This is a genomic window from Leifsonia sp. EB41, assembly GCF_041262565.1.
Classification (GTDB): Bacteria; Actinomycetota; Actinomycetes; order Actinomycetales; family Microbacteriaceae; genus Leifsonia.
In genome coordinates, this window is the sequence record NZ_JBGCCJ010000001.1 from 3,026,544 (window position 1) to 3,081,803 (window position 55,260).

At 72.5% G+C, this 55,260-nt stretch carries 54 protein-coding genes and 1 pseudogene (2 of these 55 running past the window's edge); 35 read left to right on the forward strand and 20 right to left on the reverse strand.

The features are described 5' to 3' along the window. Positions 1–781, forward strand: the 3' portion of a protein-coding gene (locus ABH923_RS15030) for a mannitol dehydrogenase family protein (RefSeq protein WP_370056196.1). It extends 638 nt beyond the left edge of the window; only the last 781 of its 1,419 coding nucleotides appear in the window; its start codon lies beyond the left edge, outside the window; the stop codon is at positions 779–781. Continuing rightward, on the forward strand, positions 778–2,025 hold the full coding sequence (manD, locus tag ABH923_RS15035) for a D-mannonate dehydratase ManD (RefSeq protein ID WP_370056197.1): 1,248 nt from the start codon (positions 778–780) through the stop codon (positions 2,023–2,025). Before ABH923_RS15030 ends, manD begins: the two co-directional genes overlap by 4 nt. Before the next feature lie 71 nt (positions 2,026–2,096). On the opposite strand, the gene ABH923_RS15040 is transcribed toward manD, so the two are convergent. Continuing rightward, the gene (locus ABH923_RS15040) at positions 2,097–2,753 is read right to left on the reverse strand and encodes a TetR/AcrR family transcriptional regulator (protein WP_370056198.1); all 657 of its coding nucleotides are present in this window, start codon (positions 2,751–2,753) and stop codon (positions 2,097–2,099) included. A gap of 83 nt (positions 2,754–2,836) precedes the next feature. Here ABH923_RS15040 and ABH923_RS15045 point away from each other — a divergent pair, with 83 nt between their 5' ends. The 4 genes from ABH923_RS15045 to ABH923_RS15060 all read left to right on the forward strand — a co-directional run bounded on the left by ABH923_RS15045 (position 2,837) and on the right by ABH923_RS15060 (position 6,991). After that, positions 2,837–4,267: a cytosine permease gene (locus ABH923_RS15045; RefSeq protein ID WP_370056199.1), complete on the forward strand. Its 1,431-nt coding sequence runs from the start codon at positions 2,837–2,839 to the stop codon at positions 4,265–4,267. Continuing rightward, positions 4,264–5,889, forward strand: coding sequence for an amidohydrolase (locus ABH923_RS15050; RefSeq protein ID WP_370056200.1), 1,626 nt, complete (start codon positions 4,264–4,266; stop codon positions 5,887–5,889). Before ABH923_RS15045 ends, ABH923_RS15050 begins: the two co-directional genes overlap by 4 nt. 61 nt (positions 5,890–5,950) lie before the next feature. Next, positions 5,951–6,193 carry a three-helix bundle dimerization domain-containing protein gene (locus tag ABH923_RS15055; RefSeq protein ID WP_370056201.1) on the forward strand — a complete coding sequence of 81 codons (243 nt, stop codon included), beginning with the start codon at positions 5,951–5,953 and terminating at the stop codon, positions 6,191–6,193. 87 nt (positions 6,194–6,280) lie between these two features. Then, positions 6,281–6,991, forward strand: a complete 711-nt coding sequence (locus ABH923_RS15060; RefSeq protein ID WP_370056202.1) for an alpha/beta fold hydrolase — start codon at positions 6,281–6,283, stop codon at positions 6,989–6,991. Positions 6,992–7,001: 10 nt separating this feature from the next. Here ABH923_RS15060 and ABH923_RS15065 read toward each other — a convergent pair whose 3' ends face one another. After that, entirely contained in the window at positions 7,002–9,101 is a 2,100-nt protein-coding gene (locus ABH923_RS15065) for a potassium transporter Kup (RefSeq protein ID WP_370056203.1), read from the reverse strand. Positions 9,102–9,301: 200 nt separating this feature from the next. Here ABH923_RS15065 and ABH923_RS15070 point away from each other — a divergent pair, with 200 nt between their 5' ends. After that, a complete protein-coding gene (locus ABH923_RS15070; protein ID WP_370056204.1) occupies positions 9,302–10,489 on the forward strand; it encodes a metallophosphoesterase in 1,188 nt (395 codons plus the stop codon). A 262-nt stretch (positions 10,490–10,751) separates the two neighbouring features. Further along, positions 10,752–12,053, forward strand: a complete 1,302-nt coding sequence (locus tag ABH923_RS15075; RefSeq protein WP_370056205.1) for a hypothetical protein — start codon at positions 10,752–10,754, stop codon at positions 12,051–12,053. Positions 12,054–12,108: 55 nt separating this feature from the next. Here the strand turns inward: ABH923_RS15075 and ABH923_RS15080 are convergent, their stop codons facing one another. Both ABH923_RS15080 and ABH923_RS15085 read right to left on the reverse strand, forming a co-directional pair. Continuing rightward, entirely contained in the window at positions 12,109–12,792 is a 684-nt protein-coding gene (locus ABH923_RS15080; RefSeq protein ID WP_370056206.1) for a FadR/GntR family transcriptional regulator, read from the reverse strand. After that, positions 12,789–13,520 (reverse strand): SDR family oxidoreductase, encoded by a 732-nt coding sequence (locus ABH923_RS15085; RefSeq protein WP_370056207.1) that lies wholly within the window; start codon positions 13,518–13,520, stop codon positions 12,789–12,791. The genes ABH923_RS15080 and ABH923_RS15085 overlap by 4 nt, the downstream gene beginning before the upstream one ends. A 40-nt stretch (positions 13,521–13,560) precedes the next feature. Here ABH923_RS15085 and ABH923_RS15090 point away from each other — a divergent pair, with 40 nt between their 5' ends. Continuing rightward, positions 13,561–14,343, forward strand: coding sequence for an SDR family NAD(P)-dependent oxidoreductase (locus ABH923_RS15090; RefSeq protein ID WP_370056208.1), 783 nt, complete (start codon positions 13,561–13,563; stop codon positions 14,341–14,343). Next, on the forward strand, positions 14,340–15,224 hold the full coding sequence (locus ABH923_RS15095; protein ID WP_370056209.1) for an SMP-30/gluconolactonase/LRE family protein: 885 nt from the start codon (positions 14,340–14,342) through the stop codon (positions 15,222–15,224). Before ABH923_RS15090 ends, ABH923_RS15095 begins: the two co-directional genes overlap by 4 nt. Here ABH923_RS15095 and ABH923_RS15100 read toward each other — a convergent pair. Next, complete coding sequence (locus ABH923_RS15100; protein ID WP_370056210.1) at positions 15,187–15,969, reverse strand: ABC transporter permease; 783 nt, start codon at positions 15,967–15,969, stop codon at positions 15,187–15,189. The genes ABH923_RS15095 and ABH923_RS15100 overlap by 38 nt on opposite strands. Continuing rightward, a complete protein-coding gene (locus ABH923_RS15105) occupies positions 15,962–16,750 on the reverse strand; it encodes an ABC transporter ATP-binding protein (protein WP_370056211.1) in 789 nt (262 codons plus the stop codon). The genes ABH923_RS15100 and ABH923_RS15105 overlap by 8 nt, the downstream gene beginning before the upstream one ends. A 119-nt stretch (positions 16,751–16,869) precedes the next feature. Between ABH923_RS15105 and ABH923_RS15110 the strand changes: the two genes are divergently transcribed. The 3 genes from ABH923_RS15110 to ABH923_RS15120 are packed head-to-tail and all read left to right on the forward strand — an operon-like array spanning position 16,870 to position 19,284. Beyond that, a complete protein-coding gene (locus ABH923_RS15110) occupies positions 16,870–17,418 on the forward strand; it encodes a VanZ family protein (protein ID WP_370056212.1) in 549 nt (182 codons plus the stop codon). A gap of 58 nt (positions 17,419–17,476) precedes the next feature. Further along, positions 17,477–18,397: an NAD-dependent epimerase/dehydratase family protein gene (locus ABH923_RS15115; RefSeq protein WP_370056213.1), complete on the forward strand. Its 921-nt coding sequence runs from the start codon at positions 17,477–17,479 to the stop codon at positions 18,395–18,397. A 56-nt stretch (positions 18,398–18,453) separates the two neighbouring features. Then, on the forward strand, positions 18,454–19,284 hold the full coding sequence (locus ABH923_RS15120) for an isocitrate lyase/phosphoenolpyruvate mutase family protein (RefSeq protein WP_370056214.1): 831 nt from the start codon (positions 18,454–18,456) through the stop codon (positions 19,282–19,284). Here the strand turns inward: ABH923_RS15120 and ABH923_RS15125 are convergent. The 5 genes from ABH923_RS15125 to ABH923_RS15145 all read right to left on the reverse strand — a co-directional run bounded on the left by ABH923_RS15125 (position 19,236) and on the right by ABH923_RS15145 (position 23,136). Beyond that, positions 19,236–19,949: a hemerythrin domain-containing protein gene (locus ABH923_RS15125; protein ID WP_370056215.1), complete on the reverse strand. Its 714-nt coding sequence runs from the start codon at positions 19,947–19,949 to the stop codon at positions 19,236–19,238. The genes ABH923_RS15120 and ABH923_RS15125 overlap by 49 nt on opposite strands. A 44-nt stretch (positions 19,950–19,993) precedes the next feature. After that, the gene (locus ABH923_RS15130) at positions 19,994–20,545 is read right to left on the reverse strand and encodes a dihydrofolate reductase family protein (protein ID WP_370056216.1); all 552 of its coding nucleotides are present in this window, start codon (positions 20,543–20,545) and stop codon (positions 19,994–19,996) included. 64 nt (positions 20,546–20,609) lie between these two features. Next, positions 20,610–21,545 carry an RNA polymerase subunit sigma-70 gene (locus ABH923_RS15135; RefSeq protein ID WP_370056217.1) on the reverse strand — a complete coding sequence of 312 codons (936 nt, stop codon included), beginning with the start codon at positions 21,543–21,545 and terminating at the stop codon, positions 20,610–20,612. A 56-nt stretch (positions 21,546–21,601) separates the two neighbouring features. Then, positions 21,602–22,684, reverse strand: coding sequence for a PrsW family glutamic-type intramembrane protease (locus ABH923_RS15140; RefSeq protein ID WP_370056218.1), 1,083 nt, complete (start codon positions 22,682–22,684; stop codon positions 21,602–21,604). Between the two features lie 17 nt (positions 22,685–22,701). Further along, entirely contained in the window at positions 22,702–23,136 is a 435-nt protein-coding gene (locus ABH923_RS15145) for an SRPBCC family protein (protein WP_370056219.1), read from the reverse strand. 150 nt (positions 23,137–23,286) lie between these two features. Between ABH923_RS15145 and ABH923_RS15150 the strand changes: the two genes are divergently transcribed. The 4 genes from ABH923_RS15150 (at position 23,287) to ABH923_RS15165 (ending at position 27,437) form a co-directional block, all read left to right on the forward strand. Further along, entirely contained in the window at positions 23,287–23,553 is a 267-nt protein-coding gene (locus ABH923_RS15150) for a hypothetical protein (RefSeq protein ID WP_370056220.1), read from the forward strand. Positions 23,554–23,691: 138 nt separating this feature from the next. Next, a complete protein-coding gene (locus ABH923_RS15155; protein WP_370056221.1) occupies positions 23,692–24,246 on the forward strand; it encodes an RNA polymerase sigma factor in 555 nt (184 codons plus the stop codon). Continuing rightward, the gene (locus ABH923_RS15160; protein ID WP_370056222.1) at positions 24,243–25,070 is read left to right on the forward strand and encodes a hypothetical protein; all 828 of its coding nucleotides are present in this window, start codon (positions 24,243–24,245) and stop codon (positions 25,068–25,070) included. The genes ABH923_RS15155 and ABH923_RS15160 overlap by 4 nt, the downstream gene beginning before the upstream one ends. Positions 25,071–25,133: 63 nt before the next feature. Further along, positions 25,134–27,437: an FUSC family protein gene (locus tag ABH923_RS15165; protein ID WP_370056223.1), complete on the forward strand. Its 2,304-nt coding sequence runs from the start codon at positions 25,134–25,136 to the stop codon at positions 27,435–27,437. On the opposite strand, the gene ABH923_RS15170 is transcribed toward ABH923_RS15165, so the two are convergent. From ABH923_RS15170 to ABH923_RS15180, 3 genes are read right to left on the reverse strand one after another with little or no spacing between them, the layout of a single operon-like run. Beyond that, positions 27,423–27,887 carry a hypothetical protein gene (locus tag ABH923_RS15170; protein WP_370056224.1) on the reverse strand — a complete coding sequence of 155 codons (465 nt, stop codon included), beginning with the start codon at positions 27,885–27,887 and terminating at the stop codon, positions 27,423–27,425. The two genes, ABH923_RS15165 and ABH923_RS15170, sit on opposite strands and share 15 nt — an antisense overlap. A 38-nt stretch (positions 27,888–27,925) precedes the next feature. After that, positions 27,926–28,618, reverse strand: a complete 693-nt coding sequence (locus ABH923_RS15175; RefSeq protein ID WP_370056225.1) for an ABC transporter ATP-binding protein — start codon at positions 28,616–28,618, stop codon at positions 27,926–27,928. Continuing rightward, positions 28,615–29,700 (reverse strand): ABC transporter permease, encoded by a 1,086-nt coding sequence (locus tag ABH923_RS15180; protein ID WP_370056226.1) that lies wholly within the window; start codon positions 29,698–29,700, stop codon positions 28,615–28,617. The genes ABH923_RS15175 and ABH923_RS15180 overlap by 4 nt, the downstream gene beginning before the upstream one ends. 152 nt (positions 29,701–29,852) lie before the next feature. Between ABH923_RS15180 and ABH923_RS15185 the strand changes: the two genes are divergently transcribed. The 5 genes from ABH923_RS15185 to ABH923_RS15205 all read left to right on the forward strand — a co-directional run bounded on the left by ABH923_RS15185 (position 29,853) and on the right by ABH923_RS15205 (position 35,461). Continuing rightward, positions 29,853–31,043, forward strand: coding sequence for a sensor histidine kinase (locus ABH923_RS15185; RefSeq protein WP_370056227.1), 1,191 nt, complete (start codon positions 29,853–29,855; stop codon positions 31,041–31,043). Beyond that, positions 31,040–31,660, forward strand: a complete 621-nt coding sequence (locus tag ABH923_RS15190; protein ID WP_370056228.1) for a response regulator — start codon at positions 31,040–31,042, stop codon at positions 31,658–31,660. The genes ABH923_RS15185 and ABH923_RS15190 overlap by 4 nt, the downstream gene beginning before the upstream one ends. An 89-nt stretch (positions 31,661–31,749) precedes the next feature. Then, the gene (locus ABH923_RS15195; protein ID WP_370056229.1) at positions 31,750–32,868 is read left to right on the forward strand and encodes a hypothetical protein; all 1,119 of its coding nucleotides are present in this window, start codon (positions 31,750–31,752) and stop codon (positions 32,866–32,868) included. An 84-nt stretch (positions 32,869–32,952) separates the two neighbouring features. After that, the gene (locus ABH923_RS15200) at positions 32,953–34,320 is read left to right on the forward strand and encodes a flavin monoamine oxidase family protein (RefSeq protein WP_370056230.1); all 1,368 of its coding nucleotides are present in this window, start codon (positions 32,953–32,955) and stop codon (positions 34,318–34,320) included. Positions 34,321–34,807: 487 nt separating this feature from the next. Then, positions 34,808–35,461: a hypothetical protein gene (locus ABH923_RS15205; RefSeq protein ID WP_370056231.1), complete on the forward strand. Its 654-nt coding sequence runs from the start codon at positions 34,808–34,810 to the stop codon at positions 35,459–35,461. A 7-nt stretch (positions 35,462–35,468) separates the two neighbouring features. Here ABH923_RS15205 and ABH923_RS15210 read toward each other — a convergent pair whose 3' ends face one another. After that, on the reverse strand, positions 35,469–36,383 hold the full coding sequence (locus ABH923_RS15210; protein WP_370056232.1) for an aldose 1-epimerase family protein: 915 nt from the start codon (positions 36,381–36,383) through the stop codon (positions 35,469–35,471). Positions 36,384–36,488: 105 nt separating this feature from the next. Here ABH923_RS15210 and ABH923_RS15215 point away from each other — a divergent pair, with 105 nt between their 5' ends. The 5 genes from ABH923_RS15215 (at position 36,489) to ABH923_RS15235 (ending at position 41,441) form a co-directional block, all read left to right on the forward strand. Then, complete coding sequence (locus tag ABH923_RS15215; protein ID WP_370056233.1) at positions 36,489–38,126, forward strand: circularly permuted type 2 ATP-grasp protein; 1,638 nt, start codon at positions 36,489–36,491, stop codon at positions 38,124–38,126. Continuing rightward, the gene (locus ABH923_RS15220; protein WP_370056234.1) at positions 38,126–39,052 is read left to right on the forward strand and encodes an alpha-E domain-containing protein; all 927 of its coding nucleotides are present in this window, start codon (positions 38,126–38,128) and stop codon (positions 39,050–39,052) included. Before ABH923_RS15215 ends, ABH923_RS15220 begins: the two co-directional genes overlap by 1 nt. Further along, positions 39,049–39,891: a transglutaminase N-terminal domain-containing protein gene (locus tag ABH923_RS15225; protein ID WP_370056235.1), complete on the forward strand. Its 843-nt coding sequence runs from the start codon at positions 39,049–39,051 to the stop codon at positions 39,889–39,891. The genes ABH923_RS15220 and ABH923_RS15225 overlap by 4 nt, the downstream gene beginning before the upstream one ends. 107 nt (positions 39,892–39,998) lie before the next feature. Next, positions 39,999–40,991 carry a D-alanine--D-alanine ligase gene (locus ABH923_RS15230; RefSeq protein ID WP_370056236.1) on the forward strand — a complete coding sequence of 331 codons (993 nt, stop codon included), beginning with the start codon at positions 39,999–40,001 and terminating at the stop codon, positions 40,989–40,991. Between the two features lie 147 nt (positions 40,992–41,138). Beyond that, positions 41,139–41,441, forward strand: a complete 303-nt coding sequence (locus ABH923_RS15235; protein ID WP_370056237.1) for a hypothetical protein — start codon at positions 41,139–41,141, stop codon at positions 41,439–41,441. Positions 41,442–41,449: 8 nt separating this feature from the next. Here the strand turns inward: ABH923_RS15235 and ABH923_RS15240 are convergent, their stop codons facing one another. After that, positions 41,450–42,901 (reverse strand): PucR family transcriptional regulator, encoded by a 1,452-nt coding sequence (locus tag ABH923_RS15240; protein ID WP_370056238.1) that lies wholly within the window; start codon positions 42,899–42,901, stop codon positions 41,450–41,452. Between the two features lie 93 nt (positions 42,902–42,994). Between ABH923_RS15240 and gabT the strand changes: the two genes are divergently transcribed. The 5 genes and pseudogenes from gabT (at position 42,995) to ABH923_RS15265 (ending at position 48,325) form a co-directional block, all read left to right on the forward strand. Continuing rightward, complete coding sequence (gene gabT, locus ABH923_RS15245) at positions 42,995–44,356, forward strand: 4-aminobutyrate--2-oxoglutarate transaminase (protein ID WP_370056239.1); 1,362 nt, start codon at positions 42,995–42,997, stop codon at positions 44,354–44,356. Further along, positions 44,353–45,840, forward strand: a complete 1,488-nt coding sequence (locus ABH923_RS15250) for an NAD-dependent succinate-semialdehyde dehydrogenase (RefSeq protein ID WP_370056240.1) — start codon at positions 44,353–44,355, stop codon at positions 45,838–45,840. The genes gabT and ABH923_RS15250 overlap by 4 nt, the downstream gene beginning before the upstream one ends. A 92-nt stretch (positions 45,841–45,932) precedes the next feature. Then, entirely contained in the window at positions 45,933–46,790 is an 858-nt protein-coding gene (locus tag ABH923_RS15255; protein ID WP_370056241.1) for a universal stress protein, read from the forward strand. Positions 46,791–46,897: 107 nt separating this feature from the next. Continuing rightward, complete coding sequence (locus tag ABH923_RS15260) at positions 46,898–47,806, forward strand: ZIP family metal transporter (RefSeq protein ID WP_370056242.1); 909 nt, start codon at positions 46,898–46,900, stop codon at positions 47,804–47,806. 56 nt (positions 47,807–47,862) lie between these two features. After that, positions 47,863–48,325, forward strand: a pseudogene (locus ABH923_RS15265) (phage tail protein). Between the two features lie 12 nt (positions 48,326–48,337). Here the strand turns inward: ABH923_RS15265 and ABH923_RS15270 are convergent. Then, on the reverse strand, positions 48,338–48,571 hold the full coding sequence (locus ABH923_RS15270) for a three-helix bundle dimerization domain-containing protein (protein ID WP_370056243.1): 234 nt from the start codon (positions 48,569–48,571) through the stop codon (positions 48,338–48,340). A gap of 35 nt (positions 48,572–48,606) precedes the next feature. Between ABH923_RS15270 and ABH923_RS15275 the strand changes: the two genes are divergently transcribed. Continuing rightward, positions 48,607–49,302 carry a PhzF family phenazine biosynthesis protein gene (locus tag ABH923_RS15275; RefSeq protein WP_370056244.1) on the forward strand — a complete coding sequence of 232 codons (696 nt, stop codon included), beginning with the start codon at positions 48,607–48,609 and terminating at the stop codon, positions 49,300–49,302. After that, complete coding sequence (locus ABH923_RS15280) at positions 49,299–50,183, forward strand: virginiamycin B lyase (protein ID WP_370056245.1); 885 nt, start codon at positions 49,299–49,301, stop codon at positions 50,181–50,183. The genes ABH923_RS15275 and ABH923_RS15280 overlap by 4 nt, the downstream gene beginning before the upstream one ends. A gap of 261 nt (positions 50,184–50,444) precedes the next feature. On the opposite strand, the gene ABH923_RS15285 is transcribed toward ABH923_RS15280, so the two are convergent. After that, positions 50,445–51,938 carry a catalase gene (locus ABH923_RS15285; RefSeq protein ID WP_370056246.1) on the reverse strand — a complete coding sequence of 498 codons (1,494 nt, stop codon included), beginning with the start codon at positions 51,936–51,938 and terminating at the stop codon, positions 50,445–50,447. Between the two features lie 13 nt (positions 51,939–51,951). Then, positions 51,952–52,398, reverse strand: a complete 447-nt coding sequence (locus ABH923_RS15290; protein ID WP_370056247.1) for a Fur family transcriptional regulator — start codon at positions 52,396–52,398, stop codon at positions 51,952–51,954. A 114-nt stretch (positions 52,399–52,512) separates the two neighbouring features. On the opposite strand from ABH923_RS15290, the gene ABH923_RS15295 reads away from it, so the two are divergent. After that, positions 52,513–53,574, forward strand: coding sequence for a hypothetical protein (locus ABH923_RS15295; protein WP_370056248.1), 1,062 nt, complete (start codon positions 52,513–52,515; stop codon positions 53,572–53,574). Here the strand turns inward: ABH923_RS15295 and ABH923_RS15300 are convergent. Continuing rightward, on the reverse strand, positions 53,556–55,260 hold the 3' portion of the coding sequence (locus tag ABH923_RS15300) for a cation:proton antiporter (RefSeq protein WP_370056249.1). It continues 23 nt past the right edge of the window; the window shows 1,705 of its 1,728 coding nt (coding positions 24–1,728); its start codon lies beyond the right edge, outside the window — the gene reads right to left on this strand; the stop codon is at positions 53,556–53,558. The two genes, ABH923_RS15295 and ABH923_RS15300, sit on opposite strands and share 19 nt — an antisense overlap.

The window sequence follows — 55,260 nt, forward strand, 5'->3', positions numbered from 1 at the left end:
CGAGACCGCCGACTGGATCGCCGCGTCCGTGTCGTTCGTCTCGACCTCCGTGGACCGGATCACGCCGCGGACCACCGAGGAGGACATCCTCGGCGCGTCCTGGGTCACCGGCTGGGACGACCGCGCGGTCGTCGTCACCGAGCCCTTCGCGGACTGGGTGCTGAGCGGCGACTTCCCGGCCGGACGGCCCGCCTGGGAGGAGGCCGGCGCGACGTTCGTGGACGACATCGAGCCGTTCGAGCAGCGCAAGCTGCGCCTGCTGAACGGCGCGCACAGCCTGCTCGCGTACGCGGGCCTCTCCCGCGGCTACCGCACGGTGGCGCAGGCCGTCGCCGACCCGTCGCTGCGTGCGCGGGTGGAGGCGTACTGGAACGAGTCGGTGCGGCACCTCCCCGCCGAGGGATTGGACCTCCGACGCTACCGTGACGCGTTGATCGAGCGGTTCGCGAACGCCCGCATCGAGCACAACCTCGAGCAGATCGCCGCGGAGGCGGTGGCCAAACTGCGGGTGCGCATCGTGGGCACCCTGCTCGCCGAGCGCGCGGCGGGCCGGGACGGCTCCGGGTGCGTGTACCCGCTCGCCGCCTGGGTGGCGCTCGCCAGGGCCGGTCGCGCGTTGGTCGACGCGGAGTCCGCCGCGATCGCCGAGGCCCGCGCGTCCGTCGACGCGACCGCCCGCCTGCTCGCCCTGATCGACCCGCGCCTGGCGGCCGATCACGACATCGTGGCCGCGGTGGACGCCGTCAGAGCCGCATCATTCCACCGAGGAGCACACCTATGAGAATCACTGCTGCAGACGTCCTGGTCTCCAGCCCGGGCCGCAACTTCGTGACCCTGCGGATCACGACCGAGGACGGTCACACCGGTCTCGGCGACGCGACGCTGAACGGGCGCGAGCTCGCCGTCGCCGCCTATCTGAGCGAGCACGTGGTCCCGCTGCTGATCGGCCGGGACGCACACCGGATCGAGGACACCTGGCAGTACCTCTACAAGGGCGCCTACTGGCGGCGCGGACCCGTGACGATGGCCTCCATCGCCGCGGTTGACACGGCGCTATGGGACATCAAGGCCAAGGTGGCCGGGCTGCCGCTCTACCAGCTCCTGGGCGGCAAGAGCAGGGTGGGGACGCTCTGCTACGGGCACGCGTCCGGCGCCGAGCTGCCGGAGCTGTTCGACTCCATCCGCGCCCACCTGGACCAGGGCTACCGCGCGATCCGCATCCAGACCGGCATCCCCGGGCTGTCCTCGGTCTACGGGGTGGCCTCCTCGGCGAACGCCGGCGCGGGCGCGGGTGGGACGACCTCCCGGTACGACCACGAGCCCGCGCGCCGCAGTGCGGTGCCCGTGGAGGAGCAGTGGGACACCCGCGCCTACCTGCGCCACATCCCGACCGTCTTCGAGGCGGTGCGCAACGAGTTCGGTCCGGAGCTGCCGCTGCTGCACGACGCGCACCACCGGCTCACACCGATCCAGGCGGCCAAGCTGGGGAAGTCGCTGGAGCCGTACGACCTGTTCTGGCTGGAGGACGTGACTCCTGCCGAGAACCAGGCGGTGCTGCGCCGGGTGCGGGAGCACACGACGACGCCGCTGGCGATCGGCGAGGTGTTCAACACCATCCACGACTACCGGGAGCTGTTCGAGGAGCAGCTCATCGACTACGTGCGCTCGCCAGTCACCCACGCCGGCGGCATCACCGGCCTGCGGCGGATCTTCGACTATGCGTCGGTCTACCAGATCAAGTCGGGCGTGCACGGGCCGACGGACGTGTCCCCGGTCGGGCTCGCTGCCGCGGTCCACTTGGGCATCGCGATCCCGAACTTCGGCATCCAGGAGTACATGAAGCACAGCGCCGACACGCACGAGGTCTTCCGCCCGGCCTACACGTTCGAGGACGGCATGCTGATCCCGGGCGAGACCCCCGGCCTCGGCGTCGACTACGACGACGTCGTCGCCGACTCCTTCCCGTACCAGCCCGCGTACCTCCCCGTGAACCGCCTCCTCGACGGCTCCATGCACGACTGGTGACCCCACCAACAATTCCGGAGTTGTGCACGCTGAGGACCGGCGTGTCGCGTGCACAACTCCGGAATCGATGGTCACGGAGTTGCGGCGAGGGTGCCGGGAGGGAGGGCGAGGGTCCACTCGACGACGTCGGCGACGAAGCGCACCTGCGCGGGGTTGCTGAGGTCCCCGGCGCTGTTGACGTAGGAGCCACTCCCGTCGACCGCGATCAGGATGCGGATGCTCGCCCACTCGGGGTCGACGTCGGCGAATACGCTGGCGGCTGCCCCTTCCTGCACGATGGCCCGTAGGCGGGAGCGGTCGAGGGCGTCCTGCTCGCGCAGCGTCTCCTCCAGCGACGGAGTGAAGCGGGAGAGGTGACGCGCGTTCAGCCACAGGCGGGCCAGCGGCCAGGAGGCACCGGAGTCGATGTGCTGCACGAAGTGCGCGAGCCGCTCCAGCGGCGGCCCCTCCGTCGGGAAGAAGCGCTCGCGCTCGATGGTCGCCGCGCGCGCGAAGGCCTCGTCGACGAGGTCCTCGGCCGCGGGGAAGTAGTGGGAGATCAGCCCGGGCCGCACGCCGAGCCGGGCAGCGACGGCGCGGAGGGTGATCCGTTCCAGGCCCTCCTCGATCGCGATCTCGGCCGCTGCGGCGAGGATCTCCTCGCGGCGCTCCTCGGCGGGTTTGCGCGATCGGGGCTGGCTCGTGACCGCCACCTGCTCGGCGTTCTCGGACGTCGCTCTTGACTCCATGCCTCCCATGCTATTGAATGACTGACCAATAGCCAATTGGGCACATGACCAATAGCAATGGAGCTGAGTCAGAGAGGAACGCCATGACCCGAGAACGGATCGGCGCCGACGAATTCGTGGACGTGTCCACCCAACCCGAGACCCGCGGCATCGAGGTCATCGGCGACGCCGAACGCCACGGCCGCGCCCGCGACCTGTTCTTCGTCTGGGCGGCCCCGGGGGTGAGCATCCTCAACTTCACGATCGGCGCGACGCTCATCCTGCTGGGGCTGGAGATCTGGCAGGCCGTCGCGGTGATCCTGGTCGCCGCGCTGCTCTGGGTGTTCCCGGGCATCATCGCGGCCAGCGGCCCGGCCTCCGGCACCTCGGGCTCGGTGGTGACCCGCGCCATGTACGGGATCATCGGCAACAAGCTCTTCGTCGCGTTCGTCGGCTGGTTCATCGGCGCGGTCTTCCTCGCGCTGACCTGGCTGGCGTCCTCCTTCATGGGCGCGGACCTGCTGCGGAGGGTCGGGCTGAGCGACCCGGTCTGGGTGCCGATCGGCGTCACGATCGTGGTCTCCGCGGTGACGATCGCGGTCGCGATCTTCGGGCACGCGCTCATCCTGCGCATCTACCCGGTCATGGCGGTGCTGCTGTTCGTGATCTTCGTGGGCGTCTCGCTGTTCATCCTGCCGACGGTGAACTGGGGCTACACGGCCGCGCACCCGCTGAGCGGGATCGCGCTCTGGTCGGCGATCACGGTCGGGTTCACCATCCTGGCCTCCTCCCCGCTGTCGTTCATCAACAGCCCGGACCTCGCCCGGTACCTGCCGCGCTCGACCAAGCCGTCGCACATCGCCGCGGCGACGGCGCTCGGCGGCGCCCTCCCGTTCGTGGTGTTCACGATCGTGGGAGTCCTGCTGGCGACCGGGCTGAAGTCCGGGGCGTTCTCCGCGGGCATCGACGTCGCGCTGTTCGACCTGCTCCCGGGCTGGATGGGCCCGCTGCTGGTCATCGGCGTCATCGTGAACACGATCGCGCTCAACGCGATGACCGCCTACTCGTCGAGCATGTCGTTGCAGGCGATCGGGTTCAAGCTCAAGCGCATCCCGGCCGCGATCATCGTCGGCGTCGTCGGGACGGCGCTCACCATCTACCTGGTGCTGTCGTCCAGCCTGCTGGAGGCCGCCAACCTGCTGCTGCAGTTCCTGGTCGTGGTCTCCGGCCCCGCCATGGCGATCTTCGTGGTCGACGTGATCCGGCGCCGCAACGTCTACGACGGCCTCGACCTGTTCGACGACCGGCGCGGAGGCCGGTTCTGGTACACGGGCGGCTGGAGCATCCCCGGCATCACGGCACTGGCGATCGGCGGGATCGCGACGGCGTTGTGCCTGTCGACCGACGTGTGGACGGGCGCCCTCTCGGCCGCGATCGGCCACATCGACCTGTCCGTGCCGGTCGGGATGACCGTGAGCGCGCTCCTGTACGCCCTGTTGAGCCGCACCCGGCTCGGAAAGGAGGGCCGGCTGTGACCGACCGCACCCTGACCACCCTCTACCGCAACGGCCGCGTCTTCACCGCGGACGCGGACCCGGAGGCTACCTGGGCGACCGCGTTCGCGGTGACCGGCGAGACGATCGACTGGGTCGGCGCGGACGACGCCGCGCCCGCCGCCGACCGGACCGTCGACCTCCAGGGCCGCCTCGTCCTCCCTGGGATCACCGACGCGCACACGCACCTGCTGATGATGGGCGCCGCGCTCGGCCAGGTGTATGTGACCGACGCGCGCGACCTCGACGGGATCCTCCGGCTGCTGGTGGAGGCGCGCGAGGCCCAGCCCGACGCGACGGTGCTGCGCGGGCGCGGCTGGCTGTTCGACGCCGTGCCCGGCGGGGCGCCGACCGCGGCGATGATCGACGCGGTGATCGCCGACATCCCGGTCTACCTCGACGCCAACGACTACCACTCCTGCTGGGTCAACACCGCAGCGCTGGCCGAGCTCGGCATCACACGCGACACCCCCGACCCGATCGGCGGCGAGATCGTGCGCGACGCGGACGGCGAGCCGACCGGCCTCCTGCTGGAGACCGCGGCGACCCAGTACGCCTGGGCGCAGCGCGACGAGGCCACCACCGACGCCGACCGGGACGAGCACGTCGAGCGCACGATCGACGCGTACCTCGCGACCGGCGTCGCCGGGGTCGTCGACATGGCGTTCGACGAGTTCGGGCTGGCCGCGCTGAAGCGCGCGCAGGAGCGCCGCGGGGGAGAGCTGCCGCTCCGGGTCGCGGCGCACTGGCTCATCACGAACACCGGCGACGACGCGGCGAACCTCGCCCAGGTCGAGCGGGCGGCGAAGCTCGCCGCCGAGCCGGCGACGCCGTGGCTGCGCGTGGTCGGCATCAAGCTCATCCTGGACGGCGTGATCGACGCCTGCACCGCTGCGATGCGGCAGCCGTACGCGGACGGCAGCAACGCCGACCCGATCTGGCCGCTGGAGCGGCTGGCGCCGGTCGTCGCCGCGGCGGATGCGGCCGGCCTCCAGATCGCGCAGCACGCGATCGGCGATTACGCGAGCCAGCTCGCGCTCGACGCGCTGGAGCAGGCCGTCGCCGTCAACGGCGACCGCCCGCGCCGGCACCGCATCGAGCACCTCGAGTACGCGGCGCCGGGGACGGCGGAGCGGATGGCGCGCCTCGGCGTCACCGCGTCGATGCAGCCGGTGCACTCCGATCCGGCGATCTTCGAGAACTGGGCCGAGATGCTGGGCGACGACCGGGTCGACCGGGCCTTCCCGTGGCCGGAGTACGAGGACGCCGGCGCGCTCCTCGCCTTCTCGACCGACTCGCCGACCGCGCCGCACCAGGCGCTCGCGAACCTGTACGTGGCCTCCACCCGGGCGTCCGCGCTCGACCCGACCGTCCCTGCGGTCCACCCGCAGTACGCCCTGCCGCTGGAGCGCGCGGTCGCGCACGCGACCCGGGACGCCGCCGCCTCGGTGGGCGACGGCGACTGGCGCGGGCGGATCGCGCCGGGCTACGCCGCCGACCTCGCGGTGCTCGACGCGGACGTCTTCGCGGAGGGCGCGTCGTCCCTGCTGCGGGCGCGCGTGATCGAGACGATCGTGGCGGGGCGGACGGTGTACGCCGCGTGACGGGTCGCTCTCTCAGCAGACGTTAACTTGCCTTTTGCGTCTCCCGGCGGACAATCGCGGCATGACGAGCGAATACGACAAGCGCACCCAGGGTGCAGGTCTGCAGGACGAGACCGTGGCACTCGAGCGCGCTGCCGAGCGGCTCAGCGACCGCTTCCCCGAGGTGCCGAAGGAGCAGATCGACCAGCTGGTCGAGGAGCACTACGAGCAGTACGAGGACGCGCCCGTGCGCGACTTCGTGCCGGTGCTGGTCGAGCACGAGGTGCGCACCGAGCTGGACGTGGAGACCGGCTCCGCCCCGTAGCGGTCGAGCGGTCGGGTCTTGCCGCGCGCGGTGGGTCGGTTTCAGGATGGCGACGTTCACCTCACCCACTGAAACGAAGGAAGACTCATGGCTGCACAACCCACGATCGTGCTCGTTCACGGTGCTTTCGCCGACGCGTCCGGCTTCGCCGGCCTGATCGGCGACCTGGAGGCATCCGGCTACCCGGTGGTCGCACCGCCGAACCCGCTCAGGAGCCTGCTCACCGACGCGGATTCGGTCGCCCGGGTCGTCGGCGCCATCGACGGACCCGTCGTGCTGGTGGGCCACTCCTACGGCGGCGCCGTGATCACGCAGGCCTCCGCCGGGATGGGCAACGTGAAGGCCCTCGTCTACCTGGCCGCCTTCGGCCTCGATGTCGGCGAGAGCTGCGTGAGCGCGCAGGAGCCGTTCCCGGCCCCGCTGCTGGCGACCGAGAACCAGCCGACCCCGTACGACGCGGTCGGGTCGCCCGGCGGCCCGGAGGTCTACGTGAAGAAGGAGCGCTTCCGCGAGGTCTTCTGCGGCGACTCCTCGGAGGAGGCCGCGGCCGTGATGTACGCCACGCAGCGCCCGCTCGCGGTGGCCTCCCTCACCCAGAACGCGACCGCCGCCGGCTGGAAGGACATCCCGAGCTGGTTCGTGGTGTCGGACCACGACAACGCGATCTCGCCGAAGGCGGAGGAGTTCTACGCCGAGCGCATGAAGGCGACGACCTCGCACGTCGACGGCTCGCACACGGCGTTCATCCCGAGGCACGCGGAGATCGCGGAGGTGATCCGGGCGGCCGCGGAGAGCTGAGCGCCTCCGCTCAGATCTCCACGTCACTCCCCATCGTCACCGTCCGCAGCGCCGGCAGCCCGAACCGGGCTGCCGGGTTCGCGGCGTTGTGGGCGAGCGCGACGAACAGCGACCGGCGCCACGGCACCATGCTGTCCTTCCGGGTGATCCGGATGGCGCCGCGGGAGATGAAGTACGACGCCTGCTTGAAGTTCGCCGAGTCGAGCGGCAGGACGCCCTCCCGGACCGCGGCGCGGAGGGCGCGCGGGATGTCCGGGTCGTCCGAGAAGCCGAAGGTGATGTTGAGGAACTCGATGCCGTCGTCGGCGTAGCCGAGCGGGTCGTACTCGAAGGCCTCAGCCGCCGGCACGTGCGGCACCTGCGCGGTGCTCACCCCCACGATGATCACGTGCTCGTGGAGGACGTGGTTGTGCTTGACGTTGGCCCGCAGCGCCAGCGGGGTGGTGTTCTTGTTCGGGTGCGGGAAGATGGCGATGCCGGGCACCCGCGGCAGCTTCTTCTTGCGGATCTCCTCGATGAACTGCTCCATCGAGCCCTCTTTCTTGAGGCGGTCGGCCTGCACCAGCTGACGTCCGCGGCGCCAGGTCGTCATGACGAGGATGACGACCCCGGCGATCAGCAGCGGCACCCAGCCGCCGTTGATGATCTTGGAGAGGTTGCCCGCCAGGAAGCTGAGCTCGAGGCCGCCGAAGGCGACCGCCGCGAGGACGATCTTCCAGGGCGCCCAGTTCCAGAGCGGCCGCGCGACGAGCAGCAGCAGGACGGTGTCCACGACGAGGGCGCCGGTCACCGAGATGCCGTACGCCGTCGACAGCCGGTCGGACGAGCCGAACGAGAGCATGACCGCCATCACGCCGATGAACAGCAGGAGGTTGACGGCCGGCAGGTAGATCTGCCCGCCCTCGTGCTGGGAGGTCTGCTTGACGGTCAGCGGCGGCAGCAGACCGAGCTGCACCGCCTGGCGGGAGAGCGAGTACGCCCCGGAGATGACCGCCTGGCTCGCGATCACCGTCGCGGCGGTCGCGAGGATCACGACAGGGAGCCGGCCCCACTCCGGGATGAGCAGGAAGAACGGGTTCGCCCGCGCCGCCGGATCGTGGAGCACGAGGGCGGCCTGGCCGAGGTAGTTGAGCACGAGCGCGGGGAACACCAGGAAGAACCAGGCCCGGCTGATCGGCGCCCGGCCGAAGTGGCCCATGTCGGCGTAGAGTGCCTCCGCTCCCGTGATGACCAGGACCACCGCGCCGAGCGCGACGAAGGCGACGAGCGGCTTGCTGATCAGGAAGGCGATGGCGTAGGTCGGGGACAGGCCGAGCAGGACCGCCGGGAACTGGACGACCATCGCGAGCCCGGCGACCCCGATGACGGCGAACCACAGCACCATGACGGGCCCGAACAGCACGCCGACCTTCCCTGTGCCGAACTTCTGCACCACGAACAGGGCGATCAGGATGACCGCGGCGATAGGGATGACCAGGTGCGAGATGGCCGGCACGGTGACGTGCAGGCCCTCGACAGCGGACAGCACGCTGATCGCGGGGGTGATGATCGAGTCCCCGTAGAAGAGGGAGACGCCGACGATGCCGACCACGAGGAGGGTGCCGGCCTTGCCCGCGTTCTTGGCGTACAGGCGCTGGGCGAGCGCGGCCAGCGCCATCACGCCGCCCTCGCCGTCGTTGTCGGCGCGCATCAGGATGCCGATGTACTTGATCGAGACGATGACCGTCACGCTCCAGAAGATGAGCGAGATCACGCCGAAGACGTCGCCCTGGTTCGCGCGCACCGCACCGCCGTCGAGCAGGAAGACGGTCTTCAGGGCGTAGAGCGGGCTCGTCCCGATGTCGCCGAAGACGACCCCGAGCGCCGCCAGCGCCGCCCCGAACAGCAGTCGCTTCCGGCGGTCCGTCCCTTTGGGGGGACGGCTCTGTCCCTTCGGCTGGTCGCTCTGTCCCTTCGGCTGGTCGCTCTGTCCCTTCGGCTGGTCGCTCTGTCCCTTCGGCTGATCGCCCTGTCCCTTCGGCTGATCGCTCTGGCCGTTCGGCTGATCGCTCTGCGGCGAGGGACTCCGCTCGGCCACCTTCTCCGGTGAATGCTGTTGGTTCTGGTGCACGCCGGTCACGCTACGCCACTTGTCGCACGCCGTGAGTCGCCGACTCGCTGGGGGTTCGGGTTGCCGCGAGGCCGAATCCTGTGAGAGTCCGCAGGGAGCGTTCACCCGCCGGTCGGGGACGGTTCACCCGGGCGACGCCCGCTGCTCCGAGGCTCACACCTGTCCGGGGGGGTCGACTCACCAGTCTCAGGAGGATCTCGATGCGTTCCAGAACCCGCAAGCTCTCCATGATCGCCGTCGGCGTCGTCGCCGCGACGCTCCTCACCACGGCCGCGGCCGTCGCCGCGCCCGTGATCGACAACGGCTGGCCCTACGACTCCGCGGTCAAGGCGCAGAACGACAAGACCTTCACGCTCGCCGCCGTCGGCGACATCGCGTGCGAGCCGAACGACAGCGACAACGCCGCCAACCCGGCCGGCCTCAAGTGCGGCAGCCCGAGCCTCGGCGGCTACGACGCCGAGTTCGCGACCGCGAAGCAGGCGGACGCGATGAAGCCGGACGCCGTCGCGCTGCTCGGCGACGAGCAGTACCAGGTGGGCAAGCTCAGCGACTTCGAGGGCTCCTTCGAGCAGGCCTGGGGCGGCCTGAAGTTCCTGGAGAAGCCGGCGCCGGGCAACCACGAGTACTACTCCTACACGAAGAAGGGCGACAATGAGGCCGGCCAGAACGGCAACGGCTACTTCGCCTACTTCAACGGCCACGACCAGACCGGCGCCCCGAACACCTCGGGCCAGGCCGGCGACGATACCAGTGCGAACCAGGGCTGGTATTCGTACAACCTCGGCAACTGGCACATCATCTCGCTGAACGTGGAGTGCAACTCGGCGGCCTTCGGCAACGACTGCTCCACCACGGACAGCGGCCTCCTCGCGCAGGAGACGACCTGGCTGGCGAGCGACCTGAAGAGCAACCAGCAGCAGTGCACGATCGCCTACTGGCACCAGCCGACGTTCAGCGCGACCACGGCCTCCACCGCCACGGTCGGCGCCGGGGATCCGGGCGCGGGCGGCCAGGAGGGCCAGGTTGCGGACGCCTGGTGGAAGCTGCTCTACGCCAACCACGCCACCCTGGTGCTGAACGGCCACGAGCACGCCTACGCGCACCTCAAGCCGATGAACCCCGCCGGCCAGTACGACCCGAAGCGCGGCATCCCCGAGTTCATCATCGGCACCGGAGGCGAGGCGCTCGACACCCTGGCGAAGAACGCGGACGGCAGCTACGCGAACGCGAACGTGCTCACGGGCTTCGACCAGGGCTACGGCACGATGAAGTTCACGCTGAAGCAGCACAGCTACGAGTACTCCTACACGCCGGCCCTCGCGGGCGCCGGCCAGCCCGCGAGCGTGCTGAACTACTCCGACACCGGCTCCGGCACCTGCAACGGCTGATGGTGCTGATTCGTGCCGAATGTCGCCTCTCGCACCCCGGGAGTCGACATTCGGCACGAATGCGCAACGCCGAGATTCGGCGCGAAAGCGGCGTTCGGCGCAGCGTGTGTGCGCATTCGGCGCGAATCGGGGGAGAGCGTTGCGTCTCTGAATGGTTTCTCAGAATGCAATGGTGCACCAATCTCTATACCGGTCCGTCCACCCCGAGTTAGGGTGCATCTCGGGCCGTCGCGCTGGAGCGGCGGCGGGACAAGGGAGCACCATGAAACGTTCTTCGTTCTTCTCCGTCAGCCTCGCCATCGCCGGAGCCGCAGCGCTCGCGGTGGCGGTCACGGCACCGGCGTCCGCGGCCACACCCAGTGCCGCGACTCCCGACACCAGCGGCGTCTACAGCGTCCATCCGATCGTCGAGAAGGCCGGACTCTCCACCAGCGCCGTCACACCGTCGTTCACGCCGGCCCAGTGCCTGGCGCAGACCGCCGGCCGGGTGGCCTGCCAGACCCCGGACAGCATCCGGGCCGCGTACGACATCCCGGCCACCATCAACGGCGTCCCCGCGGGCACCGGGCAGACCGTCGTCATCGTCGACGCGTTCGGCAGCCCGACCGTGCAGTCGGACCTCGCGGCGTTCTCCGGTGCGTTCGGGCTCCCGACGCCGAACCTGACGGTGTACTACCCGGGCGGCAAGCCGACCTGGACGGGCAAGAAGACGCAGACCGGCTGGGCCGAGGAGACCTCGCTCGACGTCCAGTGGGCGCACGCGGTGGCGCCCGGCGCGAACATCGCGCTCGTCGTGGCGGCGAACGACCGCGGGGCGACGATCGACAACGCGATCAAGTACGCGGTGGACAACAAGCTCGGCAACGTGCTCTCGATGAGCTTCGGTGAGGCGGACAACCTGATCAAGTCGCCGAACGCCAACAACGGCCAGACCGCGCAGGGCGTGAAGGCCCTCGCGCAGGGCGCGGCCCAGGGGATGTCGCTCTTCGCGTCCTCGGGCGACAGCGGCTCCGACAACGGCGCCGGCTTCGCGAACTACGCCTTCCCGGCCTCCGACCTCAACGTGACCTCGGTCGGCGGCACGAACCTCTGGGCGGGCAGCGGGCTGAACCAGCCGCGCGAGACGGTCTGGGGCGACTTCGCGAACTGCCCGCTGACCTGCGCCTTCGGCGTGGTCGGCGAGACCGGTGGCGCGCCGAGCCTGTTCACGTCGAAGCAGGGCTCCGACGTCGCCTACAACGCCAGCGTCTACACGGGAGTGCTCACGTACCTCGGGTTCCTGGGCGGCGCGAACAACGGCCTCTACTTCTTCGGAGGCACGTCGGCGGGCTCGCCGCAGTGGGCGGCCCTGACGGCGGACACCATCCAGGCGGTCGGGCACACGGTCGGCAACGTCGGCCAGCAGGCGCAGAGCTGGGCGTCGAAGGGCCTGCTCTACGACGTGACGGTCGGCAGCAACACGACCCCGACGTTCAGCGGAGGCTACTCGGCGACGGCGGGCTGGGACCGCCCGACCGGGTGGGGGACGCCGGACGTGAACGGCATCATCAACGCGCTCAAGTAGCGCGTGACGACGGCCCCGGTGTCCAGTGGATGCCGGGGCCGTCGCATGCGCCGCATCAGTCCCCGCGCACGATGCGCGCCATGACCTCCTCCGCCACCCCGGCCTCTCGGCGCTCGACGGCCGACGCCACCTCCGCGTGCAGCCGCGCATCCGCCGGCGCGTCCCGCCAGCGCACCGACGCGTGCGGCGTCCGCTCGCGCAGCGCCTCCCGCAGCACCGCCTGGAGGCGGACGAACATCCGGTTGCCGCTCGCTGCGATCACCCCGTGGTGGAAGGCCGCATCCGCCTCGAAGAACGCCGCAGCGTCCCGGCGGGCGGCTGCGTCCTCCAGCTCGCGGGCCGCCGCGACCAGCGCCGCCGCCTGCTCCGGACTGCGTCGGGTCGCCGCTGCCCGGGCCGCCGCCGGCTCGACGGCGAGGCGGAGGTCGAGGAGCTCGGCGATCTGCGCGTCGTGGTCCGCCGAGTCGAGGCGCCAGCGCACGACGTCGCCGTCGAGCGCGTCCCAATCCTCGCTCGCGGTGACCGTCAGCCCGACGCGCTGGCGGGCGACGAGGAGGCCGAGGGAGACCAGCACGCGTGTCGCCTCGCGCACGACGCTGCGGGAGGCGCCGGTCTGCTCCATCGCCCACTCGACGTTGACCACGCGTCCGGCCGGGAGGTCGCCCGCGATGATCGACCGGCCGAGCCGGTCGAGGACGCGGCGGTAGGCGCGGCCGCCGTCCACCGGAGCCCCGCTCACGTCTGCGACACCGGCGACACCACCAGCTCGTCGAACCGCACGTGCGCCGGAGCCTCCAGCACGAACCGGATGCTGCGCGCCACGTCCGCCGGCTGCAGCATCAGCGCGCGCGCGTCGTCCGACGGCACCTGCGGGCGGTGGCCGAGGAAGTCGGTGTTCACGTCGCCGGGGCAGAGGTGGCACGACCGGACGCCGGACGCGGCCTCCTGCGCGTTGAGGGTGCGGCTCAGCGCCGACAGCCCGGCCTTGGACGCGCTGTAGGCGACGCCCGCGATCGGGGCGAACGCCCACGCGGAGTACGACGACACGAACACGACCACGCCGCGCGATTCGCGCAGCTGTGGCAGGGCGGCCGTGACCAGATGCGCAGGGCCGGTGAGGTTGACGCGCACGATCTCGTCGAAGGCCGGGAGGTCGTGGTCGGCCCACCGGCGCTGCGGCGCGTTCAGGCCGGCGGCGAGCACGAGCGCGTCGAGGCGGCCCCAGGTGGCGGTGATCCGGTCGAGCGACGTCAGGATCACGTCGTCGGAGGTCGCGTCGCCCGGGACGATCAGCGCCGATCCGCCGGCCTCCCGCACCGCCGACGCGGTCTCCTCCAGGGCCTGCGCCCGACGTCCGGTGAGGGCCACCCGCCAGCCGGCCTGCGCCGCCTCGATCGCCATCGCCCGGCCGATACCGCTGCCCGCGCCGGTGATCCACACCACGCGCCCGTTGAGGGGGTTTCCCATCGCGGACCTCCTTCCACCTCGCTACGATGGCTCCAATAGTATGACTATTGGAGGTCACATGCTCATCGACTTCACCGGGCAGGTCGTCATCGTCAGCGGGGGAGGCCGCGGGATCGGGCGCGGGCTCGTGGAGCGGTTCGCCGCCGAGAACGCGACTGTCGTCGCCGTCGACCTCGCCTTCGACGACGCCGTGACCGAGCTCGTGCGCACGATCAAGTGCGACGTCACGGACGCCGCGTCCGTCCGCGCCGCGATCGACGCCGTGGAGAGCGAGTTCGGCCGCATCGACGTCCTCGTGAACAACGCCGGCGTCAACGTGGAGGGCGAGGTCGAGACCCTGGACCCCGAGCGCTGGCGGGCGTGCTTCGACGTGAACGTGTTCGGGGTGTTCGCGCTGTCGCAGGCCGTGATCCCGGCGATGAAGCGGGCGGGGCGCGGGCGGATCGTCAACGCGGCCTCCTTCGCGGCGGTCATCCCGAGCGTGGGCGCGGCGGCCTACGGCGCGTCCAAAGCCGCGGTCGTGCAGTTCACGCGCGTGCTCGCCTCCGAGCTCGGGCCGTGGAACATCACGGTCAACGCGTACGCGCCCGGGATGATCCCCACCGCCATGAACGGCTTCGCCGACCTCCCGGAGGCCCGCGCGAACCGCCTGCTCGACACCCTGTCCCTGCGCCGCTGGGAGCGTCCGGAGGACGTCGCCGACCTGGTCTGCTTCCTCGCCAGCGACTACGCCGGTTACCTCACGGGCGCGCTCATCGACGTCTCCGGCGGCAAGTTCGCCACCCAGATGCCGAGCCTCGCGCACGAGCGGGCGGCGCTGTGACCGGGCCGGACCTCCTGCGCGCGCGGATCGCGGTGGAGGCCGCGGCCGAGCACGCCGAGGGGCCGCTCTGGGACGACCGCGACGGCACGCTGCTCTGGGTCGACCAGTACCGCGGCGTCATCCGTCGCGCCCGCCCGACGGCGACCGGCGCGCTCGTGGAGGAGCCGCCCTTCGAGCTCGGGATGGCGGTGGGCGCCATCGTCCCCGACCGGGCGGACGAGAGCGGCGGCTGGCTGGTCGCGGTCGGCGCCGGCTTCCACCGGCTGGACCGGGCCGGCATCCTCACCCCGATCGCGGACGTCCTGCCCGACGACGGCGTGCGCCGCCGGATGAACGACGGCAAGCTCGACCCGCTCGGCCGGTTCTGGGCGGGCACGATGGCTTACGACATGACCCCCGGCGCCGGCGCGCTCTACCGGCTGGACGGCGACCGCCCGCGGCTGATGCTCGACGGCGTGACCATCTCCAACGGCCTGGCCTGGACGCCGGACGGCGGCACCCTCTTCTACATCGACACCCCCACGCGGACGGTCCGCCGCTTCACCGTCGCCGACGACGGGCTGCACGACGGCGAGGTCGTCATCCGCATCCCACCGGAGCAGGGCGCGCCCGACGGGATGTGCGTCGACGCCGACGGCTGCCTCTGGGTGGCGCTCTGGGGCGGCGGCGCCGTGCAGCGCTACGACACCGGCGGCCGGCTTCTCGCCCGCGTGGAGGTCGCGGCCGCGCAGGTGTCGAGCTGCTGCTTCGGAGGACCTGACCTCGCGACGCTGTACATCACGACGTCCGCCGAGGGGTACGACGCGGCGGCGCTGCGGCGGGACCCGCACGCCGGGAAGATCTTCAGTGCGACTCCCACCGGAACCACCGGATCCCGATGAACGTGAACACCACCACGTAGCCGACGCAGGCGACCAGCGCGTTCGCGTCCTGCCCGCTCCACGCCGCCCCGCTCACGACGTCCGAGAACAGGATCATCAGCGCGCCGACGGGCGTCCAGTCGGCGATCGACTGCATGGTGTCGCCGAGGACGCCGCTGCCGCCGAGCAGCCCGGTGAGCAGCAGGATGATGAACAGGATGCGGCCGATCGCGTTGATCGCGCCGGTCGTGCGGACGAGCGCGACGAGCGCCTGGCCCAGCGCGAGGAACACCGCGGCGCCGAGCACCGCGGTCGCGAGCAGCAGCACGTACTGCAGCGGGCTGAGGCCGAGGTGGTGCAGGATCGCGCCCACGATGATGACCAAGAGCGACCCGATGAGGTTCGAGGCGACCTGGACGGCGAGCCGGCTGGTCATGATCGTCCAGGTCGGCGCCGGGCTGACCCGCAGCCGCTGGAGCACGCCGACCTCCCGGTCGTGGGCGAGGGTGAGGCTGTAGCCCAGCAGGCAGGAGGTGATCAGCCCGATGCTCAGGGCGAGGCCGACGATCTCGGCCGACCCGCCCAGCCGGGTCTCCGCCTTGCCGAAAGTCGTGGCCACGATGATGACCACGGGCAGCAGGATGCTCAGCACGGCCGACACCCGGCTCCGTAGCAGGACGAGCAGGTCGGCGCGCAGCAGCGAGCCGAGAGCGAGCCCGACCGGTGGGCGGAAGGCGCCGGTCGTCGGTGCGGGTGTGTCAGTCACGGATCTCACTCCCGGTCAGGCCGATGAAGACGTCCTCCAGCGTGACGTCGCCGTGGGCGACCTCGAGCACACGCGGGTCGTCCCTGTGTTTCGCGATCAGATCGGCCGGCGTCCCCTCTGTGAGCAGCGCGCCGTGGTCGATGATCGCGACCCGGTCGCACACGGCCTGGGCCTCCTCCATCGAGTGCGTGGTGAGCAGGATGCTGCTGCCCGCCGCGCGCAGCGCCTCGATGCGCCGCCACAGCGCCCGCCGCGACTGGGGGTCGAGCCCGGCCGTCGGCTCGTCCAGCAGCAGCAGGAGCGGGTCGTGGATGGTCGCGATGTAGAGGGCGAGACGCTGCTGCTGCCCGCCGGAGAGCTGCTTGAACCGCTTGCCCGCCTCCTCGTCCAGCCCGATCGCGCGCAGGTCGTCGGCGATCCGCGCGCGGGTGAGCCGCACACCGTAGAGGCCGCCGAAGAGCCGGGCGAGCTGCTCGATGCTCAGCTCGGGCTGAAAGCTGGAGGACTGCAACTGCACGCCGAGCCTGGCCTTCGTCTCCAGCGGATCGTGCCGGGCGTCGACGCCGTCGACCAGCACCCGGCCCGAGCGCGGCACGAGGAGCCCCTCGATGGCGCTCAGCGTGCTGGTCTTGCCCGCGCCGTTCGGCCCGAGCAGCCCGAAGATCTCCCCGCGCTCGATGCGGAGGTGGATGCCCGCGACCGCGGTGCGGCTGCCGTAGACGACCACCAGGTCGTCCACGCTCAACGCCGGCGGCGCCGCCGGCAGGTCGGAATCGCTCATCATCGTCAGTATCCGGCATCGGGGTCCGTGCGCCGGGGCCGTTTCCGAAGGCTGAAGGGATTGGCAGGCTGGTTGCGGTCATGCAGCCGGTGGAAAGGTCGGGCCGCTACCGTCTTGTCGTGCCCAGCCAGCCGCTCACCGAGACGCCGCCCGCCACGACGCGGGCGAAGGTCGAGTCCGCCGTCATCTGGGTGGCGTTCGCCCTCTACCTGGTGTTCCTGGCGAAGCTGCTGCTGTTCTCCCGGGTGCCGGGCTCCGAGCGGTCCCTCAACCTGATCCCGTTCGCGAGCATCGCGGACTACCTCGGCGGCCCCGCGGCCGTCCGGCGGTTCGCATTCGCCAACCTCGCCGGGAACATCCTCGCCTTCGTGCCGCTCGGCGCGTATCTGACCTTCCTCCGGCGCAGGGCGCGGGTCTGGGGGAACCTGCTGGTCGTCGCGTGCGTGAGCGTGGCCGTCGAGATCCTGCAGTGGGTCCTGGCGGTCGGGACGTCCGATATCGATGACGTGATCCTGAACGTCGTCGGCGGCCTGATCGGGGTGCTCGGCGTCGTCGGGCTGCGGCGCGCGCTTCGGTTCGAGGTCGTGCGCACGGTGATCGCGGTCGCGTCGGTGCTGGCCGTGCCGGTGCTGGTCTTCCTCGGGTTCGTCGTGCGGCTGCGGATGTGACCTGACAGGGAGGCCCCCGCCCCCTAGGTTGGTCCTGACCCGAACGAGAGGACGCAGGATGAGCCCCACCGGTCACGTGGTTCTCGGCGGCAACGGCGTCGCCGGCCGAGAGACCGTGCGCGCGCTCGTCCGGGCCGGGCGTACGCCCATCTCGGTCGGTCGCCGCCCCTCCACCGTCGACGGAGCGACGTCCGCCACCGCCGACCTCCTCGTCGCCGCCGACGTCGCGCGGGTGCTCGACGGTGCGGAGGTCGCCTACCTGGTCGCCGCACCCCCGTACTCGGCGCGGGTGTGGGCGCAGCAGTGGCCCGTCATCACGCGGAACGTGGTCGACGCCGCGCTCGAGAACGGGGTCCGCCTGGTGTACCTCGACAACGTGTACGCGTACGGCGAGCTGCGCGGCCCGATGACCGAGCAGACCGAGCTCCGCCCCAACAGTCGCAAGGGTGCGATCCGCGCCGACGTCGTGCGCGCGCTGGACGCTGCTGCCGCGCGCGGACTGGACGTCACGATCGGTCGCGCCGCCGACTTCTTCGGCCCGGGAGCCGCCACGAGCGCTTTCAACATGTTCGGCTTGGCCCCGATCGCCCGCGGCAAGGCGGGCACTTGGATCGTGGACGCCGACCAGCCGCACTCGCTCGCCTACACTCCCGACGTCGGTGCGGCGCTCGCCGTGCTGGGGACGGACCCGGCCGCGCGCGGCCGCACCTGGCACCTGCCGACCGCGCCGGCGCTGACCGGCCGCGAGTACCTCCGCATCGCCGGCGGCCCCTCCGCGCGCGTGAAGGTGCTGGGCCGCGGCACCCTCCGGATCGGCGCGCTCTTCAGCACCCCGGCCCGCGAGACGCTCGAGATGGCCTACCAGTACGAAGCGCCATACCTCGTCGACTCGAGCGCATTCGAAAGCGCGTTCGGCGTCACGGCGACGCCGGTCGAGGACGGGATCGCTGCCACCCTGCGGGCGCTCGCCGGGCGGTAGTATCCCCACCCTCACCCACCGGAGTACCCTCCCACCTGACAAGGGGAGCCCCACCCATGACCTTCCGCGACCTCGCCGCCTTCCGCGACCTGCACCACGGCGACCAGCCGCTCCTCCTCCCGAACGCCTGGGACGCCGGCAGCGCCATCGCCTTCGCAGCCGCAGGCTTCCCCGCCGTCGGCACGACGAGTTTCGGCGTCAACGCGTCCGCCGGACGCCCCGACGCCGGCAGCGACAGCCGGGACGACACGGTCGCGCTCGTCCGCCGGATCGCCGCCCTCGACGTCTTCGTCACCGCCGACATCGAGGACGGTTACAGCGACGAGCCAGCGGAGGTGGCCGCCTTCGTGGCCGCGCTCGCCGCGGACGGCGTGATCGGGGTGAACCTGGAGGACTCCAAGGACGGGCACCTCGTCGATCCAGCCGTCCCCGCGGCCACGATCGCAGCCGTCAAGCGGGAGGCGCCTGGCGTGTTCGTCAACGCGCGCGTCGACTCCTACTGGTTCCACGAGGACGACACGGTGGAGGCGGTCGCGACCAGGGCCGCGGCCTACGCCGAGGCCGGGGCGGACGGGATCTTCGTGCCCGGCGTCACCGACCCCGCCACCATCGAGCGGCTCGCCGCCGTCATCCCGCTGCCGCTGAACGTCCTGGTCGTCCCCGGGCTGGGCCTGGACGACCTCCAGGTGCTCGGCGTCCGGCGGGTCAGCACCGGTTCACTGCCGTACCGGGTGGCGATCGACGCTGCCGTGGACGCGGCCGAGGCCGTGCGCGACGGGCGTGACGTGCCGGTGGCGACCTCCTATGCCGAGTCGCAGCAGCGGCTGATCGCGTTCGCTCAGCGCGCGGACGCGGACGGGGACCGGCCCTCCAGCGCCGCTCGGTAGCGCCGGTACCGCGGGCGCCCCACCCACCGCCAGATCAGGACGACCGGCCCCGGCAGGTTCTTCTTCAGCCAGACGTCGCCGCCGTCCGGCTGCGCGGCGAGGATCGCGCCCAGCATGTTCCACTGCTGGCCCTTCGGGGTGCTGCGGCGGCCGTGGTCGGCGAACCACTTCTCCTCGTCCTTCGTGACCACGTGCTCCATGACCGGGACGATGTTCGCCTCCTCGTCGGGGAGGTGCAGGGCGAGCGCGGCGTTGATCCCCGCGAGCGCCGAACGCACCGGCTCGACGGTCGCGGCTCCGGGAGCGGCGCGCCACCCGGGCAGCGCGGCGTCCAGTGCCGTCAGCTGCACGAGCATCGTCGCGTGCTGCTCCTTCATCCGCTCCACGTGGAGGGCGCACGACGGCGCGCGCTCGTCGATCGCCGGCCACAGCTTCGCGTCCTCGCCCTCGTGGTGAGCGTGCAGGGAGACCGAGATGAGGTCGAGCTGGGACGCGACGACGTCGGCGTGGGCACTGTCGCCGTCGGCCACGCCGTCCACCAACCTGCCCGCCTCGCCGAACGCGTGCCGGTAGAGCCGGTGGATGTCGATCATCCCGGAGGCGTCGCAGGTCTTCGGGCCGTCGAGCGGTGGCTCGCCGGACGAGGGGAGGGGGGTCGCGGCCATGCTGCGAAATCTACGGGCTCGCCGGCCCGTTGGGGACCCCCTGTTCAGTCCCTCCGGTACCGGGTCAGGCTCGCCGGCCCCACCTGCTCCGACGAGGTCAGCGCGAGGAGCGCCCCGTCCGGGAACAGCCGCCGCCCCGCACCGACCGCGGTCGGGAAGGTCAGCAGCCGGTACTCGTCCACGCGATCGGCGGCGGTGAGCCGGGCGAGCAGCGAGCCGCTGCCGATGACGACCACGTCGCGCTCGGGCAGCGTCATTTCGAGCCAGTCCTCCAGCGTGCCCGCGACCTGGTCGGTGTTCGACCAGCGCGCGACCTCCACCGGGCTGCCGCTCACGACCGCCTTCGCCGCACGGTTCATCGACCGCGAGAAGTCGTCGTCGCGCGCCGGCCACAGCGTGCTGAAGTGCTCCCAGGTGCGGCGGCCGAACAGCAGCGTTCCCGTCTCCAGGATCGCGCCGAGCCGGAACTTGTCTCCGGCCACGCCCTGCGGCCCGAAGCGCATCGCCCAGCCGCCGAACGGCGTGCCGTCGCTGCCGTCCGGGTCCTCCACGACGCCGTCCAGCGTGATGAACTGCACGACGATCAGCTCTCCCATGATGGTCCTCCTGACGACACCGCGTCTCGGTGCCATCAGTGGATACGTGCGGGAGGGCCGGAAATCATCGCACGGCCGCGGACTCCTCGAACAGGGCGAACAGCCGGGGATGCTGGTAGACGAGCACGTGCCCGATCGCGCCGCGGGCGTCCCAGTCGAAGAGCTGGAGCGTGTGCGGCTCGCGCGCCTCCCCGACGCCCCGGTAGAGCAGGAAGCCGGGCTGCCCGCCCGCCGAGACCGGCGTGGTCGACCACTCGACGCCGCGCCAGGAGAACAGGTGCTCCATGAACGCCAGGTACGGCGCGACGCCGATCGACCAGTCCGGCACCGGCGGCATCTCGAACACCAGATCGTCGGCGACGAGGGAGGCCAGCGCGGCCACGTCGGCCCGCTCGATCGCGCGCGCGTAGCCTTCGACGGCCCCGGGCGCCGGCGGATGCGCGCGCTCGACCCCGGCGGCGATCGCGGCGCGCGCCCGCTGGAGCGCGGAGTTCGCCGACGCCACCGACACCTCCAGCACCGCGGCCGTCTCGGCGGCGCTGAGCCCGATCACGTCGCGGAGGACGAACGCTCCGCGCTGCGCGGGCGAGAGGTACTGCAGCATGGCCGTCACCGCGAACCGCACCTCCTCCCTCTGCTCGGCGCGGCCCTCGACCTCCGAGGCGGCCGCCCAGCCGGTCGGCGCGGGCAGCAGCCACGGCACGTCGAGCGCCGGCACCAGCGGGGCGCCGGCCTCCAGCCCGGGGTCCTGGAGGTCGCGCGGCAGTGGTCGTCGCGGCGCCTCCCGCAGCCGGTCGAGGCAGACGTTGCGGGCGATCCGGTAGCACCAGGTCGAGAGCGACCCCTTGGCCGGGTCGAAGGTGTCGCGGGCACGCCAGCTGCGCTCCAGGGCGTCCTGCGCCGCGTCCTCCGCCTCGAACGGCGAGCCGAGGAGCTGGTAGCAAAAGGCCGTCAGCCCGCGCCGGAGGCCGCCGAGCGCCGCCTCGTCGAATGCCGTCATGCGCCGATCCTAGAGCGGGCCTGTCGGAGCGCGTCCGCAGGTGTCGGCGTGCGGGTTCAGCCCCAGCCGGCCGCAAGCCCTGCGGCGGCGGCCTCCCTGCTCCGGACGCGTCGGACGACGTATAGCCAGGTGAGGCCGCTCGCCGCCGCGAATACCAGCGAGAGCAGCACGACGAGGATCCCGGACGCCGGGCCGAGCGCACGTACGCTCGCCGTCCACTGCAGCGCGTCGAACAGCCCGTGCGCGGCGGCGACGCCGAGGTAGGCGGCCACCACGCCGAACGTGATCCGGAAGCGTCCGCCGCGCGCCGCGCCGAACACCGCGGCGCCGAGCAGCGCGGAGAAGACCGGGTGCAGGAACGGCCCGCTCAGCTGGCGGGCTGCCGTCGTGGTGAGGAAGAGCCCGAGCCCCGCGCCGTCGACCTGCCCGAGCGCGAACGCGTGCTGCAGGTAGCCGAGGTTCTCGATGACGCTGAAACCGAGGCCGACCGCGCCGCCGACGAACAGCCCGATCCTGGCGTTCTTGACCGGCAGCCGCAGGCAGAGCAGCACAGCGCAGAGCATCTTGGCCAGCTCCTCCACCAGACCGGCGGAGGCCAGCACGGCGAGGCTGGGACGCAGCGAGGACCCTCCGGCCGCGATGTCGATGAGGCCCTCGAAGGGCAGCACGAGCAGGGTCGCGACGGCGCCGCCGAGCAGCGCGACCGTGACGAGGCGTGGAACGCTGAGCCGGTCCTCCGGCCGAAGCTTGTACGCCATCGTGTAGAAGATCGCGGCGGCGGCGGTGGCGCTGCCGGTGACCAGCAGGTACGGCGAGAGGACCGCCGGCGAGCCGTCGTGCGCGTGCGGGGACAGCGCGGAGAACAGGAAGCTGAGGCCGAACAGCCACAGCCACACCACCGCGCTGCCCGCGACGATCAGCCAGCCGCCCCAGCGGCCCAGCCACTTGGTGCGGCGCGGGGAGCCGGAGGAGGCGGCCGCGACCGTCTGCACGCCGCCCGCGTGCGTCGCCGTCACGGCCTGCGCACCGCCCGGCCAGGTGTACCCCGTCCACGACCCGCCGCTCCACCACCGGTACGACGGCGCAGGGGTCGGGTCGGGATACCAGCCGGGCGGCGGCGGAGGGGGCAGGACGCTCATTCGATCAGGATAGGTACTCAGTGCCCCTCGATCGCCGCTTTGAGCTTCGGAAGCTGCCCGACCTCGGCCGTCATCGTCTTCTGGATCATCCCGTTCATGAGCTTCTTCAGCCCGGTCGGGGTGTAGTCGAGGGCGAACAGCACGCGCGTGCCCGTCCCGTCCGCGGTGAGCGTGTAGACGCCCTCGGGACGCGCGGGCCCGGTGATGACCTCGAACCGCAGCTCCTGGCCGGGGATCGCGGAGGTGATCCGGTAGTCGCCCGCGATCGGCCGTCCTCCTGGCCCGGTGAGCGTCTGCGCGTACACGGCGCCGAGCTCGCCGGCCGACCCGCTGCGCAGCGAGATCTCCTTCACCCCGTCCCGCCAGCGCGGGTTGTTCAGGCCGTCGGCCAGGAACGCGTACACCTCCGCCGCCGGTCGGCCGATGGTGATGGTGCCGTCTGCGTGCGCCATGCCTGCTCCTTCTGCTGCGCCGTCCGTCGGCGCGCGCTGCTCAGATTATGGCCCGCGCGGAAATCTTCCGCGCCCGCGTAACCTTTCGGCCCTGCCGGCGATTAAGTCAGCGAGGGCGTCGGCCTTCCCCGGATGTCAGGAAGGACCTGGATGCCCCTCACGACCCCCGTTCCCACCTCCGTCGTCTCCGCCGCCCCCGCGGAGCCGGCGTCGGGTACGGGTGCCATCGCGGCGTGCTGTGCGACTTCGGTCGCCCCCGTGAAGTCCGCCGCCCATCGTCCCCGCATCACCGCTCCGGCCGGCGTCCGCTTCGCGGAAGTCCCGGCCGGGCTGGAGGGAACCGCCGCGCCAACCCCCCGGGGCGCGCGGATCCCGACCGGCCCGGCCGGGGCGTCGGCCGCCCGGCGGAAGGCGTAGACGATGGACCACTGCCTGCCGCGGGCTCGGGTTTTCGCGGCGGGCGGTGGTGATGGTGGCATCGCACTCCGTGCAGGGGTCGGCCTCCTCCCGTCGGAGTGGCTGATCCCGCTAGAGTGGCCGCGTGAGGCCCGGCCCGTGAAGGATCACGCGCACCGTGAGACCGGCGGTACCGCCGTGCTCTTCACCGACGCCTACCGCACGCACGCGGCGGCGCTGCTGGCCTACCTCCGCTCGCAGGGTGTGGACGATCCGGAGGCGGTGACCCAGGACGTCTTCGTCGCCCTCTACCCGCGGCTGGAGTCGCTCTCAGGCGGGCGGGACGGCCTCCGCGCCCTGCTCTTCACCATCGCGCACGCCCGCGTGGTCGACCACCACCGGCGGCGCTCCCGCGTCCCGGTCGCGATCGCCTACGATCCGCTCACCGACACCCGCAGCACGCCGTCGGCCGAGGACGACGTCGTGCACGACACCGGCGTCGCCGAGCTGCTCGGCCGGTTGACCCCCGAGTACCGCGACGTCATCGCGCTGCGCATCCTGGCCGAGCTCAGCATCGAGGAGGTCGCCCGGATCATGGGGCGCAGCCCCGGGGCGATCAAGCAGCTCCAGCGCCGGGCCCTGCTCGCGCTGCGCCGGGAGGTCGACACCGGCGCCGGCTCCGAGGCCGGCCGGGAACCGGAGGAGGTGCGATGACCGCGAATCCTGCCGATGACCCGGTGCTGCGCCTCCTGGACGAGGCCGGCCTGGCGGACGACGAAACACTCTCCGCCCTCCTCGGCGAACTCCAGGCGACCGCCGCCGCGGAGCCGCCCGCGCCCTCGCGCGACGTGGTGCGGCTGATGTCCGGCCGCCGCCCGGCTGCCTCGTGGTTCGCCCGCCGCGGCGCGCGGACGACCACGGTGGTCCTGCTGGCCGCGGCGCTGGCCGGCGGAGCGTCCGCCGCCGCAGCGGCGAGCCCCGCGTTCCACACGGTGGTCGACGACGCGTTCTCGAGCCTCGCGAGAATCGTCGGGCCCGCCACGCATCCGGAGTCCGCCTCGCCCGATGCGCCGGCGTCGGGGCACGACACCGCGAACGAGGCGACGCCGTCGCCGCGGAACACCGGACATCAGGGCGTGCCAGCGGGCTCGGGCTCGGCGGAGGCCGGAGACGCCCAGAGGGATCAGGCCTCTCCGCCATCGTCGGCTGCGAAGGACGACGCGCAGGCGCAGGCCGCGTCCGACGCCCAGCTCGGCGCGGTGTCGCAGCCCGGAGCGGGCGGAGCGGACGCCTCCGGCGACGGCCCCGGCAAGAGCGCGCCCGCCGGCTCCGGTTCGAGCACGGGCAAGGGCGCCGGAGCTGGTCAGGGCGACGATCAGGGAGCCTCCGGCGCATCATCCACGCAGAAGCGCACCCCCTCGCGCTTCCAGCCTGTTCCCACGCCGTCGCCCCTGCCGACGGCGGCCGGTTCGCAGGTCGGCCGAGGCGGCTCCGCGGGCGGCTCGCAGGACTCCGGCGGTCAGGGCTCCGACCGCTGATCCGCACCCTCCGCGTGCGGCGCGCACCGGGCTAGGGTGTGCGGTGACGAGCGAGGAGGGTGGATGCGTGCGACGGACTGGCTGAGGCGACACGACCCCGACTTCGCCGCCCTGCGCCGCGCAGGCCGTGCCGCGATCGTCATGCCGGTGCTGTTCGCGTTCGGGAGCATCGTCCTCCACGATGGGCAGGTCGCCACGTTCGCGGCGTTCGGATCGTTCGCGATGCTGCTGCTCGTCGACTTCAGCGGGCCGCTCGTCGACCGGGTGCAGGCCCAGCTCGCGCTCGCCGTGGCGGGCGCGGTGCTCGTCTGCCTCGGGACCATCGCGTCGCGGCCGGTCTGGCTCTCGGCCGTCGCGATGGCCGTCGTGGCGTTCGCCGTGCTCTTCGCGGGTTCGGTGAGCTCGGTCACGGCCTCGGCGAGCACGTCCCTGCTGCTGGCGTTCATCCTGCCGGTCACTCTTCCCGGGACCGTCGCCTCGATCGGCCCGCGCCTGCTCGGCTGGGGGATCGCCTCCGTCGTGGCGGTCGTCGCGATCGTCACGCTCTGGCCCGCGCCCGCGCGGGAGCCGCTGCGGGCCCTGGCCGTCGACGCCTGCCGGGCGCTCGCGGCCCGGCTGCGCGCCGAGGCCGCGGCGATGCTCCGCGCGGGCAGCCCCGACCTCGCGGCCGAGCGCGACCGCGCCGTGGCGGAGGCCGACGCGGCGGTCGACGCGCTGCACGCCGCGTTCCTGCGCACGCCGTACCGGCCGACCGGCCTCAGCACGTCGGCGCGGACAATCGTGCGGCTGGTGGACGAGCTGAACTGGCTGAACTCGGTGATCGCACAGTTCGACCACGTCAAGATCACGGCGGCGACCCACGGACCCGTGCACGTCGCCGCGTTCGAGGTGAAGAGTACGTCGGCGGCGGTGCTGGAGGAGGGCGCGACCCTCCTCGCGCAGCACGGCGGCGACCCTGCCGCCCTGGACGCCGCGCTCGCCCTCCTGGTGGAGGCGCGCACCGGCGTGGAGGCCGCAACCATGGCGCTCCCGGTCGGCCCCGACCCGGACGGCGGCCGCCGGGTCGCCGACGAGGTCGTGACGGCGCTCGACCCGGGTTTCCGTGCGCAGGAGCTCGCCCAGGCGGTCGAGACGGTCGCCGGGAACATCGCGCTCACCGCGCAGGCGGAGCGCCGTACCTGGTGGCAGCGCCTCCTGGGGCGGCAGCCCGGCGACCTGGCCGGCCCGGTCGCCGCCGCCGCCGAGCGCGCGAGCGGGTTCGTCGGCTGGAACTCGGTGTGGTTGCGCAACAGCATCCGCGGCGCCATCGCGCTCGGGCTCGCCGTGGCGCTGGCCAACCTCACCGGCGTGCAGCACTCGTTCTGGGTCGTGCTCGGCACGCTCTCGGTGCTCCGCTCCAACGCGCTGAGCACCGGCCAGACCGTGCTGCGCGGCGTGGTCGGCACCGCGGTCGGAGTGCTGCTCGGCGCGCTCGCGATGCTCGCCATCGGCGACAACCGCGTCGTGATCTGGGTGCTGCTCCCGATCGCCATCCTGGTGGCGGGTGTCGCCCCCGCCGCGATCTCCTTCGCCGCGGGGCAGGCCGCGTTCACCATCCTGCTGGTGCTGCTGTTCAACCTGATCGCGCCGTCGGGCTGGACGGTCGGCCTGATCCGCATCGAGGACATCGCGCTCGGCTGCGCCGTGAGCCTGGTCGTCGGTCTGCTGTTCTGGCCGCGGGGAGCGGCCGCGTCACTGCGGCAGGCGCTGGCTGACGCGTACCGGGAGAGCGTCCGGTACCTCGGCGCGACCGTCGCCTTCGGGCTGGCGCGCTGCGAGGCGGATGCAGCCGAACACCCCGAGCCCCGGCAGCAGGCGCTCCGGGCGGCCGCCGCCGCTCGGCGGCTGGACGACGCGTTCCGCACTTACCTCGGGGAGCGCGGCAGCAAGCAGCGTCCGCTCGCCGAGGTGTCGGCCTCGGTCGGCGGCGTCGCGGGCGTCCGGCTGGCGAGCGACGCCATCCTCGACCTCTGGCGCCGGCAGGAGGTCGCAGGCGACGAGCGCGAGGGCGCCCGCAGCTCGCTGGAGGACTCCCTCGCGCGACTCGACGGCTGGTACGAGCAGCTCGCGTCGAGCCTGGTCGCCCGCGAGCCGCTCCCCGCACCTGTGCCGTCCGACCAGCAGGACCGCCACCGGCTGGCCGACGTCGTCGCGGACGACCTCGGCGACGGCACAGGTCACATCGTCGCGCGGGCCGTCCGGATCATCTGGACGGGCGACTACCTCGACGTCGTGCGCCGCTTGGAGTCGGTGATCGTCGGACCCGTGGACGCGCTGGGCGACGACCTGGTGGCCGCGAGGCGGCGGCCCGGCTCACGGATGCGGTGACTTGGTGTGCCCGGGAGCCGACCCGCTCTTGCCCGCCGCGGGCGCAGCGGGAACGGGAGCGGGAGCCGGAGCCGGCGGCTGAACGACCGCGGCGGGCGGCGGAGCAGCCGGCGCCGGGGTGACGGCAGCCGCCGGAGGCGCCGCGACCGCGGGGGCCGGAGGGACGGTCGCCGCCCCCGTGGGCACAGCGTCCGGGGTCGGCCGTGACGACGTGCCGCTCGGCGCCGGATGTGCGCTCGGGGCGTGCCCTGCGCCCACCTGCGGCGCGCTCAGGAGGGCGAGGACGTCGAGGTGCGGCCCGGTCGCGAACAGCGTGAGCCCGAGCGCGACGCTCAGTGCGAGGGCGCCGACGACGAGCCCGCCGTTCGCCCGGGACCTCCGGCGACGCGTGCGGCGGACGGGCGGCGCGACCACCGGGTCGGCCGAATGCCGTCCCTTCGTCCCGCTCACGCCTCCACCTGCACGGTCACGCAGTTTAGACGACGACCCTAAACGGGTTCCGTGACCCCCGTGACCCGCCCGTCCACCACCGTGACCAGCTCGTCCAGCGCCGGCGAGTGGACGAGGTCGTGCGTGACCAGCAGCGTGGCGGTCCCGCGCTCGTGCGTGAGCCGCGCGATCAGGTCCATCACGGCGGCGCCGCTCTCCTGGTCGAGCGCGCTCGTCGGCTCGTCCACCAGCAGCACCTGCGGGCTGCGGACCAGCGCCCGGGCGATGGCGACCCGCTGCCGCTGGCCCCCCGAGAGCTGCGCGGGCCGTTTATCCCCGTGAGCGCCCAGCCCGACCGCGTCGAGCAGCTCGTCCACCCGCTCGCGCACCTGGGCGCGGGCGGTCCGGCGTCGCGCTCCGCCGAGCTCGCCCATCACCTGGAGCTGCTCGCGCGCGGTGAGGGAGGCCAGCAGGTTCGACTGCTGGAACACGATCCCGATCCGCTCGCGGCGCAGGCTCGTGGCCTGCTCCGCCGTCAGCGCCGCCGCGTCCTCCCCGCCGATCAGCACGCTGCCCGAGTCCGGGCGGATGAGCGTGGCGGCCAGCGCCAGGATGCTGGACTTGCCGGAGCCGGACGGCCCGGTGATCCCGGTCACCACGCCGGCACGGCCGTGCAGGGTGACGTGGTCGACCGCGGTGACGCGGGAGGCCCCGTCGGGGAAGGTGAGGGTGACGTCGTCGAGGGTGATCATCGGTTGCTCCCGAGTGCGGTGAGGGGGTCGGCGGAGGTGACGGTGCGGAGGGCGAAGGCCGCGCCCGCGAGCCCCAGCAGGGTCATCGCGACGGCGGGGACAACGGTGGTGAGCGGGGCGACGAGGAACGGGAGTGCGCCGGAGGCGAGGGCTCCCAGGCCGAGGACGACCAGCATCCCGGCGCCGATCCCGGCGACGAGCACGACGAGCGCCTGCCCGAGCGCGTCCGCCACGAGCGACCGCTGCGTGGCGCCGAGCGCCTTCAGCACGGCGATGTCGCCCGAGCGCTGCATCGTCCACACGGTGAAGAAGGCGCCGACGACGAGGGCGGAGATGCCGAACAGCATCGCGACCATGAGGCCGAGCGAGCCGATCTCGCTCTTGAACGTCTCCAGCGCGGTCAGGCTCAGGAGGGCGGGCTGGGCGGACGTGCCGGTGCGGCTCGCCACGGCGCCCCACTGCGGGCTGCCCGACACCGCCAGGACGGTCGGTTCCCCGCCGCCGCCCATCCGCTTGTCCGCGGCGGCCCAGGCGTCAGGCGTCAGTGCGATCACCGGGGTGTGGCTGTACCAGGCGTCGCCGCCGACGGTCGCGACGCGGTAGTCCGTACCGAGGATCGAGACGGTGTCGCCGACGGCCGCGTGGAGGTCCTTCGCTGCGCCGGCGGAGAGGCCGACCTCGGTGTCCGCGGTCGGAGCGAGGCGGGTGAGCGCCGTCGCGCCGGTGTCGCCCGCGTCGGCGGGGAGGCCGAAGGCCGCGACGCCCGCGGAGGCGCCGTCCTGCGTCGCACGCGACTGCGCGATGCCGACCGGCACGGCGGCCGTCACGCCGTCCGCCTTCCGCCAGGCGTCGACGGCCGACGCCGGAAGCGCCGACTCGCTGAAGCTCGCCGCGCCTCCCGCCGGCTTCTGCAGCACGAGCCGGTCGCCGGGGAGGCCGAGCACGGCGGAGACGTTCTGGGCGGCGAGGCCGCCGGTGAGGCCGGCGAGGAAGCCGACCAGCACGGTGATGAGGGCGACGACGCCGCCGATGAGGATGAACCGGCCGCGGGCGTGCCGGAGGTCGCGCCAGGCGACGAACACGAGGAGTCCTTTCTGCGGGGCGGAGCGGTTCCGCCCGTGTCCCTTTAGCCTTCGCTCTCCCGTCGAGCGCCACATCGTCGATGCGGTCGAACCTCCTCTCCGACTTTCCATTGATGCCGAACCCGGCGTGCGCTCCGTAGGCTGGGCGTGCCATGTCCCACAGCGCCCTCACCCCGGTCTTCGTCGGGCTGCGCGTCGGGCTGCACGTGCTCATCGCGGGACTGCTCGTCCTGGTGCTCGTGCGGCTGCCGGCGCTGCCGCCTCCCGCCGCCGTCGCCGGGCTCGTACTGGTGCTCGTCTTCGCCGCCGTCTACGTGTCGAGCGCGTTCGTCCGGCGGGTGCCGCTGGCGCGGCGCCGCGCGGCCGCGACCGCCTGGGTGACGGCGCTGGCGCTGATCTGGGTCGGCCTCGTGATCCTCGTGCCGGAGGCCGCGTACCTGTCGTTCCCGCTCTTCTTCCTCTTCCTCCACCTGCTGCCGCGGTGGCTCGGCCCCCTCGCGGTCGTGGTCACGACCGTCATCGCGATCCTCGCCCTCGGCCTCCACCAGGGCTTCTCGCTGGCCGCCGTGATCGGACCGCTGATCGGAGCGGGCGTCGCCATCCTGCTCGGCCTCGGCTACCGCGCGCTCGCCCAGGAGGCCGCCGAGCGGGAGGCGCTCCTCGCCGAGCTGCTCTCCACCCGCGACCGGCTGGCCGAGACCGAGCGCGAGCAGGGCGCGCTCGCCGAGCGCGCCAGGCTGGCCAGGGAGATCCACGACACCGTCGCGCAGGGCCTCTCCAGCATCCAGCTGCTCCTGCATGCGGCCGAGCGCGCCGACCCCGACCGCCCCGGCATCGAGCACGTCCGCCTGGCCCGGGAGACCGCCGCCGACAGCCTGGCCGAGACCCGCGCCTTCATCCGCGAGCTGACGCCGCCCGCGCTCGACGCCGGGCTGGGGGAGGCCCTCCGCCGGCTGGGGGAGGCGCAGTCCACGCCCGGTGGCCTCCGCGTGGAGGTCGAGACGCCGCCGTCGCTCGACCTCCCGATGGACCTGCAGACCGCCCTGCTGCGGATCGCCCAGGGCGCGATCGCGAACGTCCGTCAGCACGCCCGCGCGAGCCGTGCATCGCTGACCCTGCGGGCTGACGGCGAGGAGACCGTGCTGGTCGTCGCCGACGACGGCGTGGGCTTCGACCCGGCAGCGGTCGCGACCGGCCCGCGCGGCGCCGACTCCTTCGGCCTCCGCGCGATCGCCGAACGCGTCGCGCAGCTCGACGGAACCCTCGACGTCGACAGCGCCCCGGGACGGGGCACCCGGCTGACCGTGACCGTGCCCACGAGAGTGATGGGGGACGACGCATGATCCGCATCGTCATCGCCGACGACCACCCGGTCGTGCGCGCCGGCATCCGCGCCCTGCTGGACGCCGAGGACGACCTGGAGGTGATCCGGGAGGCCGCCACCGCCGACGACGCCGTGCTGTTCGCCGACCAGCTCGCGCCCGACCTGGTGCTCATGGACCTCCAGTTCGCCGACGGCCCGCGCGGCGCGGAGGCCACCCGCCGCATCCGCGCGCTCGACGACCCGCCGCACGTGCTGGTGCTGACCAACTACGACACCGACGCCGACATCCTCAGCGCGATCGAGGCCGGAGCGAGCGGTTACCTCCTGAAGGACGCCCCGCCGGACGAGCTGGTCGCCGCCGTGCGCGCGGCAGCGGCGGGGGAGAGCGCCCTGGCCCCGGTGATCGCCGGCCGCCTGATGGCCCGCATGCGCGCCCCGCTGACCAGCCTCTCCACGCGCGAGCTGGAGGTGCTGGAACTCGTCGCCGAAGGCGCCTCCAACACCGACATCGCCGCCCGCCTCCACATCACCGAGGCCACCGTGAAGTCGCACCTGGTGCACATCTTCACGAAGCTGGACGTGGGGTCGCGGACGGCCGCGGTGAGCGCGGCGCGGTCGCTCGGGTTGCTGCGCTGAGGCGGATATAGCCGTCACCCCGCCCCCGGCGTTACATTGTGCCCACCGTCGACCGCCCCGGTCGCGCGCGAGTGCGGAAGGTGACCGCGATGAGCACCAGGGATCGAATCCGGCCGACGTTCGGCGGCCTCAGCGCACCCGCACGGCTCACCGTCGAGGGAGCGGGGATCGTAGTCGGCGCGGTCACCTTCGTGCTCGCCGGCGTCGTCGCCCTTCTCGTGTTCTGGGGGCGCGATCTCCCGATCGCCGGCCCGAACTCGGTCGGCCAGTTCGTCGCGATCGCCGCCGGGGTGCTCGCCTTCCTCGCGTACATCGCCGGGCGGCTCTGGCGGCGCGAGGGTCTCACTCCGTTCCAGACTGGGGCAGCACCCGGCGCCCCGCCGCACCGCGCGACGGGCGTCGACATCTTCGACACCTTCGCGATCGCGCTGGCCCACGGCATCCTGGCCCTGCTCGGCTGGCTGGTGCTGGGCGCCGTGCTCGCGAACGGGTTCCAGGACGCGACCGTCTACTTCCTCTCCGCGACCGTGCTCGCGGGCGCGGCCACCGGGGTGACCGCGTACGCCGTGTTCCTCTCGGCCGCGGGGATGGACCTGATGCGGCTCTCCACCGTCCTGGCGGCGTTCGCCGTGGGCGGCATCCTGGCCTCCATGCTGAGCGCGCCAGACCCGCACTGGTGGCAGAAGCATCTCAGCGCGCTGGGGATGTCGCAGAGCGTCTCGTCGCTGACGTTCAATCTCACGCTCATCGTGACGGGCGTCATCGTGACCGCGATCGCGCGGTACGCCACGGACGCCCGTGGCATCGTCGAGCCCAAGCGGCGGTCGGCCGTGCTGCGGGTTCGCGTCGGCCTGATCCTGATCGGCGTGCTGCTGGCGTGCGTCGGCATCTTCACGCTGAACATCTCGATCCTCCTGCACAACGTGTCGGCGGTCGGGATGGTCCTCGTCTTCGCGCTCGTCGTGTTCTGGGTGCGGCCCGCGCTGCCGACCGCGCCGAGGTCGTTCTTCGTGCTCGGCTACGTGTTCTTCGCCACGATCGTGGCGGTCCTGGTGCTGTTCGTGATCGGCTACTACGTCCTCACGGCCGCGGAGCTGGTGGCGGGCGTCCTGGTCTTCAGCTGGCTCATCGTCTACCTGCGGATGACCGGCGCCGCGTCGGCGGAGGCGCGCGCTGAGCAGCAGAACGTACACGTCGTCGAGGGTTGACTCGCCTCTTCGACAGCGTGTACAGGATGAGGCGTTGCGCGCCCGCCTAGCATCCTCGTGAACCCCGATGGAGGAGTGATAGCCATGAACAGCATCGAACGTGACGTGGTCATCGTCGGCGCTGGAGCCTCCGGCCTCACGGCCGCGACCGAACTGACGAAGGCCGGCCTGAGCGTCGCCGTGCTGGAGGCCCGCGACCGCGTGGGCGGCCGGCTCTGGACGAACGACATCGACGGCGCCACCCTGGAGATCGGCGGCCAGTGGGTCTCGCCCGACCAGGACGCCCTGATCGGCACCCTGGAGGAGCTCGGCCTCGAGACTTACTCCCGCTACCGCGAAGGCATCAACATCTACCTCGGCGAGGGCGGCGCCCGCCGCACCTTCGAGGGCGAGATCTTCCCCGTCGCCCCGGCGACCGAGCAGGAGATCGTCGGCCTGATCGAGCGGCTCGACGCCCTCGTCGCCGAGATCGACCCGGACCGCCCGTGGGAGCACCCGCAGGCGAAGGAGCTGGACGAGATCTCGTTCCGCCGCTGGCTGGAGACCCAGACCGACGACGAGGAGGCCCGCCTCAACATCGGCATGTTCATCGCAGGCGCCATGCTCACCAAGCCCGCGCACGCCTTCTCGGCGCTGCAGGCCCTGCTCATGGCCGCCAGCGCCGGCAGCTTCAGCCACCTGGTCGACGCCGACTTCATCCTCGACAAGCGCGTGAAGGGCGGCCTCCAGCAGGTGCCGCTGCTGCTCGCCGAGCGCCTGGGCGAGGACGTCCACCTGAACTCGCCCGTGCGCACCCTCCGCTGGAACGGCTCCGGCGTGACGGCGATCACCGACGACCTGCAGGTGAACGCCCGGTTCGCGATCCTGGCCGTGCCTCCCGTGCTGATCAGCCGGATCTCCTACGACCCGCCGCTGCCGCGCCGCCAGCAGCAGCTCCACCAGCACCTCTCGATGGGCTTCGTCATCAAGGTGCACGCCGTCTACGAGACGCCCTTCTGGCGCGACCTCGGCTACAGCGGCACCGCCTTCAGCCCGTACGAGCTGGTGCACGAGGCGTACGACAACAGCTACGACGGCGACCCGCGCGGCACCCTGGTCGGGTTCGTCTCCGACGAGTCCGCCGACGACGTCTTCCGGCTCAGCCCGGAGGAGCGCAAGGCGCGCATCCTCGAGTCGCTGTCGCACTACTACGGCGTGCAGGCGCTGAGCCCCGTCGTGTACTACGAGAGCGACTGGGGCAGCGAGGAGTGGACCCGCGGCGCCTACGCGGCGAGCTTCGACATGGGCGGCCTGGCGCGCTACGGCGCGGACCTGCGCACGCCGGTCGGTCCGATCCACTTCTCCTGCAGCGACCTGGCGGGCAAGGGCTACCAGCACGTGGACGGCGCGATCCGCGTCGGCCGCGACACCGCCGCGGCGATCGTGGCGGCGCTGCAGCCCGCCGGCAGCTAGCCGGCGACGGGCTGCTCGCAGCCCCTCCAGACCGCGCGCGGCCAGTCGTGGATGGCCGCGCGCACCACTCCGGCCGGCCGGGCCGCGCACCGTCGTGGGATGCGCGCCCCGGCCGCCGGGACACCGCTAATGCATGCATAGCGTTGTCGGAGTCTGTGAAATCTTTCATCGAGCATGTATCGTCTAATCACGAGCAACCGTGAATCATCCGGAGGCTCAGTGGTAGACGGAAGGCTTGAACGGGTACTTGCCTCCGTCGTGACGCCACGCTGCTCCTAGTGCAGCCATCGATGCCCCCAGCCGGGTCGGGTTCCGCTGGGGGCATCACCCGTTTCCGGGGTGGCTGGGGCGCAGGGTCGGGGCGGAAGAATGTGGTGATGCTTGACGTTTCGGCGTCGGTGAAGCAGAGTCTCCTCGATGGGTGCCGCGGGTGCGGTGCCCGCTGGGCCGCTCGGGTGGCGGCCCGGAGCGGCGAGGGGGCGCAATCGTGACGAGTGAGCCGGTGAGCGCATCGCGCACCACATTGACCTGGGGTGGAGCCGGCCTCGTTCTCGCGGCGTTGACCCCGATCGTGGCCGAGCTGGCCTTCCTCTTCCCGCCGCCCGGGACCTCGTGGCTCTACTCGGCCGAGACGCCCTTCGCCGGGACGGCGTCCGCCGCCGTCCTGGTCATCGCCTTCGTCGTGCTGGCCTTCGGCATCCGCGGCGAACAAGGCATCGCCGGGCCGTCCCGGGTCGGGAGGACCGCCCTCGTGCTCTTCGCCCTGACGAGCATCGTGTCCGCCGGGTATGTCACGGTGAACATGACCGCGGTCGGCGTGAACTCCGGAGTGCTGGCCCTCGTGAGCATCCTGTTCTGGACCCTGGAGATCGTCCGGGTGGTTGCGCTGATCGTGGCCGCGGTCAGCGTCTTCCGGGCAGGAGTCGTCACGGGACCGGCCCGCTGGGCACTTCCGGTCGTCGCGCTGATCCTGGCCGGCGTGGTGGTGGTGAGCCGGATCCCCCTCCCCGCGGTGCTCGACGTCTGGCTCTGGGGGCTCGTCGGGATCCCGCTCGCCCTCCTCCTGACCGGCGTGCTCTTCCTTGTCCAGGGGCTGCGTTCGCCGCGCGCGATCGAGACGCCCGCCCCCTCCGCGGGCTAGCGCCGGCTCACAGCGCCCGGATCGTCCACCCCGCCGCCGACGACTCCCCGGGCTCCAGCACGATGAGGTCGGTGCCCGAGTTGAACGCGTCCGGCGGGCAGGTCATCGGCTCCACCGCCAGTCCCAGCCGGTTGAGCTCCGGCACGTCGCGGTCCGCCGTGTGCACCTGCACCCACGGGCACGACGCGTCCCAGGTCATCGCGACGCCGGTGCCGTCCGGGGCGAGCAGCGAGACCGTCGCGGTGCCGTCGGCGTCGCGGCGCAGCCCGGTGAAGGCGTGGTCGATGAACGTGTCGCCGATCGGGCGCGCGGCCCGGAAGTCGAAGGGGCCGCTCATCACATCGGCGAGCCCGGCCGGGATCAGCCGGTCCTCGGTCACCGTGAGCACCCGGTCCGCCGGGAGGTCGAGCGTCCAGTCGTCCACGCGGCCCTCGCCCGCCACCAGATAGGGGTGCGGGCCGGTGCCCCACGGCGCGGGCGTGGTGCCGGTGTTGGTGCCGGTGACCGTGGTGTGGAGGCCGTCCTCGTCCAGCTCGAAAGCGACGGCGACCTCCACGCGGTGCGGGTAGCCGTCCTGCGCCTCGATGGTCGCGGACAGGGTGACGCTGCTGGGGGAGCGGTCGATCGCGGTGAACTCGAGCCAGGTGGCGAGGCCGTGCAGGGCGTGGCCGCGGCCGGGCTCGGTGAGCGCGAGCTGCCGCTCGGTCCCGTCGAAGGTGTACCGGCCGTCGACGACCCGGTTCGGCCACGGCGCGAGCGTCGCGCCGCGGAACGCCGGCCGCACCTCGTCGGCGGAGAACGGGACGACCAGCGGCCTGCCGTCGAACTCCAGCGTGCGCAGGGAGGCGCCGACCGACGCGATGGTGGCGTGGTAGTCGCCGGCGGTGAGACCGAAGTGGGTGCCGGAGATCGGGATGCTCATCCGCCCATTCTGGCGGCAATCCGTCGTCGACCCGAACCGGGAGGATGTGACGTCCGCGAAACGTGGGGAAATCTGCGGGTAACCGGCGCTCGGTAGCGTCCTGGCATGGGTGATCTGTTCGGCGGGTACGGCACGCAGGCCGCGCGGCGCCGGCGCGGCAGGGCCACGCCGTTCGACGAGATGTTCGCCGACGTGCGCGGCGCCGTCGCCGAGCGCACCCGTCCCGCCTACCGCGAGCTGTTCGCGGCTCTGGCCGCGCTGACGCAGGAGGAGCTCCGCGGCCGCACCGACGCGCTCGCCAGCTCGTACCTCGCGCAGGGCGTCACCTTCGACTTCGCGGGGGAGGAGCGGCCGTTCCCGCTCGACGCGGTCCCCCGGGTCATCGAACAGGCCGAGTGGTCGCGGATCGAGAGCGGGGTGAAGCAGCGCGTCCGGGCGCTGGAGGCGTTCCTCAGCGACGTCTACGGCGCACAGAACGCGGTCCGCGACGGTGTCATCCCGGCCGGCCTGATCACCTCCTCCGCGCACTTCCACCGCGCGGCCGCCGGGGTGGAGAGCGCCAACGGGGTGCGCATCCACGTCTCGGGCATCGACCTGATCCGTGACGAGCAGGGCGGCTGGCGGGTGCTGGAGGACAACGTGCGGGTGCCGAGCGGTGTCTCGTACGTGATCTCCAACCGCCGCGTGATGGCGCAGACCCTTCCCGAGCTGTTCACCTCGATGCGCGTGCGGCCGGTCGGGGACTACCCGTACCGGCTGCTGCAGGCGCTGAAGGCGAGCGCGCCCGGCGGGATGGAGAACCCGAACGTCGTCGTCCTCACCCCCGGCGTCTACAACTCCGCGTACTTCGAGCACACCCTCCTGGCCCGGCTGATGGGGGTGGAGCTGGTGGAGGGCCGCGACCTGTTCTGCTCCGGCGGCACGGTGTGGATGCGCACCACCTCCGGCCCGCAGCGCGTCGACGTGATCTACCGGAGGATCGACGACGACTTCATCGACCCGCTGCAGTTCCGGGTGGACTCGGTGCTCGGGACGCCCGGGCTGATGCTCGCCGCACGGCTCGGCACCGTGACCATCGCCAACGCGATCGGCAACGGCGTCGCCGACGACAAGCTCGTCTACACCTACCTGCCCGACCTGATCCGGTACTACCTCGCCGAGGAGCCGGTCCTCCCGAACGTCGACACCTGGCGGCTGGAGGAGCCGGACGCCCTGGCCGAGGTGCTCGACCGGCTGGACGAGCTGGTCGTCAAACCCGTAGACGGGTCCGGAGGCAAGGGGCTGGTGATCGGGCCGGACGCCGACCGTAAGGAGCTCGCCATTCTGCGCGCGCAGCTCGTCGCCGACCCGCGCGGCTGGATCGCGCAGCCGGTCGTGCAGCTCTCCACCATCCCCACACTCGTCGACGACGGGATGCGGCCGCGGCACGTCGACCTGAGGCCGTTCGCGGTCAACGACGGGCGGGAGGTCTGGGTGCTGCCGGGCGGCCTGACGCGCGTGGCGCTCGCGGAGGGGCAGCTCGTCGTCAACAGCAGCCAGGGCGGCGGGTCGAAGGACACCTGGGTGGTCGGGATGGCCGCTTCCGGCGAGCCGCGGGCCGAGGAGAAACCGGAGCCCCGGAACGTGTCCGGCCTCGTCGCCGACCAGGCCGCGGCGCCGCCGCTCCCGGCGCCCGACCACTCGCTGGAGGATGCGCCGCGCAGCGACCAGCAGCAACAGCAGCAGCAGACGGAGGCGTGGTGATGCTCAGCAGGATCGCGTCGTCCCTGTTCTGGATCGGCCGCTACGTCGAGCGCAGCGACGGCACCGCGCGCATCCTCGACGTGCACCTCCAGCTGCTCCTGGAGGACCCGTGGATCGACGAGGACACCGCCTGCCGGTCGCTGCTCGGGGTGATGGGCTCCGCGACCGTGCCGGGCCCGATCGCCCGGGAGGACGTCCTGCGCCTCCTCGCCGTCGACCGCACGACACCGGCCTCCATCGCCTACTCGCTGGGCGCCGCGCGGGAGAACGCCCGGCGCGCCAGGGAGATCGTCTCGACCGAGCTGTGGGAGTGCCTCAACACCACGGCCGCGCGGGTGCCGCGGCGGGTGGCCAGCGACAAGGTCCACGAGTTCTTCACCTGGGTGCGGGATCGCACGGCGCTCGCCGTCGGGATCATGGACTCCGGCGCCAGCCGCGACGAGGCCTGGCACTTCTTCACGCTCGGCCGCAGCCTGGAGCGGGCGGACATGACCGCGCGGCTGCTCGCCACCCGCTCGCTGACGGAGGCGAGCGGCCCGAGCTGGACGACCATCCTGCGCTCCTGCGGCGCCTACGAGGCGTACCTGCGCACGTACCGCGGGGTGCCCTCCACCCGGAACGCGGCGGAATTCCTGCTGCACGACCGGCTGTTCCCGCGGTCCATCCTCTACGCGGTCACGCGCGCCGTGGAGAGCCTGCGCGATATCGAGCCCCGGCACGAGCGCGCGGGCGTGTCCGACCGGGCCGTCCGGCTGCTCGGCCAGGTGCAGAGCGAGCTGGAGTTCCGGCCGGTCGCGGAGGTGCTGGACGACCTCCCCGCGCACATGGCCGTCGTCCAGGAGGCGACCAGCGCGGCGACGTCCGCGATCACCCGGCGCTACTTCCCGGAGAGCACCGCGCCGAGCTGGACCGGGGAACGGGCATGAAGCGGCTGCGGGTGACCCACTCGACTGGTTACCGGTACGGGGCGGAGGTGTCGGCCTCCTACAACGAGGCGCGGATGATGCCGGCGTCCGGCGACCGGCAGCTCGTGCTGCACAGCGCGCTCGACGTCCATCCGGTCTCGTCGCACCACCAGTACACCGACTACTGGGGAACGCGCGTGCTCGCCTTCGACGTGCTGAACCCGCATCGCGAGCTGACGATCACGGCGACGAGCCTGGTGGAGGTCCTGGACGCGCCGCACGCGCCCGACCCGCTCGGCTGGCCGGAGCTGGCGGAGGCCGTCGCGCGGTCGGGGGAGTGCGTGCAGCAGCTCCGGCAGACGCCGCTGACCGAGCCGCCCGCGTCGCTGGTCGCACTGGCGGCGTCGTCGGCCGGCGCCGGTGATCCGTGCTCCGTCGCGCAGGCCATCTCCGTCGCGGTCGGGGAGGCGATGACCTACGAGAGCGGGGTCACGGGCGTGCGGACCACGGCGCGGGAGGCCTGGGAGTCGCGCAGCGGCGTCTGCCAGGACATCGCGCATGTCGCGATCGGGGCGTTGCGCTCGGCCGGCATCCCGGCCAGGTACGTGTCCGGCTACCTGCACCCGAAGGCCGACGCGGCGGTGGGGGAGACGGTGGTCGGCGAGTCGCACGCCTGGGTCGAGTGGTTCTGCGGCGGCTGGCACGGCTACGACCCGACCAACGGCATCGCGATCGGCGACCGGCACGTCCGCGTCGGCCACGGCCGGGACTACGCCGACGTCGCCCCGCTGCGCGGCGTCTACTCGGGAGCCGCCGGCTCGGACCTCTTCGTCTCCGTCTCCATCACCCGCGAGGCCTGAGCAGCCGCCGAGGCCTGACCACCCGCCGAGTACGGGCAAAATCGGGCGAAAACGCTCGAGTACGCGGATTGTTCGCGTACTCAGCGGGTTGTGGGTACGGTGGCGGGATGCGGATCGGTGTGCTGTTCGGTGGGGCCAGCGAGGAGCGCGATGTGTCGATCGCGAGTGCGGCGCCGGTGGTGCGCGCGCTGCGCGGGCTCGGTCACGAGGTGCTGGCCGTCGACACGGCCTCCGGAACCCTCGACGCGGCGGCGGAGGCGCGCGTCCTGACCGGCGCGGTCGGCGTCGCGCCGCCCGAGTCGACGGCGCTCGCGCGGCTGGCCGGCGCCGGGAGCGCGCTGCGGCTGCCCGAGGAGGTCGCCGGCGTCGACCTGGTCTTCCTCGCGCTGCACGGCGGGTCTGGCGAGAACGGGGAGTTGCAGGCGCTCCTCCAGCTCGCCGGCATCCCGTACACCGGGTCCGGTCCGCTCGGCAGCGGGCTGGCGATGGACAAGGAGCTCACCAAGCGCGTGCTCCTCCAGGCCGGGGTGCGCACGCCCGACTGGGCGCTCGACCCGCTCGAGCCGGGCGCCGCGGCGGCCGAGCTCGGACTCCCGGTCGTCGTGAAGCCGAACGCGCAGGGCTCGACGGTCGGGCTGAGCATCGTGCGCGACCCGGACGAGTTGGACGCCGCGGTCGAGCGCGCCTCCGTGTTCGGCCCGGTCCTCTTCGAGCGGTTCGTGCCGGGGCGCGAGCTGACGGTCGGTGTGCTCGGCGACGAGGCGCTCGCGGTGGGGGAGATCGCGGTCGACCCGGACTCGGCGTTCAGCTACGGCGACAAGTATCAGCCCGGCGCGGTCGCGGAGACGTTCCCGGCCGACCTGCCGGCCGAGGTCGCCGCGGAGGCCAGGGCGGCGGCACTGACCGCGCACCGGGCGCTGCGCCTCTCCGGCTACAGCCGCACCGACTTCCGGCTCGACCGGGACGGCGTGCTCTGGACGATCGAGGTCAACTCGCTGCCCGGCCTGACCGCGACCAGCCTGCTCCCGCAGTCCGCGGCGGCCGTCGGGATCGGCTACGCCGACCTCTGCCGCCGCATCGTCGACCTCGCCGTGCGCTGACCGCCATCCAACTGACACGACACGCCGCGACCCGCGCCCGTGACACGGCGAGTCCCGTCAGTCCGTTCGACCGTTCGTTACCTGAACGACCGGTAACGATCGGCCCGGCGGGGTTGCCCGGCGCATCCCGTGGGTTTGAATGGGACCATGCGCAGTGTCGGTTGGTCGTTGTTCGGGTTCGCGTTCGTCGTGGCGGCGGTCGCGCTCGGCGCCCTGACCACACCGGCCGTCGACCACGGCCTCGCGACGGTGGCCGTCGGGCATCACCTGGGCTTCACCCGCCGCCAGTGGGTGGACCTCGCGATCGCCGCGCTGTTCTTCATCGCGGCCGCAGCGGCCGCCGGCGCGCTGATCGTGACCCGCATCCGCGCGTCCAAGCACATCACGACGGACGCGCTGCTGGCGCCGGAGTCGCTCGCTCCCGATTCGCTGGTGCCGATCGACCGCTAGAGGTCGCCTTACTCCGCCGCGCGCAGCGCGGCGTAGAGGTCCGCTCGGGCGGCGAAGCCGCCGAGGTCGCGCCCGAGCAGCCGCTCGGCGTCCGCGACCCGCGCCCGCAAGGTGTGCCGGTGCATCCCGAGCCGCCGCGCGGCCACGTCGTACACCCCGTCGGCGTCGAGCCAGGTGCGGAGGATGCCGGGCAGCGCCGGGTCGGCCTCCGCCAGCGGGGCGAGGGCGGTCGCCGCGACCGCGCGCGCGTCCGGCGTCTGGAGCAGGGCGAGCATCCCGGCCGCCGCCACGTCGTCGAACGACGGCACCCGGTCGTCCCTGCTCGACCGGCGCGCCGCGACGCCGGCCTGCGTCACGCCGGACGTCAACGCCCCGAACGTCACGGGGGCCGACGACCCGCCGCGCAGCTCGAACCGCTCGGCCAGCTCCGCGATCGCCTCCGGCGACGACCCGAGCACCACCAGGTCCTGCCCGTCGCGGGCGAAGAACCCGTCGCCGCCGGCCTCCAGCCAGTCCGCCGCCGCCGCGATGGCGGCCCCGTGCAGGACCGTCACGCGCGCGGGCTGCTCGGGCAGCGCGCCGAGCACCGGCTCGGCCACCGCCTCCGCCAGCGCGTCGTCGCCGGCCAGCAGCGCCCGCCACACCGCCGTGCGGAGGCGCGCCCGCGCCGCGTCGGTCGCCCGGCTCTGCTCCAGCGCGAGTCCAGCGAGCGCGACGACCCCGGTCACCACCTGCTGCGCGGCCTGGTCGAGCCCCTCCGACCCGATCGCGAGCACGCCGCGCAGCCGCCCCGCCGCGCCCAGTGTCTGCAGGGAGAACGGCCCGGCCTCCGTCTCCGCAGTCCCCGCCGCCCGGCGCCGGCTGCGCAGCAGCGGCTCGGCCGCGCCGACCAGCACCGCCCGCGCCGCCGCGTCCAGCGCTCCGGCGGGCGCGAGCCGGTCCAGCGTCCCGTCGGCCCCGATCAGCGCCACCGGCCGGTCGATCTGGCGGGCCAGCTCGGCGAGCACAGCGCCCAGCGCGTCGGGCCGCAGCGCCGCGAGCGAGATCGCCCGGGAGGCCCGCAGCGCCCAGGTGTTGCGCGCATACGCGTCCGCGGCCAGCCGGTCGGCGACGAACCGCGCCACCGCGATGAACGGCGTCCGGTACGGCACCTCGAACAGCGGGAGGCCGTGCCGCACACACGCCTCCAGGAGCGGCCCGGGGGTGTCGCGCACGACCTCCGTGCCGAACCCGAGCCCGGCAATCCCGTGCTCCACCAGCCGGGACACGTACGGGTCGACGTCCTCCGGCGTCCCCGTCACGAGCAGCACCTGCCCGGGCGAGAGGAACGGCGTCGGATCGGGGAGGTCGGAGCTGTGCGCCCACGACAGCGGCACGTCCAGCTCGCCGACGTCGGCGGCGGTGAGCAGGTGGAGGCCGAGCTCGGGCCGGGCGAGCAGCTGGGCGAGGGTCGCGGGCATCGGGGCACTCCATCTGCCAGGGTGTCGATTCCTGACGTTCGAATTGTACGGCCCGTCCAGGCGCGGGGCGCGCCGGTTCCCTACGATGCCGCCATGACCATCGTTACTCCCGCCTCCGCAACAATCGTCGGCGGACCCTCGCTCCCGCAGGAGCGCCGGCTCGTCACCCCCATCCCCGGCCCCGAGTCGCGCAAGCGCGCCGAGCGCAAGGCGCAGGCCGTCGCCGCGAGCGTCGGCGCAACCATCCCCGTGTTCACCGTCGCAGCCGGCGGGGGTGTGCTCGTCGACGTCGACGGCAACTCCCTCATCGACTTCGGCTCCGGCATCGCCGTCACCGGTGTGGGCAACGCAGCCCCGCGCGTGGTCGAGGCCGTGACCGCACAGGTCGCCGCCTTCACGCACACCTGCTTCACCGTCGCCCCGTATGACTCCTATGTGGAGGTCGCCGAGGCCCTCAACCGCCTCACGCCCGGTGACTTCGTCAAGCGGAGCGCCCTGTTCAACTCCGGCGCCGAGGCCGTGGAGAACGCGGTCAAGGTCGCCCGGCACTACACCGGCAAGCAGGCCGTCGTCGCGTTCGACCACGCCTACCACGGCCGCACGAACCTTACGATGGGCCTCACCGCCAAGAACCAGCCGTACAAGAACGGCTTCGGCCCGTTCGCGCCCGAGATCTACCGCGCCCCGCTCAGCTACCCGCTGCGCGACGGCGGCCTCTCCGGCGCCGAGGCGGCCACGCGTGCGATCACTCTGATCGAGAAGCAGATCGGCGCGTCCAACCTGGCCGCGATCATCATCGAGCCGATCCAGGGCGAGGGCGGCTTCATCGTCCCGGCCGACGGCTTCCTCCCGGCACTCCAGGAGTGGGCGAACGAGAACGGCGTCGTCTTCATCGCCGACGAGGTGCAGACCGGCTTCGCCCGCACCGGCACCATGTTCGCCTCCGAGCAGTTCGGGATCGTGCCCGACCTGATCGTCACCGCCAAGGGCATCGCCGGCGGCCTCCCGCTGTCGGCCGTGACCGGCCGCGCCGAGATCATGGACGCCCCGCAGGTCGGCGGCCTCGGCGGCACCTACGGCGGCAACCCGCTCGCCTGCGTCGCCGCGCTCGCCGCGATCGAGACGTACGAGCAGGAGGACCTGGCCGGGCGCGCCCGCGCCATCGGCGAGATCCTCTTCGAGAAGCTCGGCGCCCTCCGCGCCGCCGACCCGCGCGTCGCCGAGGTGCGCGGTCGCGGGGCCATGGTCGCCATCGAGCTGGTCGACCCCGAGACCGGGGAGCCCGACGCCGCGCTGACCGCCAAGGTCGCCGCCGCTGCGCACGCGGCCGGCGTCGTGCTGCTGACCTGCGGCACCTACGGCAACGTGATCCGCTTCCTCCCGCCGCTCAGCATCCCGGACCACCTCCTCATCGAAGGGCTGGACGTCGTCGCGGAGGCGGTGGCCAACGCATGAGCGCCGTCGACACTGTGACCACCGAGTTCACCGCTGCGGAGGCCGACCTCCTCGCCCGCGTCCCCGACGGCTTCTTCATCGGCGGCGTCTGGGAGCAGGGCACCCGCCCGCAGATCCAGGTGCAGGACCCGGCCACCGGTCGCGTCATCAAGCGGATCGCCAACGCGACGCCCGAGGACGGCATCCGCGCCCTCGACGCCGCGGTGGCCGCTCAGGACGCCTGGGCCGCGACCCCGCCGCGCACCCGCGCCGAGATCCTGCGCCGCGCCTTCGACCTGCTGCAGGAGCGCCGCGCGGACTTCGCACTGCTCATGACGCTGGAGATGGGCAAGCCGCTGGCCGAGGCCAACGGCGAGGTCACCTATGGCGGCGAGTTCCTGCGCTGGTTCTCCGAGGAGGCCGTGCGCATCGCCGGCCGCTACGGGCAGAACCCGGAGGGCACCGGCACGATGGTCGTCTCGCAGCGACCGGTCGGGCCGTCGTTCTTCATCACGCCGTGGAACTTCCCGCTCGCGATGGCGACGCGCAAGATCGCTCCCGCACTCGCGGCGGGCTGCACCGTCGTGGTGAAGCCGGCCGAGCTGACTCCGCTGACCACGCTGTTCTTCGCGCAGCTGCTCGCCGACGCCGGTGTTCCCGCCGGCGTGGTCAACGTCGTGCAGACGAACACCTCCGGCGCCGTCTCCGCGCCGATCATCGCCGACCCGCGCCTCCGCAAGCTGTCGTTCACCGGCTCCACGCCGGTCGGCCGCGCGCTGCTCGCGCAGGCCGGACAGAACGTGCTGCGCACCTCCATGGAGCTCGGCGGCAACGCCCCGTTCGTCGTCTTCGAGGACGCCGACCTGGACAAGGCCGTCGAGGGCGCGATGCTCGCGAAGTTCCGCAACATCGGCCAGGCCTGCACCGCCGCGAACCGCTTCATCGTCCACGAGGACGTCGCCGACGAGTTCGCCCGCCGCGTCACCGAGAAGGTCGACGCCATGAAGATCGGCCCCGGCACCGAGCCCGGCGTCACCATCGGCCCGCTCATCGACGACCGCGCGGTCGCCTCCATGACGGCCCTGGTGGACGACGCTGTGTCCCGCGGGGCGCGCGTCCTCAGCGGCGGGAAGGCCCCGGAGGGCGACGGCTTCTTCTTCGAGCCGACCGTGCTCGTGGACGTGCAGCCCGGCAGCGAGATCCTCCGCGAGGAGATCTTCGGCCCGATCCTCGCGATCACGACCTTCTCCACCGAGGACGAGGCCGTGGCACGCGCGAACGAGACCGAGTACGGTCTGGTCGGCTACGTGTTCACCCAGGACCTCGCGCGCGGCCAGCGCATGATCGACCGCGTGGACACCGGGATGATGGGCCTCAACACCGGCCTCGTCTCCAACGCCGCAGCGCCGTTCGGCGGCGTCAAGCAGTCGGGCCTCGGCCGCGAGGGCGGGCTCGAGGGCATCCACGAGTACCTGAGCACCAAGTACACGCTCATCCCCGCCTGACCCGGCGGCACGGGCGGCCCGTCCCACCCGGCGGGCCGCCCGACCCCAGCACCACCCCACCTCCGAACCACCCGAGCCGGAAGAAGCAGACCATGACCGCCACCCAGCGCATCCTCGTCGGATACGAGGCCACCCCGTCCGGAGACGACGCCCTCGCCGCGGGCGCCGCGCTGGCCGCCTCCTTCGGGGCGGACCTCCACGTGGCGCTGGTCATGCCGGACACCTCCCGGCGCGGAAACGTGCCGAACGACCCGGCCTATGACGCCCTCCTGCGCGACACCGCAGAGGGCTGGCTGGCGGACGCGCGCACTCGCGTCCCGTCGTCGGTCGCCTTCAGCGGGCGGGTCGTCTTCGGCGACTCGCTCGCCGAGGGCCTGCTCACCGCCGCGGAAGAGCTCGGCGCGACTCTGATCGTGGTCGGCGCCGCACGCGGCGGCCTCCTCGGCCGCTTCACCGTCGGCTCGGTCGCGGGCGCGCTGCTGCACGCCTCGCCGGTCCCGGTGCTGCTCGCGCCGGAGGGCTGGCGCGACCGCGCGCCGCAGCTCACGCGCGTGACGAGCATGGTCGGCACCCGCGCGGGCGCCGCAGACGTGCTCACGACCGGCGAGCGGCTCTCAGCCGCGGCCGGCGTCCCGCTGCGGCTGGTGTCGCTGCTCGCCCTCGACCTCCCGGGCGACGCCGCGGCCCCCAAGCAGAGCGTCGGCGAGCACCACGCCGCGGCGGTGCTGGAGGAGGCCAGCGCGGCGACCGGTGTCGTCGCGACGGCGGTCGTGGCGAAGGGCGACAACATCCAGAACGCGGTGGCGCGCCTCGACTGGGAGCCCGGTGAGATCGTCGTCGTCGGCTCCAGTCGCCTCGCGCAGCCCAGCCGGCTGTTCCTCGGCTCGACCGCGGCCGCCATGCTGCGCGAGCTGCCGGTGCCGATGGTCGTGGTGCCGCGCACGAAGTGAACCTGCGACTCCTCTCAATTGATTCTGTGTAAGGGGAGGCTTACCTTACAATCGAATGCGGCCGGAGCCCGCCGGTTCGATGTCAACAGCCTCCACGAAGGATCTTCATGCCTCCCATGGGTGTCGCCGCTCTCGGCGCCGTCGCCGGTCTCACGATCTTCCTCGGCCTCCCGATCGGCCGTCTCCGCTCGAACGCGGTCGGCCTGAAAGCCGCCCTGAACGCCCTCGCGACCGGCATCCTGATCTTCCTGCTCTGGGACGTCCTCTCGCAGGCGTGGGAGCCGGTCGACAAGGCGCTCTCCGCGCACAAGATCGGCCCGGCGCTCGGGCAGGGATTCCTGATGGCCGCGTGCATCGGCCTCGGCCTGCTCAGCCTCACCTACATGGACCGCTACATGAAGCGGCGCGCGCTGGCGCTGGCGTCGCCGATCCGGCCGCCCGCGGGCCCGGAGGGATCGCACGGACCGCAGGCCTCGCACCGCCCGCACGGCGCAGGCTCGGGCCCGGCCGTCGGCACCGCGACCGGCGTCGCCATCGTCGCCGCCACCGAGGTGGAGTCGCGCGCGGGGGCCCGCCGCCTGGCGCTCACCATCGCGATCGGCATCGGCCTCCACAACTTCGCCGAGGGCCTCGCGATCGGCACCGCCGCCGCGCAGGGTGAGCTCGCGTTCGCCGTGCTGCTCATCGTCGGCTTCGGCCTCCACAACGCCACCGAGGGCTTCGGGATCGTCGCCCCGCTCAGCGGCACGCGGCCGTCCTGGGGCTACCTGGCCCTGCTCGGCCTGATCGGCGGCGGCCCGACCTTCCTCGGAACCGTCATCGGCCAGGCGTTCAGCAGCGACATCGTCTCCATCGCGTTCCTGGGGCTCGCCGCCGGCTCCATCCTCTACGTCGTCATCGAGCTGCTGGCCGTCGCCCGCCGGACCGGGATGAAGACCCTGGTCGCGTGGTGCATCTTCGCCGGGATCGTCGCCGGCTTCGCGACCGACGCGATCGTCACCTTCGCCGGGGCCTGACACCGGTCCTGACACCGGCCAGTAGGGTGGTGGGAGAGCCGAGCAGGGAGGGCCGCATGCGCCAGGTCGTGGATTTCGTCACCGTCTCGACAGAGGGTCTGGACTCCAGCCCGGTCGCCCCGGCGCTCGCCGGGCTCCGCGCCAACGAGTCCCGCTACTTCAAGAAACAAGTACGACATCGACTTCGCGACGGCCCCGGCCGCCGAGGAGCGGGAGGCGCTCGACTGGGTGAGCCGCATCCTCGCCGACGAGCGCGGCATCGTGATCGCCTCGCCGGCGCTGGAGGTCACCTCGTTCGAGGTCGACGGCATCCGGATGGCCTACGTCTTCTACGAGTCCGGCCTGTCGATCAACGTCATGTACACGATCGACGACGCGGGCAAGCGCGCGGTCGGCTTCAAGCTGTCCGACGGCATGGAGGTGCCGGAGGAGCTGTCGACCTTCAAGTTCGCACGGCAGAAATCCCGGCTGGCCGGGACGATCCGGGGCTCGTACTTCGTCATCAAGGGCGAGTACTGAGCCGACGGACGCTCACGCCAGCGGGGTCACCTCCGCCGCCAGCTCCCGTTTGACGTCGTGCTCGATGAGCACTGGGATGAAGTCGCGCACGGGCGCGCCCGTGTACTCGATGTGTCGCTGGTGCACCAGGTCGACGATGCGGTCCCTGGGGACCTTCGGGAATCGCTCCGCGAGCCGGTCGACGGCGTGGTCGATGGCGACCGCTTCGTCGTTGGGGGCGGCGGGGATAAGGGCCTCGTCACTCATGGCGGGATTATGCACCGCATGCCAGGGTGGAGGCTATGGATGAAATCGAGGTAGTGGTCCTCCGCGTCTTCACCGACGAGCGCGGCGCCAACGGCAACGAGCTGGGCATCGTCACCAGCTCTCCGACGACGGCCGGGCGGGAGCAGGACATCGCGGCGGCGCTCGGATTCAGCGAGACGGTCTTCGTCGACGCGCTGGACTCCGCGGGCGGCATCGCGACGATCCGCATCTTCACCCCCGCGTCGGAGCTCCCGTTCGCCGGCCACCCGAGTGTCGGGACCGCCTGGTGGCTCGCGCACGAGCGCACCCCCGTCGGCGCCCTCGCCGAGAAGGCCGGGGACGTCGCCGTCTCGGTCGACCTCGACGGCGACTGGGCCGCGATCGACGCCCGCGCGGCGTGGACCCCCGACTTCACCTGGCTGCCGCTGGACTCCCCGGAGGAGGTCGAGGCGCTCGACGCGTTCGCGTTCACCGAGGGCCAGCACTACGCCTACGCATGGATCGACGAGGAGTCAGGATCGCTGCGCGCTCGCATGTTCGCCCCCGCGATGGGCATCGTGGAGGACGAGGCCACCGGCGCCGCGGCCATCGCCCTCACCGCGAAGCTCGGCCGCGCTCTGCGCATCGTGCAGGGCGAGGGCTCCGAGCTGGCCACCGAGCCGCTCGACGGCGGCCTCGTCCGCGTGGGCGGGACCGTCGTGTACGACCGCACCATCGACGCGACGCTGTGAGCGCGGAGCAGCCTGCTGTCGAGCTGATCCCGGTCGGGAAGCCAGGGGAGGGCCCCTACGGCATTGCCGTCACCGACGACGGCGCCGTCTGGTTCACGCTCGTCCACGGCGCCGCGGTCGGCCGCCGCGACCCGGACGGCACACTGACCCGGCTCGACCTGGGCGCGGGCGCGCAGCCCTCGGTGGTCGCTGCCGCGAACGGCTCCGACGTGTGGGTGACCGACACGACGGGAGGCCGCCTGCTGCTGCTCGGGCCGGGCCCGCGCCTCCTGGCCGAGGTCGCCGTACCGACCCCCGGCGCTCAGCCGTTCGGCGTCGCCGCGGTCTACGACGGGACCACCTGGTTCACCGAGCTCGCCGCCGACGCGCTCGGCCGCATCGGAGTGCTCGGCCGGGTGGACGAGTTCCCCGTCGGCCGGGAGGACGTCATGCCGTCGATGATCGCGGCCTCCGGCGACTCGCTCTGGTTCACGATGAACGCCATCGACGCCCTGGGCCACGTGCGTGGCGGCGACGCCGCCGTGGCGATCACCGAACTGCCGGCCGGCTCCGCCCCGGTCGGGATCACGGTCGCCGAGGACGGCGCGGTCTGGGCCGCCCTGATCGGCGCGGACGCGCTCGGACGCGTCGGACGGGACGGCACGCTCACCCTGCACCCGCTCGGCGGCGGCGCCAAGCCGCACGCGGTCGCGCCCGACGCGACGGGAGGCGTGTGGGCCTCCCTCTGGGGAGCCGACGCCCTGGCGCACGTCACCGCCTCCGGCGAGGTCGCCCGCGTGCCGCTGCCGCCCGCCTCCGAGCCGCACGGCATCGCCGTAGCCCCCGACGGCACCGTCTGGTCCGCCCTCGAGTCCGGCGCCCTGGCCCACCTGCACCCCTGACCACAGCCCCTGACCCCCCCATCCCTGACACCCGCCCCCCTGCCCTCCACCCTCGTAGCCACCGGAGGACATCCACCTCGCCCCGGCCCCGATCTCCTCCGTTGGCTGCTACCGGACACCTCCCGACACCCGATCTCCTCCGTTACCAACCGTGTGGAGAACGGAGGAGATCGGGCTCCGGCATGCCCCGAAACGCAGCGAACGGAGGAGACCCGGGCCGAAACCGGCCGGATCTCCTCCGTTCGCGGAGGAAGGGCAGTCTTACTCGGCCACGCCCACGTACTCGGCCGCCTGGTCCGGGTCGGCCGCGTCGGCCTCGAGCCGGGCGCGCAGCGCCGCGCCGAGCTCCGCGTCCACGTTCGTCCAGTACTGGATCGCCCGCTCGCGGATGTCATCCCGCGTCACCCCGCCGACCGCGCCCGCGATCGTGTCGAGGAACCGCTCCTTCGCCGCGTCGTCGTACACCTCGCGGTACAGCGTCCCCGCCTGCCCGAAGTCGTCGTCCTCCGTGTGCAGCGTCGCCGCCGAGCGCACAAGCGCACCGTCCGACTCCCACGAGCCCTCGCCCGCGGCCTCAGCGGAGGCCACCGGACCGCCGAAGGAGTTCGGCGCGTACACGGGCGCGCCGGCCGCCTTGAACCCGTGGCGCCCCGCGCCGTCCTGCGAGTAGTTGTGCACAGGAGCGACCGGAGCGTTCACCGGCAGCTCGTTGTAGTTGGTGCCCACGCGGTAGCGCTGGGCGTCCGGGTAGGAGAACACGCGCGCCATCAGCATCTTGTCCGGGCTGATGTCGATGCCCGGGACGGTGTTGGCGGGCGAGAACGCCGCCTGCTCGATCTGCGCGAAGAAGTTCTCCGGGTTCTCGTTCAGCGTGTGGACGCCGACCTCGATGAGCGGGTAGTCGCTGTGCGGCCACACCTTGGTCAGGTCGAACGGGTTGAACCGGTACGTCTTGGCGTCCTCGTACGGCATCACCTGCACGCTCACCTTCCACGCCGGGAAATCGCCGCGCTCGATCGCCTCGTAGAGGTCGCGGCGGTAGTAGTCCGCGTCCTCACCCGCGATCCGCTGCGCCTCGGCGCCCTGCATCTCCTCGTTGCCCTGGAGCGCGTGGAAGTGGTACTTGACCCAGAACCGCTCGCCCGCCGCGTTGATCCACTGGTAGGTGTGCGAGCCGTAGCCGGGCATGGTCCGCCACGAGCGCGGGAGGCCGCGGTCGCCCATCAGATAGGTGACCTGGTGCGCGGACTCCGGGGACAGCGTCCAGAAGTCCCACTGCATGTCCGCGTCGCGCAGCCCGGAGCCCGGGAGGCGCTTCTGCGAGTGGATGAAGTCGGGGAACTTGATGCCGTCACGGATGAAGAACACCGGGGTGTTGTTGCCGACGATGTCGTAATTGCCCTCGGTCGTGTAGAACTTCACCGAGAAGCCGCGCACGTCGCGCCAGGTGTCGGGCGACCCCATCTCGCCGGCGACCGACGAGAACCGCTGGACGGTCCGCGTGCTGGCGCCCGGCTGGAACACCGCGGCCTTCGTGTAAGCGCTCACGTCGCCGGTGACGACGAACTCGCCGAACGCGCCGCCGCCCTTGGCGTGCACGATCCGCTCCGGGATGCGCTCGCGGTTGAACTGGGCGAGCTTCTCGACCAGATACCTGTCGTGGAGCGCGGTGGCCCCGTCCTGTCCGGATGTCAGCGAGTGCGCGTCGCTGCCGACCGGGGTGCCGGTCTGGGTGGTCGTGTGGTTCTCCGTCATGGTTCTCCTAACCTCATTCGGCGTGCGACGGGGCTTTCGCCGCACGCTCCTGACAGGACGGGCACAGCCCCCAGAAGGTGACCTCCGCGACGTCCACCACGTACCCGGCCGCCCCCGAGGGGTGCAGGCAGGGCGCATGGCCGACGACGCACTCCACATCCGCCACCGCGCCGCACGAGGTGCAGACGACGTGGTGGTGGTTGTCGCCGACGCGCCGTTCGTACAGCGCGGGCGAGTGCGCCGGCTCGATGCGGCGCAGCAGGCCGGCGGCGGTGAGGTCGCCGAGGACGTTGTGGACGTTCTGGATCGAGGTGCCGGGCAGTGCGGGCAGCACCGCTCGGTACACCGTCTCGGCGTCCACATGGGGATGCGCGTCGAGCGCATCGAGGACGGCGAGCCGCCCCTGCGTCACACGCAGTCCCGACGCGCGCAGGGCGCCTTCGAGCTGTGCGGTGTCCATCCCTGCCACGCTAGCGGTTCTCTTTTGAACAATTCAAAACAACGTGCATCCCGGGAGTGGCGTGGCAGCCGTCTAATCTTGCATGAGAAGTTTCAAGCCGAAGGGTGGATCAGAGTGACGCGCGGATTCCAGGTGGACGCTCTCGGCGCGCGATTGCGCATCGCCCTGGACGGGTTCCCGGAGTCCGACGCCGATCGGCTCCGCGACCAGTGGCGACGCCTGGCGGCCCGGGGCGACGTGGGGGACACGATCACCGTCGCCGCCGCCGCCCCGGGGTCCGGCGCGGACGTCACCGGCCACGACCTCGACGCGGTGGGCGTCGCCCTCCGCCGCGCCCTCAACCAGCGCGCGATCGAGGCGAACCGCGGGGAGCTGGTGACGTTCCACGCGGCGGGCCTGGCCGATCCCGCGACGGGCGGCGTCATCGCGCTCGTCGGCCCATCCGGAGCCGGCAAATCGACCGCCGCCGCGCTGATCGGGAAGGCGCTGGGCTATGTGTCGGATGAAACGGTCGCGGTCAGGCCTTCCGGCGAGGTGCTCGCCTTCCCCCAGCCGCTGGCGTTCAAGAAGTCGGAGGCGCGCGGCCGGCACGTCACCGGGCCCGACGAGCTCGGGTTGCTGCGCCCGGGGCCGCGGCTGCGGCTGACGCGGATCGCGCTCCTCGACCGCACGGAAGCGGCGACGACGCCGACGATCCGGACGGTCGAACTGCGGGAGGTCTTCGAGGACCTCGTCGCGCAGGTCAACCACTTCAACGCGCTCCCGAGGCCGCTGAGCCTGCTCGACGGGCTGGTCCGGCGCTGCGGGGGAGTCCAGGTGATCAGCTACCGGGAGGCCGCCGACCTGGTCGAGCCGGTGCGCGAGCTGCTGCGGAGCAGAACGGACTCGGGGATCACGTACAGCCGAGCGGAGGTCGACGACTGGGTCGACCTCGACGGCGACGCGGTCGTGCTCGCCTGGGACACGATCACCCGGCTGACGCCGCTCTCCTCGCTGGTCTGGAGGCTGCTCGAGGTCCCCCTGACCCTGGACCGGCTCGTCGCCGTCGCCGAGCGGGAGTTCGGCCCGGCGCCGGACGGGAGCAGCGCGGACGCCCTCCGCGCGGTGCTGCACGAGCTCGCCGACGCCGGCCTCGTGCGGCCGAGCGGCGCCGCGCGTCACCGCGCTCTGGACTGAAGCCGCGTCTCCTCGATGTCGAGCATGGACTGCGCCTCGCTGAGGATGCGCGACGGGTACGCGCCGCGCGCCCGCTCCTCCAGCAGCCGGTCGCGCTCGGCGTCCACCACCGCGAGCCGCAGCGTGCGGTACACGTGGTGCGGTCGGCCCTCCGGGGGCGTGTCGTACAGCACGATGCGCTCCCAGGCCGCCTCGGCGCGGAGGTAGGTGGTCTGGCGCACGCGCTCCACGAGCTCGGGATCCACCGGCGCGGTGGCGCCGGAGGCGGACTCCGGGTCGTCCAGCACGGAGAGGCCGGCCTCGCTGAGGTCGTCGAGGAGCTGCGCGAGCAGCCTCCTGTCGTCCTTGACGTCGATGCCCTGCAGTCCGAGAACGCGGATCAGCCAGGGGAGGGTGCCGCCCTGCACGACCAGGCTGACGAACGCGACCGTGAACGCGATCAGGATGAGCTGCGGGCGATACGGGATGTCCGCGGGGAGCGACTGCGCCGCCGCGAGGGTGACGACGCCGCGCATCCCCGACCAGCCGAGGACGACCCCGCCCTTCCAGTCGATGGCCTCCTGGCGGAACTCCTCCAGGTCGCTGCGGTGCCTCCAGTAGCGCTGCTCGGCACGGTGCTTGCGCTGCGCCTGCCAGCGGTAGCGCACGGGATGGTCGCGGAAGTAGCTGATCATCAGCCACTCCCGCAACACTTGTTTCTCGGCGCGCTCCCCGCGTCGTCGGAGCGCGAGGATGAGCGGCCCGATCAGGATGTAGCGGATGACCACCAGCGAGGCCATCGCGATGAGGCCGATGCCGACCGCGTCCCAGACGCTGAGGATCTCGGGGTGCTCGACGTCCGCGATGAGTGTGCGCAGCTCCAGCCCGATGAGCAGGAAGACGCCGTTCTCGAGCAGGAACTGGATGGTGTGCCAGTTGATCCGGTCGCTGATCCTCGCCTGCGCGCTGAACTGCCGCGGCGCCGCGTGCCCGGTGTAGAGGCCGGTGACGACGACGGCGAGCACGCCGGAGCCGTGCAGCGCCTCCGTCGGGGCGAACGCGGCGAACGGCACGACGACCGACAGCGCGGTGTCGAGCACCGGGTCGCTCAGCTTCGACCGCACCCAGACGGTGACGAAGCCGACGACGAACCCGATCACGAGGGCGATGATCACGGCCGAGAAGAAGTCGAGCACGCCAGCGAGCGGGGTGGCGAGGGTGCCGACGGCCGCGGCCAGGGCGGTGCGCAGCAGCACCAGGGCGGTCGCGTCGTTGACCAGGCCCTCGCCCTCCAGCACGGTGAGGAGGCGCGGCGGGAGGCCGAGCTTGCGGCCGATGGAGGTCGCAGCGACCGCATCCGGCGGGCTGATGATCGCTCCGAGCGCGATGGCCGCGGCCAGGTTGAGGTCGGGCAGCATCGTGTAGAGCAGGAAGCCGGTCGCGAACGCGGTGACGACGACGAGGAAGATCGACAGCCCCGCGATCGGCGCCAGATTGCGGCGGAAGTCGGTGAGCGGCACGCTGATCGCCGCCGCGTACAGGATGGGCGGCAGCAGCCCGTCGAGGATGACCTCCGGCGGCACCTCGATGTCCGGCACACCGGGCAGCACCGAGAGGGTGACACCGACGATCACGAGGATGATGGGCGCGGCGACGCCGAGTTTGCGGGCGAAGGCGGCTACGCCGACGATCACCGCGACGGCGATC

Excerpts from the sequence above, each read along its gene's own strand:
- manD (WP_370056197.1), top strand. The coding sequence starts at position 778 with ATGAGAATCACTGCTGCAGACGTCCTGGTCTCCAGCCCGGGCCGCAAC.
- ABH923_RS15040 (WP_370056198.1), bottom strand. The coding sequence starts at position 2,753 with ATGGAGTCAAGAGCGACGTCCGAGAACGCCGAGCAGGTGGCGGTCACG.
- ABH923_RS15045 (WP_370056199.1), top strand. The coding sequence starts at position 2,837 with ATGACCCGAGAACGGATCGGCGCCGACGAATTCGTGGACGTGTCCACC.
- ABH923_RS15055 (WP_370056201.1), top strand. The coding sequence starts at position 5,951 with ATGACGAGCGAATACGACAAGCGCACCCAGGGTGCAGGTCTGCAGGAC.
- ABH923_RS15060 (WP_370056202.1), top strand. The coding sequence starts at position 6,281 with ATGGCTGCACAACCCACGATCGTGCTCGTTCACGGTGCTTTCGCCGAC.
- ABH923_RS15070 (WP_370056204.1), top strand. The coding sequence starts at position 9,302 with ATGCGTTCCAGAACCCGCAAGCTCTCCATGATCGCCGTCGGCGTCGTC.
- ABH923_RS15075 (WP_370056205.1), top strand. The coding sequence starts at position 10,752 with ATGAAACGTTCTTCGTTCTTCTCCGTCAGCCTCGCCATCGCCGGAGCC.
- ABH923_RS15085 (WP_370056207.1), bottom strand. The coding sequence starts at position 13,520 with ATGGGAAACCCCCTCAACGGGCGCGTGGTGTGGATCACCGGCGCGGGC.
- ABH923_RS15090 (WP_370056208.1), top strand. The coding sequence starts at position 13,561 with ATGACTATTGGAGGTCACATGCTCATCGACTTCACCGGGCAGGTCGTC.
- ABH923_RS15105 (WP_370056211.1), bottom strand. The coding sequence starts at position 16,750 with ATGAGCGATTCCGACCTGCCGGCGGCGCCGCCGGCGTTGAGCGTGGAC.
- ABH923_RS15115 (WP_370056213.1), top strand. The coding sequence starts at position 17,477 with ATGAGCCCCACCGGTCACGTGGTTCTCGGCGGCAACGGCGTCGCCGGC.
- ABH923_RS15120 (WP_370056214.1), top strand. The coding sequence starts at position 18,454 with ATGACCTTCCGCGACCTCGCCGCCTTCCGCGACCTGCACCACGGCGAC.
- ABH923_RS15125 (WP_370056215.1), bottom strand. The coding sequence starts at position 19,949 with ATGGCCGCGACCCCCCTCCCCTCGTCCGGCGAGCCACCGCTCGACGGC.
- ABH923_RS15130 (WP_370056216.1), bottom strand. The coding sequence starts at position 20,545 with ATGGGAGAGCTGATCGTCGTGCAGTTCATCACGCTGGACGGCGTCGTG.
- ABH923_RS15135 (WP_370056217.1), bottom strand. The coding sequence starts at position 21,545 with ATGACGGCATTCGACGAGGCGGCGCTCGGCGGCCTCCGGCGCGGGCTG.
- ABH923_RS15140 (WP_370056218.1), bottom strand. The coding sequence starts at position 22,684 with ATGAGCGTCCTGCCCCCTCCGCCGCCGCCCGGCTGGTATCCCGACCCG.
- ABH923_RS15145 (WP_370056219.1), bottom strand. The coding sequence starts at position 23,136 with ATGGCGCACGCAGACGGCACCATCACCATCGGCCGACCGGCGGCGGAG.
- ABH923_RS15150 (WP_370056220.1), top strand. The coding sequence starts at position 23,287 with ATGCCCCTCACGACCCCCGTTCCCACCTCCGTCGTCTCCGCCGCCCCC.
- ABH923_RS15160 (WP_370056222.1), top strand. The coding sequence starts at position 24,243 with ATGACCGCGAATCCTGCCGATGACCCGGTGCTGCGCCTCCTGGACGAG.
- ABH923_RS15165 (WP_370056223.1), top strand. The coding sequence starts at position 25,134 with ATGCGTGCGACGGACTGGCTGAGGCGACACGACCCCGACTTCGCCGCC.
- ABH923_RS15175 (WP_370056225.1), bottom strand. The coding sequence starts at position 28,618 with ATGATCACCCTCGACGACGTCACCCTCACCTTCCCCGACGGGGCCTCC.
- ABH923_RS15185 (WP_370056227.1), top strand. The coding sequence starts at position 29,853 with ATGTCCCACAGCGCCCTCACCCCGGTCTTCGTCGGGCTGCGCGTCGGG.
- ABH923_RS15190 (WP_370056228.1), top strand. The coding sequence starts at position 31,040 with ATGATCCGCATCGTCATCGCCGACGACCACCCGGTCGTGCGCGCCGGC.
- ABH923_RS15195 (WP_370056229.1), top strand. The coding sequence starts at position 31,750 with ATGAGCACCAGGGATCGAATCCGGCCGACGTTCGGCGGCCTCAGCGCA.
- ABH923_RS15200 (WP_370056230.1), top strand. The coding sequence starts at position 32,953 with ATGAACAGCATCGAACGTGACGTGGTCATCGTCGGCGCTGGAGCCTCC.
- ABH923_RS15210 (WP_370056232.1), bottom strand. The coding sequence starts at position 36,383 with ATGAGCATCCCGATCTCCGGCACCCACTTCGGTCTCACCGCCGGCGAC.
- ABH923_RS15215 (WP_370056233.1), top strand. The coding sequence starts at position 36,489 with ATGGGTGATCTGTTCGGCGGGTACGGCACGCAGGCCGCGCGGCGCCGG.
- ABH923_RS15220 (WP_370056234.1), top strand. The coding sequence starts at position 38,126 with ATGCTCAGCAGGATCGCGTCGTCCCTGTTCTGGATCGGCCGCTACGTC.
- ABH923_RS15225 (WP_370056235.1), top strand. The coding sequence starts at position 39,049 with ATGAAGCGGCTGCGGGTGACCCACTCGACTGGTTACCGGTACGGGGCG.
- ABH923_RS15230 (WP_370056236.1), top strand. The coding sequence starts at position 39,999 with ATGCGGATCGGTGTGCTGTTCGGTGGGGCCAGCGAGGAGCGCGATGTG.
- ABH923_RS15235 (WP_370056237.1), top strand. The coding sequence starts at position 41,139 with ATGCGCAGTGTCGGTTGGTCGTTGTTCGGGTTCGCGTTCGTCGTGGCG.
- ABH923_RS15240 (WP_370056238.1), bottom strand. The coding sequence starts at position 42,901 with ATGCCCGCGACCCTCGCCCAGCTGCTCGCCCGGCCCGAGCTCGGCCTC.
- gabT (WP_370056239.1), top strand. The coding sequence starts at position 42,995 with ATGACCATCGTTACTCCCGCCTCCGCAACAATCGTCGGCGGACCCTCG.
- ABH923_RS15250 (WP_370056240.1), top strand. The coding sequence starts at position 44,353 with ATGAGCGCCGTCGACACTGTGACCACCGAGTTCACCGCTGCGGAGGCC.
- ABH923_RS15255 (WP_370056241.1), top strand. The coding sequence starts at position 45,933 with ATGACCGCCACCCAGCGCATCCTCGTCGGATACGAGGCCACCCCGTCC.
- ABH923_RS15260 (WP_370056242.1), top strand. The coding sequence starts at position 46,898 with ATGCCTCCCATGGGTGTCGCCGCTCTCGGCGCCGTCGCCGGTCTCACG.
- ABH923_RS15270 (WP_370056243.1), bottom strand. The coding sequence starts at position 48,571 with ATGAGTGACGAGGCCCTTATCCCCGCCGCCCCCAACGACGAAGCGGTC.
- ABH923_RS15275 (WP_370056244.1), top strand. The coding sequence starts at position 48,607 with ATGGATGAAATCGAGGTAGTGGTCCTCCGCGTCTTCACCGACGAGCGC.
- ABH923_RS15285 (WP_370056246.1), bottom strand. The coding sequence starts at position 51,938 with ATGACGGAGAACCACACGACCACCCAGACCGGCACCCCGGTCGGCAGC.
- ABH923_RS15290 (WP_370056247.1), bottom strand. The coding sequence starts at position 52,398 with ATGGACACCGCACAGCTCGAAGGCGCCCTGCGCGCGTCGGGACTGCGT.